Annotated in this window: 52 protein-coding genes and 1 other RNA gene (2 of these 53 cut by a window edge); 44 read left to right on the forward strand and 9 right to left on the reverse strand. The window is 58.2% G+C overall.

What is annotated here, in order from left to right:
• Positions 1–694, forward strand: partial view of a class I SAM-dependent methyltransferase gene (locus BN1121_RS17700; protein ID WP_005350014.1) — the 3' portion only. The gene continues 41 nt to the left of window position 1, outside the view; the window shows 694 of its 735 coding nt (coding positions 42–735); its start codon lies beyond the left edge, outside the window; its stop codon occupies positions 692–694.
• Here the strand turns inward: BN1121_RS17700 and rnhA are convergent.
• Positions 682–1146 carry a ribonuclease HI gene (gene rnhA, locus BN1121_RS17705; protein WP_005350011.1) on the reverse strand — a complete coding sequence of 155 codons (465 nt, stop codon included), beginning with the start codon at positions 1144–1146 and terminating at the stop codon, positions 682–684. The genes BN1121_RS17700 and rnhA overlap by 13 nt on opposite strands.
• A gap of 50 nt (positions 1147–1196) precedes the next feature.
• Here rnhA and dnaQ point away from each other — a divergent pair, with 50 nt between their 5' ends.
• Complete coding sequence (dnaQ, locus tag BN1121_RS17710; protein ID WP_005350002.1) at positions 1197–1934, forward strand: DNA polymerase III subunit epsilon; 738 nt, start codon at positions 1197–1199, stop codon at positions 1932–1934.
• A 5-nt stretch (positions 1935–1939) separates the two neighbouring features.
• On the forward strand, positions 1940–3178 hold the full coding sequence (locus BN1121_RS17715) for a TIGR03503 family protein (protein WP_043157266.1): 1239 nt from the start codon (positions 1940–1942) through the stop codon (positions 3176–3178).
• A 92-nt stretch (positions 3179–3270) separates the two neighbouring features.
• On the opposite strand, the gene fadE is transcribed toward BN1121_RS17715, so the two are convergent.
• On the reverse strand, positions 3271–5727 hold the full coding sequence (fadE, locus tag BN1121_RS17720) for an acyl-CoA dehydrogenase FadE (protein ID WP_005349997.1): 2457 nt from the start codon (positions 5725–5727) through the stop codon (positions 3271–3273).
• Between the two features lie 247 nt (positions 5728–5974).
• Between fadE and lpcA the strand changes: the two genes are divergently transcribed.
• Together lpcA and BN1121_RS17730 are read left to right on the forward strand one after the other, a co-directional pair.
• On the forward strand, positions 5975–6553 hold the full coding sequence (lpcA, locus tag BN1121_RS17725; protein WP_005349994.1) for a D-sedoheptulose 7-phosphate isomerase: 579 nt from the start codon (positions 5975–5977) through the stop codon (positions 6551–6553).
• Positions 6554–6573: 20 nt separating this feature from the next.
• On the forward strand, positions 6574–7353 hold the full coding sequence (locus BN1121_RS17730) for a class II glutamine amidotransferase (RefSeq protein ID WP_005349991.1): 780 nt from the start codon (positions 6574–6576) through the stop codon (positions 7351–7353).
• A 68-nt stretch (positions 7354–7421) separates the two neighbouring features.
• Here the strand turns inward: BN1121_RS17730 and purN are convergent, their stop codons facing one another.
• Positions 7422–8060 carry a phosphoribosylglycinamide formyltransferase gene (purN, locus tag BN1121_RS17735; protein WP_005349987.1) on the reverse strand — a complete coding sequence of 213 codons (639 nt, stop codon included), beginning with the start codon at positions 8058–8060 and terminating at the stop codon, positions 7422–7424.
• Positions 8057–9094: a phosphoribosylformylglycinamidine cyclo-ligase gene (gene purM, locus BN1121_RS17740; RefSeq protein WP_005349985.1), complete on the reverse strand. Its 1038-nt coding sequence runs from the start codon at positions 9092–9094 to the stop codon at positions 8057–8059. The genes purN and purM overlap by 4 nt, the downstream gene beginning before the upstream one ends.
• A 178-nt stretch (positions 9095–9272) precedes the next feature.
• On the opposite strand from purM, the gene upp reads away from it, so the two are divergent.
• The 3 genes from upp (at position 9273) to hda (ending at position 11853) form a co-directional block, all read left to right on the forward strand.
• Positions 9273–9899 carry a uracil phosphoribosyltransferase gene (gene upp, locus BN1121_RS17745; protein WP_005349982.1) on the forward strand — a complete coding sequence of 209 codons (627 nt, stop codon included), beginning with the start codon at positions 9273–9275 and terminating at the stop codon, positions 9897–9899.
• Positions 9900–10039: 140 nt separating this feature from the next.
• Positions 10040–11056, forward strand: a complete 1017-nt coding sequence (locus tag BN1121_RS17750) for a DUF2066 domain-containing protein (protein WP_005349980.1) — start codon at positions 10040–10042, stop codon at positions 11054–11056.
• 92 nt (positions 11057–11148) lie between these two features.
• Positions 11149–11853 (forward strand): DnaA inactivator Hda, encoded by a 705-nt coding sequence (hda, locus tag BN1121_RS17755; RefSeq protein WP_005349977.1) that lies wholly within the window; start codon positions 11149–11151, stop codon positions 11851–11853.
• 64 nt (positions 11854–11917) lie between these two features.
• On the opposite strand, the gene aceA is transcribed toward hda, so the two are convergent.
• The 3 genes from aceA to suhB form a co-directional block, all read right to left on the reverse strand.
• On the reverse strand, positions 11918–13231 hold the full coding sequence (aceA, locus tag BN1121_RS17760; protein ID WP_005349975.1) for an isocitrate lyase: 1314 nt from the start codon (positions 13229–13231) through the stop codon (positions 11918–11920).
• 70 nt (positions 13232–13301) lie between these two features.
• A complete protein-coding gene (gene aceB, locus BN1121_RS17765) occupies positions 13302–14909 on the reverse strand; it encodes a malate synthase A (RefSeq protein WP_005349973.1) in 1608 nt (535 codons plus the stop codon).
• Positions 14910–15627: 718 nt separating this feature from the next.
• Complete coding sequence (gene suhB, locus BN1121_RS17770; RefSeq protein WP_005349972.1) at positions 15628–16431, reverse strand: inositol-1-monophosphatase; 804 nt, start codon at positions 16429–16431, stop codon at positions 15628–15630.
• A 381-nt stretch (positions 16432–16812) separates the two neighbouring features.
• On the opposite strand from suhB, the gene emrD reads away from it, so the two are divergent.
• Positions 16813–18006: a multidrug efflux MFS transporter EmrD gene (emrD, locus tag BN1121_RS17775; protein WP_005349961.1), complete on the forward strand. Its 1194-nt coding sequence runs from the start codon at positions 16813–16815 to the stop codon at positions 18004–18006.
• Between the two features lie 57 nt (positions 18007–18063).
• Here the strand turns inward: emrD and ssrS are convergent.
• Positions 18064–18247: non-coding RNA, 6S RNA (gene ssrS, locus BN1121_RS19595), on the reverse strand.
• Positions 18246–18572, reverse strand: coding sequence for a cell division protein ZapA (gene zapA, locus BN1121_RS17780; protein WP_005349959.1), 327 nt, complete (start codon positions 18570–18572; stop codon positions 18246–18248). Before zapA ends, ssrS begins: the two co-directional genes overlap by 2 nt.
• Before the next feature lie 161 nt (positions 18573–18733).
• Here zapA and BN1121_RS17785 point away from each other — a divergent pair, with 161 nt between their 5' ends.
• The 35 genes from BN1121_RS17785 to BN1121_RS17955 all read left to right on the forward strand — a co-directional run.
• Positions 18734–19303 (forward strand): UPF0149 family protein, encoded by a 570-nt coding sequence (locus BN1121_RS17785; protein WP_005349958.1) that lies wholly within the window; start codon positions 18734–18736, stop codon positions 19301–19303.
• A gap of 94 nt (positions 19304–19397) precedes the next feature.
• Positions 19398–20594: a 2-octaprenyl-6-methoxyphenyl hydroxylase gene (gene ubiH, locus BN1121_RS17790; RefSeq protein WP_005349957.1), complete on the forward strand. Its 1197-nt coding sequence runs from the start codon at positions 19398–19400 to the stop codon at positions 20592–20594.
• A 5-nt stretch (positions 20595–20599) separates the two neighbouring features.
• Positions 20600–21817, forward strand: coding sequence for an FAD-dependent 2-octaprenylphenol hydroxylase (locus BN1121_RS17795; RefSeq protein WP_043157264.1), 1218 nt, complete (start codon positions 20600–20602; stop codon positions 21815–21817).
• Positions 21818–22174: 357 nt separating this feature from the next.
• Positions 22175–23272 (forward strand): glycine cleavage system aminomethyltransferase GcvT, encoded by a 1098-nt coding sequence (gene gcvT, locus BN1121_RS17800; RefSeq protein ID WP_005349955.1) that lies wholly within the window; start codon positions 22175–22177, stop codon positions 23270–23272.
• A gap of 25 nt (positions 23273–23297) precedes the next feature.
• Positions 23298–23687, forward strand: coding sequence for a glycine cleavage system protein GcvH (gcvH, locus tag BN1121_RS17805; RefSeq protein WP_005349954.1), 390 nt, complete (start codon positions 23298–23300; stop codon positions 23685–23687).
• Between the two features lie 165 nt (positions 23688–23852).
• Positions 23853–26729: an aminomethyl-transferring glycine dehydrogenase gene (gcvP, locus tag BN1121_RS17810; protein WP_005349953.1), complete on the forward strand. Its 2877-nt coding sequence runs from the start codon at positions 23853–23855 to the stop codon at positions 26727–26729.
• A gap of 551 nt (positions 26730–27280) precedes the next feature.
• The gene (rfbB, locus tag BN1121_RS17815; protein WP_005349952.1) at positions 27281–28366 is read left to right on the forward strand and encodes a dTDP-glucose 4,6-dehydratase; all 1086 of its coding nucleotides are present in this window, start codon (positions 27281–27283) and stop codon (positions 28364–28366) included.
• Positions 28366–29253 (forward strand): dTDP-4-dehydrorhamnose reductase, encoded by an 888-nt coding sequence (rfbD, locus tag BN1121_RS17820; protein ID WP_005349951.1) that lies wholly within the window; start codon positions 28366–28368, stop codon positions 29251–29253. Before rfbB ends, rfbD begins: the two co-directional genes overlap by 1 nt.
• A gap of 110 nt (positions 29254–29363) precedes the next feature.
• On the forward strand, positions 29364–30242 hold the full coding sequence (gene rfbA / locus BN1121_RS17825; RefSeq protein ID WP_005349950.1) for a glucose-1-phosphate thymidylyltransferase RfbA: 879 nt from the start codon (positions 29364–29366) through the stop codon (positions 30240–30242).
• A 65-nt stretch (positions 30243–30307) separates the two neighbouring features.
• Positions 30308–30856: a dTDP-4-dehydrorhamnose 3,5-epimerase gene (gene rfbC / locus BN1121_RS17830; RefSeq protein ID WP_005349949.1), complete on the forward strand. Its 549-nt coding sequence runs from the start codon at positions 30308–30310 to the stop codon at positions 30854–30856.
• Positions 30856–31650, forward strand: coding sequence for an ABC transporter permease (locus BN1121_RS17835; RefSeq protein ID WP_005349947.1), 795 nt, complete (start codon positions 30856–30858; stop codon positions 31648–31650). Before rfbC ends, BN1121_RS17835 begins: the two co-directional genes overlap by 1 nt.
• 8 nt (positions 31651–31658) lie before the next feature.
• Complete coding sequence (locus BN1121_RS17840) at positions 31659–33314, forward strand: GspE/PulE family protein (RefSeq protein ID WP_005349930.1); 1656 nt, start codon at positions 31659–31661, stop codon at positions 33312–33314.
• Complete coding sequence (locus tag BN1121_RS17845; RefSeq protein ID WP_005349929.1) at positions 33314–34513, forward strand: type II secretion system F family protein; 1200 nt, start codon at positions 33314–33316, stop codon at positions 34511–34513. Before BN1121_RS17840 ends, BN1121_RS17845 begins: the two co-directional genes overlap by 1 nt.
• 18 nt (positions 34514–34531) lie before the next feature.
• Positions 34532–34966 carry a type II secretion system major pseudopilin GspG gene (gene gspG / locus BN1121_RS17850; RefSeq protein ID WP_005302859.1) on the forward strand — a complete coding sequence of 145 codons (435 nt, stop codon included), beginning with the start codon at positions 34532–34534 and terminating at the stop codon, positions 34964–34966.
• Positions 34967–34968: 2 nt separating this feature from the next.
• Complete coding sequence (locus BN1121_RS17855) at positions 34969–35340, forward strand: prepilin-type N-terminal cleavage/methylation domain-containing protein (protein WP_005349928.1); 372 nt, start codon at positions 34969–34971, stop codon at positions 35338–35340.
• The gene (locus tag BN1121_RS17860) at positions 35334–35747 is read left to right on the forward strand and encodes a PulJ/GspJ family protein (RefSeq protein ID WP_005349924.1); all 414 of its coding nucleotides are present in this window, start codon (positions 35334–35336) and stop codon (positions 35745–35747) included. Before BN1121_RS17855 ends, BN1121_RS17860 begins: the two co-directional genes overlap by 7 nt.
• Positions 35737–36339 (forward strand): prepilin-type N-terminal cleavage/methylation domain-containing protein, encoded by a 603-nt coding sequence (locus tag BN1121_RS17865; protein ID WP_005349923.1) that lies wholly within the window; start codon positions 35737–35739, stop codon positions 36337–36339. Before BN1121_RS17860 ends, BN1121_RS17865 begins: the two co-directional genes overlap by 11 nt.
• Positions 36339–37364 (forward strand): type II secretion system minor pseudopilin, encoded by a 1026-nt coding sequence (locus BN1121_RS17870; protein ID WP_005349915.1) that lies wholly within the window; start codon positions 36339–36341, stop codon positions 37362–37364. The genes BN1121_RS17865 and BN1121_RS17870 overlap by 1 nt, the downstream gene beginning before the upstream one ends.
• A 193-nt stretch (positions 37365–37557) precedes the next feature.
• Positions 37558–38304, forward strand: coding sequence for a hypothetical protein (locus BN1121_RS20230; RefSeq protein WP_005349914.1), 747 nt, complete (start codon positions 37558–37560; stop codon positions 38302–38304).
• The gene (locus tag BN1121_RS17880; protein ID WP_005349911.1) at positions 38301–38897 is read left to right on the forward strand and encodes a GspMb/PilO family protein; all 597 of its coding nucleotides are present in this window, start codon (positions 38301–38303) and stop codon (positions 38895–38897) included. Before BN1121_RS20230 ends, BN1121_RS17880 begins: the two co-directional genes overlap by 4 nt.
• Positions 38894–39394 (forward strand): hypothetical protein, encoded by a 501-nt coding sequence (locus tag BN1121_RS17885; RefSeq protein WP_005349909.1) that lies wholly within the window; start codon positions 38894–38896, stop codon positions 39392–39394. The genes BN1121_RS17880 and BN1121_RS17885 overlap by 4 nt, the downstream gene beginning before the upstream one ends.
• Positions 39395–39413: 19 nt before the next feature.
• Positions 39414–41615: a secretin GspD/PilQ domain-containing protein gene (locus tag BN1121_RS17890; RefSeq protein ID WP_005349906.1), complete on the forward strand. Its 2202-nt coding sequence runs from the start codon at positions 39414–39416 to the stop codon at positions 41613–41615.
• A 610-nt stretch (positions 41616–42225) separates the two neighbouring features.
• Positions 42226–43614: a hypothetical protein gene (locus tag BN1121_RS17895; protein ID WP_005349899.1), complete on the forward strand. Its 1389-nt coding sequence runs from the start codon at positions 42226–42228 to the stop codon at positions 43612–43614.
• 75 nt (positions 43615–43689) lie between these two features.
• Complete coding sequence (locus BN1121_RS19070; protein ID WP_005349897.1) at positions 43690–44268, forward strand: acyltransferase; 579 nt, start codon at positions 43690–43692, stop codon at positions 44266–44268.
• Between the two features lie 10 nt (positions 44269–44278).
• Positions 44279–45619, forward strand: coding sequence for an ABC transporter ATP-binding protein (locus BN1121_RS17905; protein WP_005349896.1), 1341 nt, complete (start codon positions 44279–44281; stop codon positions 45617–45619).
• A gap of 32 nt (positions 45620–45651) precedes the next feature.
• On the forward strand, positions 45652–46833 hold the full coding sequence (locus BN1121_RS17910; RefSeq protein ID WP_005349895.1) for a sulfotransferase family protein: 1182 nt from the start codon (positions 45652–45654) through the stop codon (positions 46831–46833).
• Positions 46834–46841: 8 nt separating this feature from the next.
• Entirely contained in the window at positions 46842–49046 is a 2205-nt protein-coding gene (locus tag BN1121_RS17915; RefSeq protein WP_005349894.1) for a glycosyltransferase, read from the forward strand.
• A 193-nt stretch (positions 49047–49239) separates the two neighbouring features.
• Positions 49240–50667 (forward strand): glycosyltransferase family 39 protein, encoded by a 1428-nt coding sequence (locus BN1121_RS17920; RefSeq protein WP_005349893.1) that lies wholly within the window; start codon positions 49240–49242, stop codon positions 50665–50667.
• Positions 50668–50682: 15 nt separating this feature from the next.
• Complete coding sequence (gene cysD, locus BN1121_RS17925) at positions 50683–51576, forward strand: sulfate adenylyltransferase subunit CysD (RefSeq protein WP_005349892.1); 894 nt, start codon at positions 50683–50685, stop codon at positions 51574–51576.
• A 1-nt stretch (position 51577) separates the two neighbouring features.
• Complete coding sequence (cysN, locus tag BN1121_RS17930; protein ID WP_005349891.1) at positions 51578–52984, forward strand: sulfate adenylyltransferase subunit CysN; 1407 nt, start codon at positions 51578–51580, stop codon at positions 52982–52984.
• Positions 52981–54708, forward strand: coding sequence for an SLC13 family permease (locus tag BN1121_RS17935; protein ID WP_005349889.1), 1728 nt, complete (start codon positions 52981–52983; stop codon positions 54706–54708). The genes cysN and BN1121_RS17935 overlap by 4 nt, the downstream gene beginning before the upstream one ends.
• Positions 54709–54720: 12 nt before the next feature.
• Positions 54721–55332, forward strand: coding sequence for an adenylyl-sulfate kinase (gene cysC, locus BN1121_RS19605; RefSeq protein WP_081606404.1), 612 nt, complete (start codon positions 54721–54723; stop codon positions 55330–55332).
• Between the two features lie 5 nt (positions 55333–55337).
• Entirely contained in the window at positions 55338–56132 is a 795-nt protein-coding gene (locus BN1121_RS17945; protein WP_043157259.1) for a glycosyltransferase family protein, read from the forward strand.
• 13 nt (positions 56133–56145) lie between these two features.
• Positions 56146–57087, forward strand: coding sequence for a UDP-glucose 4-epimerase family protein (locus tag BN1121_RS17950; RefSeq protein ID WP_005349883.1), 942 nt, complete (start codon positions 56146–56148; stop codon positions 57085–57087).
• On the forward strand, positions 57087–57671 hold the 5' portion of the coding sequence (locus BN1121_RS17955) for an MraY family glycosyltransferase (RefSeq protein ID WP_043157258.1). It continues 441 nt past the right edge of the window; only the first 585 of its 1026 coding nucleotides appear in the window; the start codon lies at positions 57087–57089; the stop codon falls past the right edge of the window. The genes BN1121_RS17950 and BN1121_RS17955 overlap by 1 nt, the downstream gene beginning before the upstream one ends.

Raw genomic sequence — 57671 nt, forward strand, 5'->3', positions numbered from 1 at the left:
CAGCTGGTGTGAGCTGCCGCTGGGCGACTGGATTGCCAGCGAGGTGCAGTCTCGCCTCGATCTCTGGTGTCCCCGTCTCTTTGGTTATCACCTCCTGAAGGTCGGTCCACTCAGCGCCGAGCTCTCCTGTGGGTGCTCGACTATCCGTCATCAGATAGCCGTGGCCCCGCTGGGGCGTGACCTGAGCATTCAGGGGGAGGCGACGCAGCTACCGGTGCGTTGTGGCAGCATCGATGCCTGCTTGCTGGCCCATACCCTGGACTTTAGTCAGGATCCCCATGAAGTATTGCGCGAGGTGGAGCGGGTGTTGACACCCGATGGTTGGATCATCCTCAGCGGTTATAACCCGATGAGCCTGCTGGGCGTCGGCAAGCTGCTCCCCTGGTTTCGGCACCAGTTGCCCTGGTCGGCGCGCATGTTTACCCCGGGGCGGGTGACCGACTGGCTACAGCTGCTGGGGTTTGAGGTGATGTTTGACGAGCGGTTTGGCTATTCTTGGATGGGGCGCAAGAGCTCGGTAGGCTGGTGGCGTGAGAGCCTGGGTCACGACTATTGCCGCGCCTTCTCTTCCGTCTATGTGATAGCCGCCCGCAAACGGCGTATTCCGCTCCTGCCCGTCAGAAAACGCTGGAGTCTGCCTCACCCCCTGACCACGCCGGGCATGGCCAGGGTGTGGCAGGATCAGGGGCGATAACCGGTATCGTCGGCCAGCGCACTTCCCGAGGCGGCCTCTCTGGCCAGTTCATCACAGCGCTCGTTTTCGGGGTGTCCCGAGTGGCCCTTGACCCAGAGCCACTCGACTTGATGACGTGCCACCTCGGCATCGAGTTGCTTCCATAGGTCCACGTTCTTGACCGGCTCGCGATTGGCGGTGAGCCACCCCTTGCGTTTCCAGCCGGTGATCCATTGGGTTATCCCCTGCCTCACATACTGGCTGTCGGTGGTCAGGCGTACCTGGCAAGGTTCGCTGAGGGTGCGCAGCCCGGCGATGGCTGCCATCAGCTCCATACGATTGTTGGTGGTGAGGCGATAGCCGCCCGACAGCTCCTTGCGGTGCTCGCCATAGATAAGGATGGCCCCGTAGCCACCTGGTCCCGGATTGCCGAGGCAGGAACCATCCGTATATAAATCAATCTGTTTTAGCATGCGCGTTGGGGTAAACTTGGGGAAAACCCGAGTTTGACACAGATCCCATGATGAACATACCCCAGGCCCAGCGCCAGATAATCCTCGATACCGAAACCACCGGCATGAACATGGCGGGTGGCCCCCACTACCTTGGGCACCGCATCATCGAGATAGGATGTGTTGAGGTCATCAACAGAAAGCTGACCGGCAACCACTTTCACGTCTATATCAAGCCCGATCGTTTGGTCGATCCCGAGGCTATCCAGGTGCACGGGATCACCGACGACTTCTTGCGCGATAAACCCTCGTTTAACCAGATCGCCGACGAGTTCATCGAGTATATCCGTGGTGCCGAACTCATCGCCCACAACGCCCCCTTCGACGTGGGCTTCATGGATTACGAGTTCAGCAAACTTGGTTTGAGCCTCAAGACCACGGATATCTGCACCGTCACCGATACCCTGGTCCTGGCGCGGGAGCTGTTCCCCGGCAAGCGCAACAATCTGGATGCGCTGTGCGATCGCTACGGCATCGACAACTCTCACCGCACCCTGCACGGCGCTTTGCTCGATGCGGAGATCCTCGCCGACGTCTACCTGATGATGACCGGCGGTCAGACCAAGCTCAATTTGGCTTCCGAGTCGGCCGAGAGCGATAGCTCGGCGCAGGATACCGGGATCCGTCGCCTCTCTGCCGACCGCTCACCGCTGCGGATCATCCGTGCCGAAGGCGAAGTCCTGGCGACCCATGAGGCGAGGCTGGATCTGGTCCAGAAGAAGGGGGGGAGCTGCCAGTGGCGCCAGTAAAAGGCTTGAACGTTGCGCTGTTGCTCCTGTGTACCGAGCTGAGTGCGGCCACCGTATATGGTGCGAGCGATGTGCCCCTCCTCGAGAACCGCTTTCGTATCGATCACGGGGTGCGTGAAGTCACCTTTATTCTGAAAAAGCGTGAGGGTTCCGCTCCCGTGGTGCTGGTGCAGCCCGATGGCAGCAAGCTCTACAGCACCCGCCACCCCGAAGGGCAGATTGGCTGGCTGGTTACGCCCGACGCGGATCTCATCACCATTCGTGATCCTATGCCGGGCCCCTGGCAGGCTATCGCCGATGCCGATTCGGAAAACCGGATCCGCCTGCTGACCAAGGTGGCGCTGCAGACAGATCCCTTGCCGCTGCGTCTCTACCAAGGGGAGAGCGTCAAGGTCACCGGTCGATTGCTGATCGATGACAAACCGACCAATGACAAAGACTATCTCTCCTCCCTTGGCATGACGGTACGCCTGCAGAGCTTCCAGACCGCCGAGATGAAAGGCGAGCCGGTGCAGGACCTGGTCATTGGCAGCTATCTGGACGATGGGAAGGGGCTCGATGAGCGCCCCCATGACGGTGTGATGACGGCCGAGGTGGTGTTTGATGCCCCGGCTGGCAAGTATCGCACCGTCATCAGCACGGGGAATGAGGTGTTTGCCCGAGCCCGGCATCAGGATATCCTCATTTACCCCATGCCGTTTCGCTACGAGATGCAATTGCCGAGCGAAACCAAGGGGCCCAAGCTCACCTTCCTCATCGACAAGGATGAAGTGGATCCCGTGAGCATTGCTGTTGCCGGGCGGGTGATTGACCCGGCCGGCCACCCCCTGCCGTTTAACGGCACGGCCAGCAGTCAGAGTCTGGAGATCCCGCTTCCCAAACCGGCCGCGCCCGGGCTCTATCACATCGAGGGGAGCCTGTTTGGTACAACCCTCTCCGGGCGAGAGTTTCGACTCACCCTGCCGCCCAAGAGCTTCAACATCTATCCTCCGCCACCGCCCCCGGAGCCCGTCATCAGTGACGTAGCCAAACTCGAGCCGCTTCCGGTCGAGGAGAGCAGCGGCTGGCTGGTCTGGTTGCTCGGTGCGCTGACCGTTCTGCTTGGCGTGGGGGGCGGGATCGGTTTTATCCTGCTGCAAAAACGCAAGGCACTGAAGCGCGCCTTGGCCGCGCAGCAAGCGGCGCAGGAGGCCCAAAGCAAGGCCCCCACCTCGGAGCTCGATCTCAACAAGCCCGAGCAGTAAGCAAGGGGGAAGGCTTCCTCCTGTTGATTCATGCGATTGCCGATGAGGCATAAAAAAACACCCTGCCAGGCAGGGTGTTTTCATTGGTAGGATCAGGCTGCGTGATGCAGGCTGGCCGGTTGATAGAGGGACTTGTCGGCGGCCAACTCCATGGGGTCGAAGTCGTCTACGTTGATGGTGTAGAGGCGGCTTTGCTCGGCGCGGCGCAGCACCTCGGCCTCGGCTTCGCTCAATATCCCGGCAGCCAGGCCGACGTCGGCCACCTTGTCCAGCCCCATGAAGGGACGCTTGACGCCATCGGCCTTGCACACCTTGTCAAACAGCGGCTCGGCGGCCAGCACGTCATCGAGCGCCTGCTCGAGCAGACCGAAGGGGTTGCCCTCCTCGCGGGTGAGGTACTGCCCCTTGGCCAGACGGCTGCGGCTATCGCTCGGGGCTTGCAGCAGGCGGGCTACCTGATTGTCCAGTCTGTCAGACGGCTTGTGCATGTCGCAGCCGAGCGGCAGCACCAGGAAGCGCAGGGCGCGGCCAATCCAGCGATTCGGGAAGTTACGCAGCAACTCGTCGATGGCCTGCTGGGCCTTGAACAGGGCATCTTGCAAAGCCCAGTGCAACAGCGGCAGATCCCCCTTCTGACGTCCCTCGTCGTCGAAACGCTTGAGGGCGGCAGAGGCCAGATAGAGCTGGCTCAACACGTCACCCAGGCGTGCCGAGACACGTTCCTTGCGCTTGAGTTCACCACCCAGAGTACCCATGGCCACGTCCGACAGGAAGGCGAGGTTGGCCGACAGGCGAGCAAGCTTCTGATAGTAGGGGCGGGTCTCATCCTTGAAGGGGGCGCCAGCGAAGCGGGCACCGGTGAGCCCCAGCCAGAGGCTGCGCACCATGTTGCTCATGGCGAAGCCCACGTGGCGGAACATGGCCTTGTCGAAGTCCTTGAGTCCCTGTTCGGGATCGGGATGGGCTGCGGCCAGCATCTCGGTCAGTACGTAGGGATGGCAGCGGATCGCGCCTTGTCCATAGATGATCATGGAGCGGGTCAGGATGTTGGCCCCTTCCACCGTGATGGCGATGGGCGCCCCTTGATAGCCGCGAGCCAGGTAGTTATTCGGGCCCATGCAGATCCCCTTGCCGCCGTGGATGTCCATGGCATCGATGATGCACTTCTGGGCACGGTCGGTAAGGTGATACTTGACGATGGCCGAGATGACCGACGGCTTCTCGCCGAGATCGATGCCGGCGACGGTCAGCCCCGCGGCGGCCCCCATGATGTAGGCGTTGCCACCGAGACGGGCGAGCGGCTCTTCGATCCCTTCCATCTTGCCGATGGGCAGCTTGAACTGACGGCGGATACGGCTGTAGGCACCGGAGGCCAGAGCCAGCATCTTGACGCCGCCCGTGCTGTTGGAAGGAAGGGTGATACCGCGGCCCACCGACAGACACTCGACCAGCATACGCCAGCCCTGACCGGCCATGGACGGACCGCCGATGATAAAGTCGAGCGGGACGAAGAGATCCTTGGCCTGGGTCGGTCCGTTTTGGAAAGGCACGTTGAGGGGGAAGTGGCGACGGCCTATCTCAACGCCTTTCAGATGGGTTGGAATGAGGGCGCAGGTGATGCCGAGGTCGGTCTCGTCACCGAGCAGGTGGTCCGGGTCGCGCAGCTTGAAGGCCAGACCCAGTACGGTAGCGATGGGAGCCAGCGTGATGTAGCGCTTGTTCCAGGTCAGGCGCATACCGAGTACTTCTTTGCCTTCCCACTCGCCTTTGCAGACCACGCCGGTATCGGGGATAGAGCCGGCATCGGAGCCTGCTTCCGGGCTGGTCAGGGCGAAGCAGGGGATCTCCTTGCCCACCGCGAGGCGGGGCAGGTAGTAATTCTTTTGCTCCTCGGTGCCGTAGTGTTGCAGCAGCTCGCCCGGGCCGAGGGAGTTGGGGACGCCCACGGTAGAGGCGAGCACGGCACTGGCGCCGGTCAGCTTTTGCAGCACGCAAGATTGGGCGTAGGCAGAGAACTCCAGACCACCGTATTTTTTCTTGATGATCATGGCGAAGAACTTGTTCTCCTTGAGGTATTGCCACACCTCGGGGGAGAGATCGGCGCGCTGGTGGGTCACTTCCCAATCGCTCACCATACGGCAAACCGTTTCGACCGGGCCATCGAGGAAGGCTTGCTCCTCGGCGCTGAGGGTGTTGGCCGGAATGCGGTGCAGCTTCTTCCAGTCCGGATCGCCGGCAAACAGCTCGGCTTCCCACCAGGTGGTCCCGGCTTCGATGGCTTCCTTCTCGGTGCGTGACATCTCCGGCATGATCCCCTTGTAGAGCTTGAACAGGGGTTTGGAGATGTTGCTGCGGCGCAGCTCGACCAGGTTAAGAGGAAGGGCCACCGCGGCAAACAGCAACCAGGTCAGCCAGGAGAGCTGGCCATAGAGGCTGCCGGCAAGTAGTGCCGCAAAGGTGATCAGGGTGGACATCAAGAGAGGAGTACGGCGATACGCCAGCACTCCGATGACGATCAGGACCCCGAGCAGGGTGAGGGCCGTAGTCATTGTATGCTCCTTGCAATAGGGTTTACGAGTCACTGACTCATCTAGAGGTCTGACCTGTTGGTCATGAGATATCTTGTAATGGATAGGTTGCGAATTATCAAGTTGTTTACAAAATCCCGACCGGCGAATGTGATGGGGGCCGCATCGGTGGGCCAGCATGCCGATTGAGAATGATTTGCAAGGGGCGACGAGAGTAAAACCTTGTGCGACAATGGCGCCGTTATTGCTGACCTGAAAGAGAGCAACCATGTACCAAGATCTGATCCGCAGTGAACTGACTGAAGCCGCCGATGTGCTGCAGAAATTCCTGGCCGACGAGCAGAACATTCACAATATCGAGGCCGCCGCCAAGCTGCTGGCCGCCTCCTTCAAGGAGGAGGGCAAGGTGCTCTCCTGCGGCAACGGTGGCTCCCACTGCGATGCCATGCACTTCGCCGAAGAGCTGACCGGCCGTTATCGCGAGAACCGCCCGGGTTATGCCGGCATCGCCATCTCGGATCCGAGCCACCTCTCCTGTGTCTCCAACGACTTTGGCTACGACTTCGTCTTCTCCCGTTACGTCGAGGCCGTCGGTCGCCGTGGTGACGTGCTGCTCGGCATCTCCACCAGCGGTAACTCCGGCAATATCATCAAGGCCATCGAGGCTGCTCGCGCCAAGGGCATGAAGGTGATCGCCCTGACCGGCAAGGACGGCGGCAAGATGGCCGGCCTGGCCGACGTCGAGATCCGCGTGCCCCACTTCGGCTATGCCGACCGCATTCAGGAAGTGCACATCAAGGTGATCCACATCCTGATCCAGCTGGTCGAGAAGGAGATGGCCAAGTAATTGGCTGGCAGGAGAGGGCGATGTGTGAACTGCTTGGCATGAGTGCCAATGTCCCGACCGACATCTGTTTCAGCTTCAGTGGTTTGATGCTGCGTGGGGGCAAGACTGGCCCCCATCGCGACGGTTGGGGGATCACCTTCTACGAGGGGCGCGGTTTTCGCACCTTCAAGGATCCCCAGCCGAGCGCCGAGTCGCACATCGCCCGCCTGGTGCAGGAATACCCCATCAAGAGCTGCGCCGTGGTCAGCCACATTCGCCAGGCCAACCGGGGCACCGTCTCGCTGGAAAATACCCACCCCTTCACCCGTGAGCTGTGGGGCCGTTACTGGACCTTCGCCCACAACGGCCAGCTGACGGGGTGGAAGCGGTTGCCGACCGGTCGTCACCGCCCGGTGGGGCAGACCGACAGCGAGCATGCGTTTTGCTGGCTGCTCGACCAGCTCGAGCAGAAGTACCGCCGTCAACCGGCCAACTTTCCCGCCATGTTCCGCTATCTCGCGTCCCTGTGTCAGCAGCTGCGCGGGCTCGGGGTTTTCAACATGCTGCTCTCCGACGGGGAGTACGTGATGACCTTCTGCTCTAACAACCTGCACTGGTTGACCCGGTGCGCCCCCTTCGGGGAGGCGACCCTGCTCGACGACGAGGTCTCCATCGACTTTCAGCGTGAGACCACGCCCAACGACGTGGTGACTGTGATAGCGACCCGGCCGCTCACCGGCAACGAGAGCTGGCAGGCGATGGGGCCGGGGGAATACAACCTGTTTCGGCTTGGCGAGCGGATTGCCGGCGGGCAGGGGTAAACCGCCGAGATAAGTAAAGAGGGAGGCCACGGCCTCCCTCTCTATTGGGTCACGTCGCCGCAGCAACGCTATTCGGCGGCGTAGCCGGCCGGCTCCAGGGGCTCGCCGTCCATCAGTGCCTTGTCTTGCATCATCACCAGACGGCCCATGCAGAACCAGCTCACCACCAGGGGGTAGATGGCGTGCTCCTGCACCTGTACCCGGGCGGCGACCTCTTCTTCGCTGTCGTCCTCGAAGATGGGGACGCGCGCCTGCAACACCACGGGCCCGCCATCGAGCTCTTCGGTGACGAAGTGGACGCTGGCGCCGTGTTCGGTCTCACCGGCCTCGATGGCACGGCGGTGGGTGTGCTGGCCCTGGTATTTGGGCAGCAGGGAAGGGTGGATATTGAGCATGCGGCCACGAAAGCGGGCGATGAAGCCAGGCGACAGAATACGCATGAATCCGGCCATCACGATGAGATCGGGGCGGTATTCCGCCACCAGATCGCCAAGCGCCGCGTCGTAGGCTGCCCGGTCGGCAAAATGGGCGGCGTCGAGCACCTCGGTGGCACACCCCGCATTGCGGGCACGGGTGAGGCCGTATGCCTCCCCCTTGTTGCTCACCACGGCCACCACTTCGCCGGCGATGCGACCCGCCTGACAGGCATCGAGGATCGCCTGCAGGTTGCTGCCGTTACCGGAGATGAGGACCAGGATGCGTTTCATCGGATGACGACCTGCTCCTCGCCGGCGGATTGGGCGGCAATGTGGCCGATGTGCCAGGCCTGCTCTCCTTCGGCCTTGAGCAGGGTCAGGGCCTTGTCGAGCTGGTGTTGGGGCAGGGCGATGATCATGCCGACGCCGCAGTTGAAGGTACGGTACATCTCGTGACGGGTGACGTTACCGGCCTCTTGCAACCAGCTGAACACCGCCGGCCATTGCCAGCTCTGCTCGTCGATGATGGCCTGGGTCTGCTCGGGCAGCACGCGCGGGATGTTTTCCCAGAAGCCGCCACCGGTGATATGGGAGAGGGCGTGGATCTCGCACTCTTTGAGCAGCTTGAGCACGGGTTTGACATAGATACGGGTCGGCTCCAGCAATGCATCTGCGAGGGTGCTGTCCCCCAGTTTCTGTTGCACGTCGGCGCCGGAGACTGCCAGGATCTTGCGAATGAGGGAGAAACCGTTGGAGTGGGGGCCGCTGGCGGCCAGGGCGATCAGGGCGTCACCGGCCTGGACCTTGCTGCCGTCGATGATCTCGCTCTTTTCCACCACGCCGACGCAGAAACCGGCGATGTCGTAATCTTCCCCTTCATACATGCCCGGCATCTCGGCGGTCTCGCCACCCACCAGAGCGCAGCCAGACTGCTCGCAGCCGGCACCGATCCCGGTCACCACGGCCGCGGCTGTATCGACATCCAGCTTGCCGGTGGCGTAGTAGTCGAGGAAGAAGAGAGGCTCTGCCCCCTGCACAATGAGATCGTTGACGCACATGGCCACCAGATCGATACCGACAGTGTCGTGCTTCTTCAGATCGATGGCCAGGCGCAGCTTGGTGCCCACCCCATCGGTTCCGGAGACCAGCACCGGCTCCTTGTAACCGGCCGGAATTTGACACAAGGCCCCAAAGCCGCCGAGACCACCCAGGACTTCCGGACGGCGTGTGCGCTTGGCCACACCCTTGATACGATCGACCAGGGCATTGCCCGCATCGATGTCCACGCCTGCATCCTTGTAGCTCAGTGAGGTTTTGTCAGTCACGAGTATTCCCCGTCAAGTGGTGATAATGGAGGGTAAAATTCGGGGCGTATTCTAGCAGCGCGGGGTCAAAACCAGAAAGGAAATCGTTTGCGCAGCAAGGCGCAAAAAAGATCCACAAGAAGGGGGATTTGGTGTATGATTCCGCGATTTTTTTGCGCGGCAGTTCCAGGAGATAATAATGAGAGTCGTAGAAGCCAAACACCCGCTGATCAAACACAAGCTCGGTCTGATGCGCGAAGGAGATATCAGCACCAAGCGCTTCCGTGAACTGGCCAAGGAAGTGGGCAGCCTGCTCACCTACGAGGCGACGTCTGACTTCGAAACCGAGAAGGTTACCATCAACGGTTGGAACGGGCCAGTAGAAATTGACCAGATCAAGGGCAAGAAGGTCACCGTCGTGCCGATCCTGCGTGCCGGCCTGGGCATGATGGACGGCGTCCTCGAGCACATGCCGAGCGCGCGCGTCAGTGTGGTCGGTATCTACCGCGACGAGGAGACCCTCCAGCCGGTCCCCTATTTTGAGAAGATCGTCAGCAACATCGAGGAGCGTCTGGCCCTGGTCATCGATCCCATGCTGGCTACCGGCGGCTCCATGATCGCCACCATCGATCTGCTCAAGAAAAAGGGTTGCCAGTCCATCAAGGTACTGGTACTGGTCGCTGCCCCCGAGGGGATCAAGGCGCTCGAAGCGGCCCATCCGGACATCGAGCTCTACTGCGCCGCCATCGACAAGGGACTCAATGAGAAGGGTTACATCGTGCCCGGTCTCGGCGATGCCGGTGACAAGATCTTCGGCACCAAGTAACGCTTGCTGCCCATGACGAAGCCGGCTCACGCCGGCTTCGTGCTTTTTAGGGTCTGCGGGTGGAGGTGCCTTGCTGGTGCCTGTCTCTTGCCGCTACCATATCCCCACTCATTGTCTTTTGAATCGAGAGCCTGCCAATCATGCACAAGACCCTCGTTACCCTGCTGCTGTGTATTGCCTCTGCGTCCAGTTGGGCTGTTCAGATCACGGATCTCTATCAGGGGCGCGCAGGGGCGACCACTGAGATGGCCAAGTCCCAGGCTGAGGCATTGGGGGCGGTGCTTATCAAGCTAACCGGCAAGCGGGATGTGGTGACCCAACCCAAGGTCGCCGCCGCCCTCGCCAACCCGGCAGAGTATGTGCGTCGCTATGCCTATCAGGGTGAGGGGGAGGGGCGCCAGCTGGTGGCCGAGCTGGATCCATCCCGGGTCAATCAACTGCTGAGCCAGGCCGTATTGCCCATACTGGGGGCGGTACGCCCCCAGATCGCCCTCTGGCTGGTTATCGATGATAGCCAGCGGCGCATGGTCTCGGATCAGTCGCAGGATGGGTGGGCACGAGAGCTGCGCGATAGTGCCACCCCACTGGCCCTGCCAGTGGTGCTGCCCATCATGGATCTCGACGATAGCGCCGCGGTGGCGGTGACCGATGTCTTGGGCCGTTTCGCCGAGCCGGTTGCGGCGGCCAGCCAGCGTTACGGTGCCGAGATGGTGCTGCTGGGGCGACTGAGTGCCGAGGAGGAGACCTGGACTCTGGAGTGGGGCCTCTATGGTAGCAAGGAAGGCCAGCTCGCAGAGCTCACCAAGGGGAGCCTCAGCGGCAGCCAAGAGGTGGTGAGTGAGCAGCTCACTACCCAGTTGGCCGGGTGGCTGGTGGAGCACTATGGCGCCAAGGTCTCCGGTGAGAAGGGGCAGTTGCAGATCAAGGTCGAAGGACTCAGCCAGATGAACGACATCGCTCAGGTGCAGGGTCTTATCAAGGGGATGGCAAGTGTGGCCAGCGTCGAGTTGGCCGAGCTGGACACGGAGAGCGTCACCTTTGCGCTCTCCTACTATGGCGAGCAGAAGGAGCTCGAGCGCGCCCTCTCCCTGGATGCCCGGCTGGCCCAGGTTGGTAGCCAACCCGGCAGTTTGCAGTATCGTTGGAGCGCGGAGTAAAACGTCATCGCCCGGGTCTCGGCCTGGGCGGTTCTCTCCCGGGCCACACAATGGTACACTGAACGGCAAATGACACAGTTTAAGCCTCAAGAGTGAAACAGCCGGCCCAGCTATCCCTCGCCGTACAACTACCGGATGACGAAACCTTCGTCAGTTTCTATCCCGGCAGCAATGCCCACCTGATCACGGCGCTGAAGAATGCGGCCATCGGTCAGGGCTCTCCTTTTATCTATTTCTGGGGCCCCAAGGGGACCGGACGTTCTCATCTGCTTCATGCCACCTGCGCCGAGGTCAATGCCCGCGATGCGGCAGCGGCCTACCTGCCTCTCGATCAGTTTGAGCGGCTCGACCCCAGCATGCTTGAATCCCTCGAGAGCCTGCCTTTGGTCTGCCTCGACAACCTGGAGGCGATCGCCGGTAACGAGCACTGGGAGCGGGCTCTGTTTGACTTCTATAACCGCTGGCGAGAGAAGGGGCAACCCGGCTCTCTGGTGGTCACCGGTACCAGCGCCCCACGCAAGATAGGGCTGCAGTTGCCGGATCTCGCCTCGCGTCTGGACTGGGGGGTCAACTTCCACCTGGACGAGCTCGACGACGAGGGTAAACTCAGCGCCTTGCAGCTGCGCGCCGAGCTGCGCGGCTTCAAGCTCCCCATCGACGTGGGCCGCTTCCTGCTCAACCGTCTCTCGCGGGACATGCGTACCCTGCTGGCGACTCTCAATCAGCTCGACAACGCCTCGTTTCGTGCCAAGCGCAAGCTGACTATCCCGTTTGTCAAAGAGATCCTCGAGCTCTAGTCCACAGGCGGCACCCCAAAAAAGAAACCCCGGCACCAGGCCGGGGTTTTTGTTGGCGTCCTACTTAGTGGAACTGATCTTCCTCGGTGGAGCCGGTCAGTGCGGTGACCGAAGACTGGCCGCCCTGGATGACGGTGGTCACCTTGTCGAAGTAGCCGGTGCCGACCTCTTGCTGATGCGCGACGAAGGTATAGCCCTGCTTGGCGGCGGCAAATTCCGGCTCCTGTACCATCTCGACATAGTGCTTCATCCCTTCGCCGCGAGCGTACTGGTAGGCCAGTTGGTACATGTTGAACCACATGTTATGGATACCCGCCAGGGTGATGAACTGATACTTGTAGCCCATGTCGGAGAGCTCCTGCTGGAAGCGGGCGATGGTGGCATCGTCCAGGTTCTTCTTCCAGTTGAAGCTCGGGGAGCAGTTGTAAGCCAGGATGCGATCGGGGAACTTGGCCTTGATCGCCTCGGCGAATTTGCGCGCCTCGTCCAGATCCGGCTTGGCGGTTTCGCACCACACCATGTCGGCGTAGGGGGCGTAGGCCAGACCGCGAGCGATGGCCTGATCGATGCCGGCACGTACCTTGTAGAAGCCTTCGGCGGTGCGCTCACCGGTCAGGAAGTCCGCATCGTACGGATCGGCGTCGGTGGTCAGCAGATCCGCCGCGTTGGCGTCGGTACGGGCGATCACCAGGGTGGTGGTGCCGCACACGTCGGCCGCCAGACGGGCCGCGATGAGCTTTTGCACCGCTTCCTGGGTCGGGACCAGCACCTTGCCGCCCATGTGGCCGCATTTTTTCACGGACGCGAGCTGATCTTCGAAGTGCACGCCGGCGGCGCCCGCCTCTATCATCCCCTTCATCAGCTCGAAGGCGTTCAGCACGCCGCCGAAACCGGCCTCGGCGTCGGCGACGATGGGCAGGAAGTAGTCGATAAAGCCCTCATCGCCGGGGCCGACCTGGCTGGACCACTGGATCTGGTCGGCGCGGGCGAAGGAGTTATTGATGCGCTCTACCACAGACGGCACCGAGTTGGCCGGATAGAGGGACTGGTCCGGGTACATGGTGGAGGAGAGGTTGTTGTCCGCCGCCACCTGCCAGCCGGAGAGGTAGATAGCCTCGATGCCGGCCTTGGCCTGCTGCACCGCCTGGCCGCCGGTCAGGGCGCCGAGGCAGTTCACGTATCCCTTCTTGGCGCCACCGTGGATCAGCTCCCACAGCTTGTCGGCACCGCGCTGGGCCAGGGTGTGAGCCGGCTGGATGCTACCGCGCAGGTTCACTACGTCCTCGGCGCTGTAGCCGCGCTTGATCCCTTTCCAGCGGGGATTTTCCGCCCAGTCTTTCTCGATAGCCTGGATCTGTTGTTCACGGGTCAGTGCCATATCAGTTCCCTCTTTCATTGATTTCACGTTTCCATTTGACTTGTTATGGGGGCCGTCACCGGCCCGGATCTCACAGCCGCTCGTAGCCGGGCAGCGTCAGAAAATCGATCAGCGTATCGGCACAGGTGATCTCGTCCATCAGGCGAGCCGCCTCGGCAAAGCGTCCCGACTGCCAGCGGGTCTCACCGAGTTCGCCCTTCACCACCTCCTGCTCTTCGGCCAGCATCTGACGGAACAGGGCCTTGGTCACCACCTGGCCGTTGGAGAGGGTCTTGCCATGGCGGATCCACTGCCAGATGGAGGTGCGGGAGATCTCGGCGGTGGCGGCGTCTTCCATCAGGCCGTAGATGGGCACGCAGCCGTTGCCGCCGATCCACGCCTCTATGTATTGCAGCGCCACCCGGATGTTGGTACGCATGCCCGCTTCGGTGCGTTCCCCCTCGCAGGGGGCCAGCAGATCGGCGGCAGTGATGGGAGCATCCTGCTCGCGCAGCACACCGATCTGATTCTTGGCACCGGCCGGGATAGCGGCGTTGAAGACCGCCATGGCGGTGTCGGCCAGGCCCGGGTGCGCCACCCAGGTGCCATCGTGGCCGTTGTCAGCCTCACGCTGCTTGTCCGCCAGTACCTTGGCAAACACCTGCTCGTTGACCGCCGGATCCTTGGCCGGGATGAAGGCCGCCATACCGCCCATGGCCAGGGCACCGCGTTTGTGACAGGTCTTGATCAGCAGGCGCGAATAGGCACTCAGGAATGGCTTGTCCATGGTCACCACCTGGCGGTCCGGCAGGACCCGATCCGGGTGGTTTTTCAGGGTCTTGATGTAGCTGAAGATGTAGTCCCAGCGGCCGCAGTTGAGCGCGACGATGTGATCCTTCATCTGGTAGAGCAGTTCGTCCATCTCGAACACCGCCGGCAGGGTTTCGATCAGCACGGTGGCCTTGATGGTGCCGCGGGGCAGGCCGAACCTGTCCTCGGTCCAAGCGAACACCTCGCTCCACCAGCGCCCTTCCAGGTGGCTCTGCAGCTTGGGCACGTAGAAGTAGGGGCCCGAGCCCTTGGCCAGCAGCGCCTTGTGGTTGTGCAGGAAGTAGAGGGCGAAGTCGAGCAGGCCACCGGGGATGGGCTTGCCGTCGAAGGTGACGTGCTTCTCCGGCAGGTGCAGGCCGCGCACCCGGCAGATCAGCACGGCGGGGTTGGCATTGAGGGTATAGGCCTTGCCCTCCGGGCTGGTGAAATCGATGGTGCCGTTGACCGCATCGCGCAGGTTGATCTGCCCCTCCATCACCTTGTCCCAGGCGGGGGCCAGCGAATCCTCGAAGTCGGCCATGAAGACTTTCACGTTGGCGTTGAGGGCGTTGATGATCATCTTGCGATCGACCGGTCCGGTGATCTCGACGCGTCGGTCTTGCAGGTCGTCAGGGATGCCGCGCACCGTCCAGTCACCCTCGCGGATGTGGGCCGTTTCGGGCAGAAAATCGGGTAGCTCACCGCCGTCGATGCGAGCGGCGCGGGCGACGCGCTGACCCAGCAGCTCGTCGCGTTGGGGAGCAAAGCGCTCCACCAGCTCGGCCACCAGCTGCACCGCCTCCGGGGTGAGGATCTGGGCGTACTCGGGACGCATCTGACCGGTAATGGCCAGGCGGCTGCTGCAGTGGGTCTGGGCCGGTGCCGACATGGGATGACTCCTTGAAAATTACATTTTGAACAAATTCACTACGACCAAAATCGTTCCCTGTTCTGGATGAGAACCCATCTGGTGTTGACTCATCGCTGTTTAAGTTGCGTAAAAACGCTCAAATCGTCAACACATTTTTTTAAACACTTGTTTTCATTTTTTATATAAATTGCTGTTTTTACTGGGTTAATGAATTGTGAGTATTTGCTCTAGGTAGATAGTTATGCTTAACAGGTCTCGCCTGTCAGGAGGAAGGGGAGTGGGGGGGGAAGGGGCGGTCTGATGATCGGTATTACGTAATTAAATTACCTTAATGGCAGGGTGCAAAAATAAATCCCGAGCTTACTCCAAGCTTTGCCCTGGTCTGTTGATGAGCCCCCACCCGATGTGACAAGTGATCGGCAACATCATGATTCACTGCACGTTTTACATATCGCCTGCAATGAGCATCAGCCGGGTTGTGCTCCTGCTTGCAGAGTGGTTCCAAGCGCCTTGGGGCGGGGTGATGATGTTGGTTTGTATCAGAAAGGGAGCCGCCCCATCACGAGAGTGGGGGGAAGGTGAACAGCATATCTTGCTGTCATTGAATCATCCTGTGGTGATTTGTCGTTTTTTACTTGCCGGCGCCCCCGACCAGGGGAAGGGAGCCCGCAGCCCCCCCGCGGAAACAAAAAAGCCTCCCGAAGGAGGCTTCTTGTTACTGACGGGGATCGTGCGATCAGCGCGCCAGGTTTTCCGGCAGGTGCTCACGCATGCGAGCCAGCATCTCTTTGACAACACGCGGGTTGCCGACGACCAGGTTGCCGGAGTGCTCGTAGTTGTGACCACCCACGAAGTCGGTGACGATGGCACCGGCTTCCTTGGCCAGCAGTTCACCGGCGGCAGTATCCCACGGCTTGAGACCCATCTCCCAGAAGCCATCGACACGGCCGGCAGCGACGTAGGCGAGATCCAGTGCGGCAGAGCCGGCACGACGAATGTCTGCACACTCGAGGAAGAGGGCATGGAACATCTTCTGGTACGGCTCGATCTGGTGCTTCTGTTTGAACGGGAAGCCGGTGGCCAGCACAGTGCCGGAGAGATCCTTGGCCTTGCCGGTACGGATGCGGTAACCGTTGAGCTGGGCGCCGGAGCCACGAGTCGCGGTGAACAGTTCGTCACGGATCGGATCGTAAACCACGGCCTGCTCGGTGCGGCCCTTCACGCGCAGGGCGATAGAGACGGCAAAGTGGGGGATACCCTTGACGAAGTTGGTGGTGCCATCCAGTGGGTCGATGATCCATTGATAGTCCGGGTTGGTACCGGCGATTTCACCGCTCTCCTCGCCGATAATGCCGTGCTCGGGATAGGATTTTTTGATGGTGTGAATGATGGCTGCTTCGGCGTCGCGATCAACGTTGGTCACGAAATCGTTGCTCCCCTTCTGCATAGCCTCGATGTTCTCGGGCTGGGAGAAGGCTTTGACAATAACTTGACCGGCGTTGCGCGCAGCGCGCACAGCGATATTCAGCATCGGATGCATAGACTCACCACTGGATGTTAAAGAACGGGGAAATTTAGGACGCGGCATTCTACTCAAAACTGTGAGCAAAGTACAAAACAAATCGTAGCCGTTGTGCCGCCGATGGGGGAGTGTAATGCCTTGCTTCTTTTGGATGGCCACCCGCAAGCAGGCAGGATAAGCGGTGAGCACTGGTTGTTAATTCACCTTTCATTAGAAAATGTAGGGCATGGAGATGACAAAGATTCGTTCGTCTACTGTGACCTGAATCACTAATATAGCCCCCGGTCGGGGTTCTTCCGGCCCTATGACTCCTGCGGCGCGCCCGCATCGAATCCATCGTATCGACTTCAAGCCAACCTGCCTGTCGGGATGGCCGGGCTTTCTCATTTCGGGTCCACTATGCAACGCAACGGTTTTTACGCTCTCTATTTTATTACCATCCTGATGGTGGCGGTCGGGCAGATGACCCAGACCCTCTATGTGCCCTCCATCGGCCACATGGCCGCCGAGTTCATGGTACGTCCGGGCAGCCTGCAGGCGGTGATGGCCTGTTATCTCATCCCGTACGGGCTCTCCCAATTCGTTTACGGGCCGCTCTCCGATCGCATCGGTCGTCGCCCCGTACTGCTGCTCGGCATGATGGTGTTTCTCGCCGGCACCCTGCTGATCCAATGGGTGCCGACCTTTGATGCCCTTTTGCTGGGGAGCGTGATCCAGGGATTGGGGACGGGTGCGGCTGGCGCCATGAGCCGTACCGTCATGCGGGATCGCTACAACGGGGCCGAGCTTAACCGGGCCAACAGCCTGGTGAGCATGGGGGTGATCTTCTCTCCGCTGCTGGCGCCCATGATCGGTGCCTGGTTGACCGAGCAGCTGGACTGGCGCGCCGGATATTGGTTCCTGTTTGTGTTCGGCGCCCTCACCACTGGCGCCATCATGCTCTGGTTTGCCGAGACCCTGCCTGCCGAGCGCCGCCAACCACAACGAGTCGTTGCCGCCTATCGTCACGTGCTCGGTAACAGTCGTTTTCAGGGGAACCTGATCTGCCTGATGGCGACCTTCTCCGGCCTGGCCGTGTTTGAGGCCGCCGCCGGGGTGATCATGGGTAAGGACTTGCAACTCTCTGCCAAAGCGATCAGCGTGCTCTTCGTGCTGCCGCTGCCGGGTTACATGTTTGGCGCCTGGCTCTCTGCCCGCCTCAGCTATCGGTTCACCATGGGCAAGTTGATGCGCCTTGGGATCGCCTTTCTCGGGGTCGGCAGCGTCATCATACTGGTGCCGGGAGTGCTCGGTGAGGTAAGCGCCCCCTCGCTCATCCTGGGCGCGGCGCTCTACTTTGTCGGCAGTGGCATCCTCTATCCGACGGCCACGACCTGTGCCATCGAGCCCTTCCCCGGTCAGGCGGGCACGGCGGGGGCCATACTGGGCGGCATGCAGAATCTGGGGGCCGGTCTGGTTACCTTGCTGGCGGCGGGGATCCCCATGCGAGGTCAGCTGACCCTGGGTATCATCATGAGCCTGATGGTGTTGGTGGTGGCGGCCAGTTTCCTGTGGATGCGGCGTGGTCACACCCCTGAGCATCAGATGGCCTGACAGGGTGCATTGTCGTAAATAAAGAAAAGGCCCGTCGCGATGACGGGCCTTTTTTATTGGTACCCCGGAGATGCCGTTGCCGGTTTGGGCCCTTGAACCATGAGTTCAAGGCGGAAGCCGGGCCTGGCCGCAGGCTTCTCGGTACGGGCCGAGCTTGCACAAATAACCAGGTTGCCGGGTTCCTTAGGGTATGAATATCGGCTCGGGGACATCAACCGACTGACGAGCACCCCAGGGATTTAAACGTTAGGCGTGACGCTGTCATCGCCTTGACCATGTTCGATGAGCGCCGCTTCGATGGTGCGTTGCAGCATCTTGATGCGCTTGTCCATAGTCTCAGAGTATTGGTGATTCTTCTCTTTTTCAAGGCAGAGCTCATGGCAGAAATTGAGCGCTGCCATGATGGCCAGCTGTTCGTTGCTGGAGACGCGGGAACGCTGGCGAAGCTCGATCAGCTTCTCGTTGAGCTGGGTGGCTGCCGCCTGCAAGGCTGCCTGCTGCCCCGGGGGGCAGGAGACCTTGTAGGGCCGACCCAGGATCACGATTTCAACGGCCTCTGTACTCATGCCTTCCTCGATTGGACTTGGCCTCAGGGGGCCCGGGTCCGCTTGGATAACTGGGCGGGACTATATAGCGCATAGTGTGAAGTTTCAAGGCCTTGCTGGCTCTGGTGCGGGTCGGGTGATAGGATCTTGGGCACATATGCTGCAACTTTGAGCGACACGAGATGAAAGAGGCTAATGGCGTAAGTTACGAGACCCTGGTCACCCTTTTCGAACAACACGATCTGATGGCGACGGCGGTCGAGGCCCATGCCGTGGTGTGCGGTCTTATCTGCGGGGGTTGTCCCCTCGATGGCAAGAGCTGGTTGCCTCACCTTAACGATCTCATCAACGACGGCTTTGGCTTGCCCAATCCGGTTCGTCAGGCGATGACATCCCTCTATGAGTCGGTGATTGCCTCCCTGATGGCCCAGAAGGGCGTCGAGCTGATGCTGCCGCCGGACGAGGCCCCCCTCGATGAGCGCATCGATGCCCTGGTCGAATGGTCCCAGGCCTTCCTGGCCGGTTTCGGTGTGGTGCAACAGGAGCTGGGTAAGGCCTCCGAAGAGCTGCAAGAGATGGTGCGCGACATTGCCAACATCACTCAGGTCTCCGACGAGCTGGATCAGGAAGATGAAGAGAACGAGGCCGCGTTCCTGGTGCTCTATGAGCACGTCAAACTGGGCGTCATGATGGCCTTCGAAGAGTGTGGCAAGCGCCCCTCTACACCGGCTGGCGCTCCGACTCTGCATTGATCCGATGAGAAGTGCCGGGCGGCTCGCACCCCGGCGACGTGGGGCTGTGCTACCATGGCCCCACCTTTTTACTCTCCACCGCGTGGAACCCTGCATGTCAGTTAACCACTACGATGTCGCCATCGTTGGCGGCGGCATGAGCGGCGCCTGCCTGGCGCTGGCGCTCTCTCGTCTCCCGTTACGGGTGGCACTGCTGGAGGCGGCCCTGCCCGACGTGGCTCAGCATCCCGCCTTCGATGCTCGCGCCATCGCCCTCTCGGCGGGTAGCGTCGATGCCCTGAGCCGGCACGGGATCTGGCCTCTGCTGGCGCCGCAAGCTGAACCCATCACCCGGATCCATGTCTCCGATGCCGGCCATCTTGGGCAGGTCCGGCTGGCGGCGAGTGACTACCGGCTCCCGGCCCTCGGTCAGGTGATCGAGCTCACGGCCGCCGGGCGTGCCCTGCAACAGGCCTTGGCCATGGCCCGCAATGTCGAGTTCTACTGTCCGGTGACGCCGATGACGCTGCAGCCCGACGTGAGCGGCGTGACCCTGACCCTCTCCGATGGACGAGCCTTGTCGACCCGCCTGTTGGTGGCGGCCGATGGGGGACACTCCTTTGTGCGCGAGGCGCTCAAGATCCCCGTCACTCGCCACGACTTTGAGCAGAGCGCGCTGATCGCCACCGTTAAAACGGCCGAGCACCCTCAGGGGCGAGCCTTCGAGCGCTTTACCAAGGGGGGGCCGCTGGCCCTGCTGCCGCTGCCAGGTGGACTCAGCTCCCTGGTCTGGAGCGTGCCGCGCCATGAGGCCCCCGAATTGGCGGCCCTGCCCGATGCGGCCTTTCTGGCTCGTCTGCAACAGGCCTTTGGCTGGCGCCTCGGGCGTTTTGAGCAGACTGGGCCGCGTCATCTCTATCCTCTGGTCATGACTCAGGCGCCCTGGCCCATCGGACAGCGCACCGTGCTGCTCGGCAATGCGGCCCATCTGCTGCACCCCATCGCGGGTCAAGGCTTTAACCTCGGCATGCGCGACATCGATCAACTGGTGCTGACGCTCGAAGAGGGGCTGAGCCGGGGCGAGCAGCCCGGCGATCATGAGATGTTGCGACGCTACTGGGAGCGGCGCCGTCAGGATCAGCAGGACACCATCTGGCTGACCAGCGCACTCGCCGAGCTCTTCTCCAACGACTATGCCCCCCTGGTGGTCGGCCGTAACCTGGGGCTCTCCCTGATGGGTCATCTGCCCCTGTTGCAACGTCCCCTGGTGGCGCAGACCCTGGGCTTTGGTGTCGCCCCCTCCGCGCGCTGAAAGGAATCCCTATGCAAACTTTCGATCTCATCATCAATGGCGGCGGCATGGTCGGGCTCGCACTGGCGGGCTCCCTCAGAGGGAGTGGCCTGCGCATCGCCATCATAGAGGGGCAGCTGCCCGATCCAGCTCTGGGGCCGGTGGCCGACAACCGGGTCAGCGCCTTGAGCCTGGCCAGCCAGCAGCTGCTGCGCCGGGTTGGCGCCTGGTCAGGCATGGAGGCGCGCCGGTTTCAGCCCTACACCCGTATGGAGGTGTGGGAGCAAGACAGCTTTGGTCGCATCGAGTTTGATGCGGCGCCCCTGCGCCAGCCGGCCCTGGGTCATATCGTCGAAAACCGCGTGATCCAGTTGGCCCTGCTCGAGGCGCTGGAGGGCGAGGCTGGGGTGACCCTGATCACTCCGGCGCGCGCTCAGTCGCTGCAGGTGGGGGAGAGCGGCGCCGTGCTGCTGCTCGACGATGGCCGCGCCCTCGGTGCCAAGTTGGTGGTGGCCGCCGATGGCGCCCACTCCTGGCTGCGCCGCCAGGCCGATATTCCGCTCACCAGCTGGGACTACGGCCACCACGCCCTGGTGGCGACGGTGCGCACGCAAGAGCCCCACGGCGGTGTCGCGCGCCAGATCTTCACCCCGGACGGGCCACTCGCCTTTCTGCCGCTCTGGGATGCACACACCTGCTCCATCGTCTGGTCCTTGCCCCCGGAGCGGGCTGAAGGATTAATCCAGTGTGATGAAGAGGCCTTCAACCGTCGTCTCACGGTCGCCTTCGACGGCCACCTCGGCCTGTGTCAGCTGCAGGGCGCGCGCTGCGCCATACCGCTCACCGCCCGCTTTGCCCGTGACTTTGCCCGCGAGCGGCTGGCCCTGGTGGGGGACGCGGCCCACACCATACACCCGCTGGCGGGCCAGGGGGTGAACCTGGGGCTGCTGGATGTGGCTGCCCTGGCCGAGCAGATCCTGGCGGTGCATGGTGCCGGTGGCGACATCGGCAGGCTCGAGAGCCTGCGCCCCTTCGAGCGGGCACGCAAGGCCGAGGCGGCGCGCATGCTGGCGGCCATGGAGGGGCTCAAGCGTCTGTTTGCTGGGCGCCACCCGTTGAAGAAACTGGTGCGCGGCATGGGCCTGGTGATGACCGATCTTGCGGCGCCCATCAAGGAGCGATTCATCCTCGCGGCCATGGGGCTCGATGCCTTGCCGCCACGCTACAGAGATGAAAAAAACTAATAAAAAGCCTGTTTTCACTAAATTTAACTAATGTAATGAGGCTATCGATGCCACTGCACCGATAGCCTTTTGTTTGGCATGTGGCGCAAACGTTTTTATGTAAAATGTGACAGAACAGTGAAATCTGGTGTTTTATGTTGCGCACTGCCGGGTAAATCTGGTTTTCTCACTCTGTTTGTATCCGTAGCTGGTGCGTCATGATTTCGGTTGGATTAGTTTTTTTCTAGTTAGGAGCGGTTCTACCGGATCTTGCCATGACTTATAATCCGCACCATTCAAGGACCCGGCCCGACTCGCGATGTCGAGAGGCCATCCCGCCTGCAGGCCTTCTGTGGGCAGAGAGCAAGGAAAAGTGAGATGACCCAGAAAACCGTTCTGCATCCCAAGCATCTGGAAGCCGGCGCCAAGATGGTCGACTTCCACGGTTGGGAGATGCCCATCAACTACGGCTCCCAGATTGAAGAGCACCACGCGGTGCGCGGCGACGCCGGCATGTTCGACGTCTCCCACATGACCATCGTCGATTTGCACGGCGAGCGGGTCAAACCCTTCCTGCAGCACCTGCTGGCCAACGACGTGGCCAAGCTGACCCAGCCTGGCAAGGCCCTCTATACCGGCATGTTGACCGCCGATGGCGGCGTCATCGACGATCTCATCGTCTACTTCCTCGGTGACACCTTCTATCGCCTGGTGGTGAACTCGGCCACCCGCGAGAAGGATCTGGCCTGGATCACTCACCACGCCGCCGACTTTGGCGTCGCCGTCACCGAGCGCCCCGAGCTTGCCATGATCGCGGTGCAGGGGCCCAAGGCCAAGCTCAAGGTGGCCACAGTGCTGAGCGCCGCCCAGCGCACCGCCGTGGTGGGCATGAAGCCCTTCTTCGGCGTGCAGGCCGGCGATCTCTTCATCGCCACCACCGGCTACACCGGCGAAGAGGGGTATGAAATCGTGGTGCCCGAGCAGAAGGCCTGCGAGCTGTGGCAGGCGCTGCTGGATGCGGGCGTCGCCCCGTGCGGCCTGGGTGCCCGCGATACCCTGCGTCTGGAAGCGGGCATGAATCTCTATGGCCAGGACATGGACGAGTCGGTCTCTCCGCTCGCCGCCAACATGGCCTGGACCATCGCCTGGGAGCCGAGCGATCGTACCTTCATCGGTCGCGCCGCCCTGGAAGCCCAAAAGGCTGCCGCCAATCTGCCCAAGCTGGTGGGGCTGGTGATGGAAGAGAAGGGGGTACTGCGTGCCGGCATGCCGGTCACCTTCACCACCGAAGCCGGTGAGGCGCGCGAAGGCGTCATCACCTCCGGCACCTTCTCCCCGACCCTGGGCCTCTCCATCGCCCTGGCCCGCGTACCCCGCGACATCGGTGCCACCGCCCAGGTCGAGATCCGCAAGAAACTGGTGACCGTTGCCGTCACCAAACCCGCTTTTGTCCGCAACGGCCAGAAGATCGTCTGACTCAAGAGAATAAAGGAAGCTGAAAATGAGCCATATCCCGAGCGAACTTAAATATGCCACCTCCCACGAGTGGATCCGTGTCGAAGCCAACGGTGAGGCCGTGGTGGGCATCACAGAGCACGCCCAGGAGCTCTTGGGTGACATGGTGTTCGTCGACTTGCCCGAGGTGGGCAAACAGGTGAGCGCCGGTGACGACTGCGCCGTGGCCGAGTCGGTCAAGGCCGCCTCCGACATCTACTCCCCGGTGAGCGGTGAGATAGTTGCCATCAACGAGGAGCTGGAAGGTAGCCCTGAGCTGGTCAACTCCGATCCCTACGGCGCCGGCTGGCTGTTCCGCATCAAGCTGGACGACGCCGGCGAGCTGGCCAACCTGCTGGATGCCGACGGCTACCAGGGCGTGGTGGACGAAGCCTGATGAACGGAGGCCCTGCCAGTGCGGGGCCTTTTTGCATCAAGGCGGCATAGCCGCCCCGCATCATTGCGGCGCACGCCGCCTGTGTCTTGCGGCACCTAGAACATGAGCGAATGCCTGCCCGGCTGCGGCCGCGCGTGGGTAGAAATGACAAGGAAGAGAAGGGACATGACCCAATCGCTGTTTGAACTCGAGCAGAAGAGTGACTTTATCCGCCGCCACGTCGGCCCGGGTGAGGAGGAGCTGCGCGCCCTGTTGGCCGTGGTCGGCGCCGAGAGCCTGGACGATCTCATCGATCAGACCGTGCCGGCGGCCATCCGCCGCCCCGGCCCGCTCGGTATCGGGGCCTCCATGACCGAGGTCGAGGCCCTGGCCAAGCTCAAGGGCTACGCCGCCCAGAACACCATCGCCAAGAGCTACATCGGCATGGGTTACCACGACACCCACGTGCCCCACGTCATCTTGCGCAACGTGCTGGAGAACCCGGGCTGGTACACCGCCTACACCCCCTATCAGCCGGAGCTGGCTCAGGGCCGTCTCGAGGCACTGCTCAACTTCCAGCAGATGACCCTGGATCTGACCGGCATGGACCTGGCGAGCGCCTCCCTGCTGGACGAAGCCACCGCCGCGGCTGAAGCCATGGCGCTGGCCAAACGCACCGCCAAATCCAAATCCAACCTCTTCTTCGTCGCTGATGACGTGCACCCGCAGGTGATCGACGTGGTGCGCGAGCGCGCGGTTCACTTCGGTTTCGACGTGGTGGTGGGGCCGGCCGAGCAGGCCTGCGCCGAAGAGGTGTTTGGTGCCCTGCTCCAGTACCCGGGCAGCACCGGTCAGGTGCGCGATCTGCGTGCGCTTATCGCCGCCGTGCAAGCCCAGAAAGGGCTGGCCTGCGTCAGTGCCGACATCCTGTCGCTCCTGCTGCTCAAGTCTCCCGGTGAGTTGGGGGCCGATGTGGTGCTCGGCTCGGCCCAGCGCTTCGGTGTGCCCATGGGCTACGGCGGCCCGCACGCCGCGTTTTTTGCCACCCGCGACGCCCACAAACGCTCCATGCCGGGTCGTATCATCGGCGTCTCCAAGGATGCCCGTGGCAAGACGGCGCTGCGCATGGCCATGCAGACCCGCGAGCAGCACATCCGCCGCGAGAAGGCCAACTCCAACATCTGTACCGCTCAGGTGCTGCTGGCCAACATGGCGAGCTTCTACGCCGTCTACCACGGTCCGGTGGGGCTCAAAACAATCGCCTCCCGCGTCCATCGCCTGACCACCATCCTGGCCCTGGGGCTCAAGACCAAGGGCGTGGCGCTTGCCCACGACACCTGGTTTGACACCCTCACCGTCAAGACCGCCGACAAGGCTGCTCTGCTGGCTCGTGCCGAAGGGCTTGGCATCAACCTGCGCCGCGACCTCGATGGCGCCGTGGGCGTCTCTCTCGGTGAGACCACCACCCGCAGTGACGTGGCCGAGCTGCTGACCCTGTTCCTGGGGGCAGGCCATGGCCTGGACATCGAGGCCCTCGACAAGGCGGCTCAGGTCCATCACGCCATCCCGCAGGATCTGCTGCGCAGCGATGCCGTGCTGACCCACGAGGTGTTCAACCGCTACCACTCGGAAACCGAGATGCTGCGTTACATCCACCGCCTCGAGGCCAAGGATCTGGCGCTCAACTACGCCATGATCTCCTTGGGATCCTGCACCATGAAGCTCAACGCCACCGCTGAGATGATTCCGGTGACCTGGCCCGAGTTTGGCAAGTTGCACCCGTTTGCCCCGCTCGAGCAGGCCAAGGGGTACCAGCTGCTGCTGGCAGATCTTGAGGATTGGCTGGTGAAGGTGACCGGCTACGACGCGGTCTGCATGCAGCCCAACTCGGGTGCCCAGGGGGAGTACGCGGGTCTGCTTGCCATCAAGAAATACCACGAGTCCCGCGGCGAAGGGCATCGCGATGTGTGCCTCATCCCGGCCTCGGCCCACGGTACCAACCCGGCCTCGGCACAGATGGCGGGTCTCAAGGTGATCGTCACCGCCTGTGACAAGTCGGGCAACGTCGATCTGGCCGACCTGCGCGCCAAGGCCGCCGAAGTAGGGGATCGCCTCTCCTGCCTGATGGTGACCTATCCCTCGACCCACGGGGTGTACGAGGAGACCATCAAGGAGGTGTGCGACATCGTGCACCAGTACGGTGGTCAGGTGTATCTGGACGGCGCCAACATGAACGCGCAGGTGGGCCTCACCGCCCCGGGCTTTATCGGCGCCGATGTGTCGCACCTCAACCTGCACAAGACCTTCGCCATCCCCCACGGTGGTGGTGGCCCCGGCATGGGGCCCATCGGTGTCAAGCAGCACCTGGCACCGTTTGTGGCTGGCCACAGTGTCATCAAAACCGACAAGTCCAGTCGCGATAACGGGGCCGTTTCGGCTGCGCCGTTTGGCTCGGCCAGCATACTGCCCATCAGCTGGATGTACATCGCCATGCTGGGCGACGAGGGGCTCAAGAAATCCACTCAGGTGGCGATTCTCAACGCCAACTACCTGGCCAAGAAGCTCGGCGATGCCTTCCCTGTGCTCTATGCTGGTCGTAACGGCCGGGTGGCGCACGAGTGCATCTTGGATATCCGCCCGCTCAAAGAAGCGTGCGGCGTCAGCGAGATGGACGTGGCCAAGCGCCTGATGGACTACGGCTTCCACGCACCGACCATGAGTTTCCCGGTGGCGGGTACCCTGATGGTCGAGCCGACCGAGTCGGAGTCCAAGCGCGAGCTGGATCGCTTCGTCGAGGCGATGACGGCGATCCGCGCCGAGATTGCCAAGGTGGAGGCGGGGAGCTGGACCCTGGAGGACAACCCCCTGGTCAATGCCCCGCACACCCAGGACGACGTGATGGATGAGCAGTGGCACCGTGCCTACACCCGCGCCGAGGCGGTCTTCCCCTCTGCCGCCGTGCGTGCCGCCAAGCTGTGGCCGAGCGTCAATCGCATCGACGATGTGTATGGGGATCGCAACCTGTTTTGCGCCTGTGTGCCCCTGGAAGAGTACAAGGGGTAAGCGTGCAGGTCGGTTAACCTATCGGGCCTGAGTGCCCACTATGCACAGAGGGAGGCCATGGGCCTCCCTCTCGTTATTGTTCAGCATCGAGAGAGAACCCGCCTCCTGGCGAGTCTTGCATCCCGATAAATCGCACCATGCATAAGATGTGGCCCGCATGCGAATGGCCCCTTCGTCGCCTGCCCAAAGGTAGTATCACCAGCCCGTTAATGGTAAAGTCTCGCAGTTTTTGAGCTCTGCCAAGGCTCGCATTCCTTGGTGTGGAGTGGCACTTATCGGGAGCAATAAATGAGCAGTCTCGATAACGTACAGAGTAAAACACTGGTAAAAGGCAGCAGGTTGGGAGCTGTAACCCACGTGCGGTAGCCTTGTCTTCTTATCAATGTTTGTCTTTTTTTTGTTCTGTTTGGTGATCGGTCGCCTGAGCGGCACAGCGTCATACCCAAGCGTCTTTGATCAACGAGCAGGTCGCCCATAGCGGGCCATCGCCTGCCATCAGGCAGAGCCGAGAGCTTAACATTTCATCCTTCCTGACGTGGTTGAGTTACCCCATGAAAATCCTAGTCACCGGCGGTGCCGGTTTTATCGGCTCTGCCGTGGTTCGTCATATCGTTGGTCACACACAAGACGCGGTGGTTAATCTCGACAAACTCACCTACGCGGGTAACCTCGAGTCACTCGTTGATGTATCTACCAGCGATCGCTATGCCTTCGAGCAGGTGGATATCTGCGATCGCGCCGAACTGGATCGGGTGTTTGCACAGCATCAGCCCGATGCTGTGATGCATCTGGCGGCCGAGAGCCACGTTGATCGCTCTATCACTGGGCCGGCGGCGTTTATCGAGACCAATATCGTCGGCACCTATATGCTGCTTGAGGCGGCACGTGCCTATTGGAATGGTCTGGACGAGGTACGCAAGGCGGCCTTCCGCTTCCATCACATCTCCACCGACGAGGTGTACGGGGACTTGCCCCATCCGGATGAGGTCAGCGGCGACGACCCGCTGCCGCTCTTTACCGAGACGACTCCCTATGCACCGAGCAGCCCCTATTCCGCTTCCAAGGCGTCGAGCGATCATCTGGTGCGCGCCTGGCGCCGAACCTATGGCCTGCCAACCCTGGTCACGAACTGCTCCAACAACTATGGCCCCTATCACTTTCCCGAGAAGCTGATCCCGTTAGTTGTCCTCAACGCCCTGGATGGCAAGCCGCTGCCTGTGTATGGCAAGGGCGATCAGATCCGGGATTGGCTCTATGTGGAAGATCACGCTCGGGCGCTCTACAAGGTGGTCACCACGGGCGTGGTAGGGGAGACCTACAACATCGGTGGGCACAATGAGAAGCAAAATCTGGAGGTGGTGCATACCATCTGCGATCTGCTTGACGAGATGGTGCCTAAAGCCTGCTCCTATCGGGAACAGATCACCTATGTCGCCGATCGCCCTGGCCACGACCGCCGCTATGCCATTGACGCCAGCAAGATGAGCGCCGAGCTCGATTGGCAGCCGCAAGAAACCTTCGAATCCGGGATCCGCAAGACGGTGCAGTGGTATCTGGATAACCAGCAGTGGGTGGGCAACGTCAAGAGCGGTGCCTATCAATCCTGGATCGAGCAGAACTATGGGGAGCGTAGCTGATGCATATCCTGCTGTTTGGCAAAAACGGTCAGGTGGGTTGGGAGTTGCAGCGCTCGCTCGCCCCATTGGGCCGTATCACCGCCGTCGACTTCGACTCCACCGACTATTGCGGCGACTTTAGTAACCCGGCGGGGGTGGCCGAAACGGTACGGCTAGTCAAACCGGATGTGATCGTGAACGCGGCGGCGCATACGGCGGTCGACAAGGCCGAGAGCGAGCGTGAGTTTGCCGAGCTGCTCAATGCCACCAGCGTGGCGGCGATTGCCAGAGAAGCCCAAGTGCTGGGCGCCTGGCTGGTACACTACTCCACCGATTATGTATTCGATGGCAGTGGCGAACGTCCCTGGGTTGAAACCGATGCGACGGCTCCTCTCAACGTCTATGGTGAGACCAAGCTGGCAGGAGAACAGGCGGCAGCACTCTGCTCCCGTCATCTTATCTTCCGCACCAGCTGGGTCTATGCCGCCCGTGGCGCTAACTTCGCCAAGACCATGCTGCGTTTTGGTAAAGAGCGCAGCGAGATGTCGGTCATCAATGATCAATTCGGCGCACCGACCGGTGCCGAACTGCTGGCCGATTGCACGGCTCACGCGATCCGTGTTGCGCAAGCGAGGCCGCAGGTCGCCGGGCTCTATCATCTGATTGCCTCGGGTACCACCACCTGGTTTGACTATGCACAGCTGGTGTTTAGCAAGGCCAAAGAGGTAGGGGTTGAGCTTGCAGTCACACGTGTCAATGCGGTACCGACCAGCGCCTTCCCCACCCCCGCCAAGCGTCCTCACAACTCGCGACTGGATACGACCAAGTTCCAGCAAACCTTTGATCTGGTGCTGCCAGATTGGAGTGTGGGTGTGGAGCGGATGTTGACCGAGATCCTCGCCACATAGGGATCAATGTCGCCGCACTCAGTGAATGTACAGCTGACTGATAGGGATAAAAGTGACGGGGTGGCAGCAGGCCCCCTTATCTCGCAATTAAATAGAAGAAATTGAGCACCATGACCCAACGTAAAGGCATTATTCTGGCCGGAGGCTCCGGCACCCGTCTCTATCCTGTCACCATGGCCGTGAGCAAGCAGCTGCTGCCTATTTACGACAAGCCGATGATCTACTATCCGCTGAGCACCCTGATGCTGGCCGGCATTCGTGACATCCTCATCATCAGCACACCGCAAGATACTCCCAGATTCGAACAGTTGCTGGGTGATGGCAGCCAATGGGGCCTGAACCTGCAATACAGGGTGCAGCCGAGCCCGGACGGGTTGGCTCAAGCCTTTATTCTGGGAGAGGAGTTCATCGGTACCGACCCCTGTGCTCTCGTGTTGGGTGATAACATCTTCTATGGCCATGACTTGCAGAAACAGCTTGAGGCGGCAGCAGCCAAAGAGAGCGGTGCCACCGTCTTTGCTTATCACGTACATGACCCTGAGCGTTACGGGGTAGTGGAATTTGATAAACAGGGAACAGCTATCTCCTTGGAAGAAAAGCCCCTAGAGCCCAAGAGCAATTACGCCGTTACCGGCCTCTATTTCTACGACAACAGTGTGGTGGAGATCGCCAAAGGCCTGAAGCCTTCGGCGCGCGGTGAATTGGAGATCACCGATGTGAACCGTATCTACCTGGAGCAAGGCAATCTGTCGGTGGCGATGATGGGCCGCGGTTATGCCTGGCTCGATACTGGTACCCATGAGAGCCTGATTGAAGCGAGCAACTTTATTCAGACCATTGAGACTCGTCAGGGATTGAAAGTCGCGTGTCCGGAAGAGATTGCCTATCGCAAGAAGTTCATTGACGCAGAGCAAGTGAAAAGCCTGGCGGCGCCACTTGCGAAGAATGCCTATGGCCAGTATCTGCTAAAGCTCATCGCCAGAGCCTGACGCATTCAATAGATACGCAGGCTTTGGTTCATGTCTCTCTAGCATCATAACGTGTGGGTAATCCAATGAATGTAATTAAGACCTCTATTCCTGACGTGCTCATCTTTGAGCCGCGTGTATTTGGTGATGACAGAGGTTTCTTCTTCGAAAGTTTCAATCAAAGAGTCTTTGAAGAGGCGGTCGGGCGTGCGGTGGAGTTTGTCCAGGATAACCACTCACGCTCGAGTCAGGGCGTGCTGCGTGGGCTCCATTATCAGCTGGCCCCGCATGCACAAGGGAAATTGGTGCGTTGTGTCGCCGGTGAAGTGTTTGATGTCGCGGTGGATATCCGAAAAGACTCGCCAACCTTTGGGCAATGGGTGGGCGTGAACCTCAGCGCACAAAACAAGCGACAGTTGTGGATCCCGGGAGGGTTTGCCCATGGTTTTCTCACTCTGAGTGAACACGCCGAGTTTCTCTACAAGACCACCGATTACTATCAGCCCACCGCTGAACGCAGCATCTTGTGGAACGATGCCACCTTGGCCATTGCCTGGCCCGAGATCGCGACGTCTCCAACCCTGTCGCCCAAAGATGCGCTTGCTGCTGCGTTCAATGACGCGGAGCTCTGTTAATGATTGCGCTCTTCGGGTCCGCTCTTGAACACAAGTCGCTTATCCGTGATTTGGTGATCAGAGACATTAGTGCCCGCTATAAGGGAACACTGTTAGGCATGGTGTGGGCATTACTCAATCCCTTGTTAATGCTTGGACTCTATACGTTCTTCTTTACCCTGATCCTCAAATCGAAGTGGGGCGTTGGCGATACGCAGGCTAACTATGGTCTGATGTTGTTCTGCGGATTGATTGTCCACGGGTGGATGGCTGAGGTCCTATCCAGGTCCCCGGATTTACTGTCTTCCAACCGAAACTATGTAAAAAAGGTCGTCTTCCCGTTAGACACCCTGGTGTGGATCACCGTTCTCTCCTCTCTCTTTCAGGTATTTCTCAGCCTCGTTTTGCTGTGTCTGTTGGCATTACTCATGGGCAACGGCCTATCCTGGACGTTCTTTTTATTGCCGTTAGTACTGCTGCCACTGTTTGCACTGTTATTGGGGTTAGGATGGTTTGTTGCCTCTCTGGCCGTCTATTTTCGTGATATTGGCCAGTTTATGGGGAGTTTCCTGACGCTGCTGCTCTTTACCAGTACCGCGTTTTTCTCCCTGGAAACAGCACCAGAGGTGATTCGCTCATTTCTCCTCTTTAACCCACTGACCATCATCATGGACTCGCTACGGGATGTACTGATCTTGCATCGACAGCCCGATTGGCGCTTGCTGGCTGTGCATGCGGTCGTCTCTTTCTCTGTGATGTGGCTTGGATACCGCTGGTTTAATAAAACCAAGGCCGGATTTGCCGATGTTTTGTAGGACGTGTCATGAAGATTGGTGAGAGACTGATCGCCAAAGGGGCGATCGGGCGCGAAGACTTAGAGCGAGCCCTGGAAGTACAACGTCAGGCCGGTGGACGCCTGGGCTCCATCCTGGTCAGGATGGGTGCTGTCTCTGAAGATGCGGTATTGCGATCGCTGTCAGAGCAGTTGGGCTATCCCTGTGTCGAGCCTGCCCACATGCCGGCCCCCTTGGATATCTATCAATGCCTGCTGCCTCTGCCAGTCAGGCTGGAGTGGTGGCTCGATAACGATGCCCTGTTGTGGGAGGTGGACGGTCAGCTGCAGCTGGTTGCAAAAGACCCGTTAGAGACGCAGCTGCAGGATCTCATCGCCTATCTGTTTGCGGGGCGCCCGGTGCAGTACTGGCTGGCTCGAACCCAGGACATCGACACCCTGGTGGACCAAGTCAGGCGTGAGAGTGCCGTCACCGACCTGTTCAGTAACAGCGAGCATTCGTTGCAGGCGTTGATCGAAGAGGCGCCGGTCGTGGAGCTGGTCAATAACCTGCTGGCACAGGCTGTCGACAGCGGTGCATCCGATATTCACGTTGAGCCCGAAGAGCTGCGCTTCACGGTACGCATGCGGGTCGACGGTGTGCTTCATACTCATATGGTGCAACCGGCCGAGCGTTACCCGGCGATAGGGTCACGGATCAAGCTGATTGCCGGATTGGATATTGCCGAGAAGCGCTTGCCACAGGATGGCCGTATCACCTTGCGCCTGAGTGGCCAGGATATGGATATCCGTGTTTCGACGGCACCGGGTGTTCATGGTGAGTCGATCGTGATGCGTCTGCTGCCCAAGAACAGGGGAACGCTGTCGCTGGAAAAACTCGGGTTTGAGCCTGACCATCTCAGTTTGCTGCACAGCTGGTTGGCGTGTCCCAACGGGATCGTGTTGGTCACAGGCCCGACGGGCTCCGGTAAATCCACCACGCTCTATGCCGCGCTCGAAGCCATGCGCGATGGCAGCAACAAGATCATCACGGTAGAAGACCCTGTTGAGTATCAAGTCTCGGGTGTGACCCAGATCCAGGCGCACAACGAGATTGGTTACACCTTTTCCCGTGCACTGCGTGCCATCTTACGTCAAGACCCCGACACCATCATGATCGGTGAGATCCGGGACCTGGATACGGCGCAGATTGCCATCCAGTCAGCCCTGACGGGTCACTTGGTGCTCTCTACCTTGCACACCAACGATGCCGCTTCTGCCTTTACCCGATTGGTTGACATGGGGCTTGAGCCCTTCCTGGTGGCGGCGTCGGTGCGTGGTGTTCAGGCACAGCGGCTGGTCCGTCGCCTCTGTGAGCAGTGTGCCGTCGAGGACGACCATCCGCTCTTGCCACAGGGGTGGTCAAGCAGCCAACCGGCGTTTGCTGCCGCCAATTGGAAGAAGGCGGTGGGATGCCCGCACTGTCATCACACCGGCTATCGCGGGCGGTTGGGGATCTATGAGCTCGTTGCCCTGGACGGTGAGTTGCAACAGCTGGTCAACCGGCAGGCCCCCTTGCAGGAGATCAAGTCGCTGATCCGGCAACAAGGCCAGCGGACACTGTTTGAAGATGGTCTGATCAAGGCCAGCAGGGGATTAACCAGCATTGAAGAGGTGATGCGGGTCGCCTATGTGGAACACGACTGATGATTTTCCGATATGAAGGCGTAGACGCGCAGGGCAACAGCCTGAAGGGAGAGCTGGACGCAGTCCATCGTCATGCGGCACTGCGCCAGCTCAGTGACAAGGGGGTCATCGTCATTGAGCTCAGCGAGCAGGCGGCCGTGGCGCGCGCGCCCTGGTTTACCCCTCGCCTGACGCGTGCTCAGTTGCTGCAGGCTCTGCATGAGTTGACCACCCTGATCACCTCAGGGGTGACCCTCTCCGAGGGGATCGATGCGCTGATTGAGGGGGGACACCATCCTCAAATTGAGCAGGCATTTCGCACCATGGGCAGGGCTTTGCAGCAGGGGGAGAGTTTTTCCGCCGCCCTTGCCCAGAGCAAGCTACCGCTGCCCGACTACCTGTTTCATCTGGTGAGGGCGGGTGAAGCTACCGGCGAGTTGGGTGAGGCGCTGAGCCGAGCCTTGGAGAAAATGCAGTTTGACCAACGCACCGGCAATGAACTGCGTAATGCCCTGACCTATCCCATCGTGCTGGTGCTGGCAGGCCTGTCGGCGGTCGTGTTGATGTTTGCCGTGGTGGTGCCGAAATTCACCGGCATGTTGGGCCACGGTAAGGTGACGCTGCCCTGGTTGGCCGACATGGTGCTCTCGACGGGGGAGTGGTTTAACGCCAACTGGGATCTATTGCTCATCGCACTCACTCTCTGTGTGGCAGGTCTTGCCCTGGCGCTGCGCTCGCGCGATGTGCGCCAGCGTCTGCTCAACGGCGTGTCACGCCTGCCCGTGGTGGGGGAATGGCTCTACCAAAGCGATGTCGCAAGCTGGTCTTATACCCTGGCGGCCATGCTGGGATCCCGGGTCGAGTTACTGCAGGCACTCGAGTTATCGCGCGGCTCTTTTCGTATCCCGTTTCGCCAGCGTGGGATGGGGGAGGTGATCCGCCTGGTGCGCTCGGGCAAGAGCCTGTCGGAGGCTCTCGCCGAGACCCGGCTGATCGCTCGGTCCGGGGTCAATCTGGTGCGGGTCGGCGAGAAGAGTGGCCGCCTTGCCGAGATGTTCTCCTCGCTGGCCGCCATGTATGAAGAGAACAGCAAGAACCGCATCAAGAAGGTGCTTGCGTTGATCGAGCCCCTTGCCATTCTGCTGATTGGCTCTATCATCGGCGTCATTATTCTTGGCATCATCCTGGCCATCACCAGTGTGAATGAGATGGCCGTCTAGTTAATCTGAGGACTCTCCATGCAATCCCAACGTTTCTCCCGCCATCAAGGCGGTTTTACCCTGATCGAGCTCTTGGTCGTGCTGGTTATTCTGGGCATGCTGGCCGGTTTGGTGGGCCCGCGCCTCTTCTCCAACGTGGATAAATCCAAAGTCAAGACGGCAGAGACTCAGGTCAAGATGCTGCGCGGGGCCTTGCAAACCTATCGCCTGGATGTGGGGAGTTATCCCACTACAGAGCAGGGCCTCGTCTCTCTGATGAAGGCTCCTGCCGATGTGCCGAGCTGGCAGGGACCCTATCTGGAAGATCAACTGCCCAAAGATCCCTGGGGCCGTGACTACGTCTACAAGAGCCCAGTCAGCAACCTGCAAGGTTTCGCCCTCTACTCCCTCGGTGCCGATGGCAAGGAAGGGGGGGACGGTATGGATGCAGAAGTCGGCATATTGGAGAAGTAAGCATGCCGCAACGGGGTTTTACCCTGCTTGAGCTGCTTGTGGTACTGGTGCTGGTGGGCATGATAACGGGGATGGTTGGTCCCCGTTTTATCGATCTCGCCGAACGTCTGCGTCATCGCAATGAGTGGCAGACACTGCAGCAACGCATCAATGGTTTGCCAATGGAAGTGCAACTGACCGGACAACCCATGGTGTTGCAGGCGTTGCCATTGACACTACCAGCTGGCTGGCAGCTCAAAACGGAGCGACCGGTACGCTATCTGCCCAATGGCGTTTGCCTCGGCGGGCAATTGCAGCTGCTGCAAGACGACGAGGTGAAGCGTCGGATCGCGCTCACTCCTCCCTATTGCCAATGGGAGGGGCGGGCATGGTGAAGCAGCAAGGTTTTTCGTTGCTCGAGGCCATCGTCGCCTTGACCATACTGGCCGGCGCATCGATGGCGCTGTTTGGGTGGATTGGGGGAAGCCTCAGGCAACTCAACCGCTCGGAGTTCTATATCGAGTCAACGCCAGCGCTGACCAGCGCACTTGAATACCTGAAGTTTCAAGACTTGGCCTCAAGACCTTCGGGTGATTTTGTCAGTGGCGATCTGTTGGTGCATTGGCAGGCGGTTGCGATTGAAAAGGATGTTGCCGGCGTTCAGGGCAGTAACTTCTTGCTCTCGCTCTATGATGTCGAGTTACAGGTCCGCAAGGGGCAACAGAGCCTACCGCCCCTGAAGACCCGTGTTGTCAATTATCACCGCCTGCCCGGTGTGGCTGAGAGCCAAGATGTCAATTAGCTACCAACGGGGGATGACCCTGCTCGAGTTGCTCGTGGTGATGGTTTTGCTGGCCGTCATCTCGACCCTGCTAATGCAAGGCCTGTCCGTTGCGCTGTCGACCTATGAGAAGGTCCAGCGACGGCAGTATGAAGGCGTGCCACGCATGTTGGCTTCCGCTTGGTTTGTTCAGTCGGTCGCGGCGATGGAGGCCAGGTTGGATGCAGACGCTCAGTTTAAAGGGAATGCGTCGAGCATGAGTGGAATGTCACACTCCGCTCTGGTGAGCCGTAATGGACAGGTACAACCTGTGACGTGGCGAATCAATCAGATGCCCGATGGCCGGGTCGCACTGCAATATGAGCAGCCGGGCATTGCCTGGACTTTGGCGCAGTGGCCAGCGGGTACCAAGGCACAGTTTCTCTATCGCGATCACGATGGCACTCCGCAGACTCTCTGGCCCCCCTCCGAGAAGCTGGCCTCTCTGGTACCCGATGGCCGAGTACCCTCTGCCGTGCTACTGGAAGTGGCGCCGCCTTCTCGCCCTTCTTTACGTTGGTACGTCTCTCTTACAGGAAGACGTCTTCCCAGAATGGACTATCGAGACTTGTGATGTCGCATCGGCCCATCAACAAAAAAGAGCGGGGCTTTGTGCTGATCGCTGTGCTTGGTCTGCTCATGGTCATGAGTCTTGTTGCGGCCTTTGTCGCGGCATACGCCGAGCAGCGTACACGACAAGCCATCGTGTTGCGTCAAAGCTGGCAGGACAGGCTGGACCAGCAGTCAACCATAGCGACCCTGCTGCATCTGGTGGCTACCCGCCCAAGAGTCGCTCAGGGTTATGCGCTTTCCTCGCCCGGAGATCTGCGTCTGGCCGAGCGAAATGTGCCGGCGCTCGCTGCCGACAGCCGTGTCTATCAGGGGATCGGCAAGAGTCGCTTCGCGATTCAGGACGAAGGGGCGCTGCTTAGCCTGCTCGACCCAGATCGTGGCCGTTGGCACGCCCTGCTCAAAGGGAGAGGGCTTGCCCCCATCGAAGCCGATCGCGTGCTCGACCTGCTCCTTGACTACACGGATCAGGATGACTTGCGACGACTCAATGGTGCCAACGACGCGGACTATCTGGCGAGAGGCCTGCTCAAGCCAAGTCACCGCCTGATGGTTGGCCCCGGGGAATTTTTCAACCTGCTCGAGGCCAATCAGTGGTCTTGGGCACCGGCATTGTTGCCTTTGCTAACCGCCCGAAGTGGTCAGTTACTCAATCTCAACACCATGCCCCTTGAGTTACTCGAGTCATTAAATGGAATCGACAGCGCGACGGCTGCGCTGATGGTGTCGCAGCGCCAGCAGCAGCCTTTTTCATCTCTCGCCGATGCCAACACCAGAGTGGGTAAAATTCTGCCCATCGTCGATGAGCAAGTACCTGGTATTGTCTCAATCTATACCCGGTTGATGGTGTGGAGTGGCGGCGACAACCAGTGCAGACAGCAAAAATGGATTGGGATATCATTGTCGCCCTCTTCAGCACAGGCGCCTTGGGAAATAGATTATGCCTTTACCTTTGACCATGAGCAGAGTTGTGGAGCGCCTCAGTCGTTGGTGGTGGCACCGTTATTCCCAGCCCCAGTGGCGGGTTGATCGCCTCACTGTCACTGCCCAGCGATATCCAGGCTGGCGACCACGGGTCATCGTCGCTCGCTCTCTGTGTCTCTATTACTGCTGGGATCTCAACTCAGTCCCTCTCAGCCGCCGTCCTAAAGCGTTGCAGCAACAGGTTTCGCTACACTCGCCCTTCTTGTCGCCCGGCTATCAGGTGCGTTGGAAGGGGGGGATGGCCCAAACCTGGATCTGGGATCAAGAACGCCTACAGCCTCGCCTGCCGACTCATTTTCAGGGCAACATTATTCCAGAAAGCCTGCTCTCCCCAGCCGCCGAAGATGGCGAGCGCTGGCTGCAAGGCATCGATGGGTGTGAATGGCAGCGATGGCATGATGGCATTCTGGTCGAGAGCCGCCTGAGCGAATACCCAGATAAGGCGGCCATCGCCTGTGATTACACTCGACGCCTGCCGCTGCAAGGGGCCGAACGCACATGGCTGGTGATGTGTGCGGCGGCGGCCGTGACCATGTTGCTGCTCGCGAGCCTACTGCTGCAAGGGGGCATGGCGCTGCGCCATTGGCAGGCGTTGACACAGCTGGAAGAGCAGCTATCTGCTCAGGATGAGTCCGCCGTCATGGAACAGCAAGCTCGTCTGAGAGCCGAGCGGCTGCGCCAGCGGTTACTGACGCAACGATCGTTGCTGCAACAAGAAAACACCCTGCTACTCAATCAAATCCTGGAGCAGATACCGGCGACGGTAAGCAATCTCCAGCAGCTGGTGATCCAGCCAGGTCGTATCGAGATGACATTAAATGACAGCCAACCGGATCCGAGGGGCTATGTGACGCGATTTGATGGCCTGCAGGCGGGGGCCATGGTGCTGCGTAATGTGCAGATCCAACTCAATAGCAATGGGCAAGGCGTTCGCTTTATTGCAGAGATAGACAGAGTCACCCCGGCGGGGAGAACAGGTTCATGAGCCTGCAGCAACAATGGCGCCAGCTTTTGGCCGAAAGTAAAGAGCAGTGGGACACCAACGCCAGGGTACGTTATGGCACCTTGGCGATTGGCCTGATTTTTTTGCTGTGGCTTAATCTGGTGATGAGCGATCTGCGTGCAGATCTGCAAAGCCGTGAAGCCTCGGCCCTCAACCAGCTGGCTGAATATCAGCAAAGTTCCGGTAAAGAAAGCTGGCCCGATCGGCTCGCTCAGGTGCGTCAGGGGCTGGATGCTACAGCCCGCCACTTTGGTCGTGCCCAGAGCGAAGCATTGGCCCGTGCCGACTTGCAGAGTCGCATTGCCGCCCTGCTCAAGGAAAATGGTTTGGCGCAGGGCCAGATTGAGGTCTCGAGCGCACCGGCTGCCGATGCGGCAACGGCGCTGACACCGCTCCAACTGCGCATCAGTGGCAGGGCCAAGGCGTTGGGGCTGCTCAAGGTGATCAACCGGCTCGAGCGCACGGATCCGGTATTACGTGTGGAGAATTTAACCATTAGCAATCAGGTCGGGGATGAACTGATTTATAACCTCATTGCCACCGTTTGGTTCCATCCCTTCGGAGCAACACCATGATGGTCAGGCAAAAGCAGCTCATCGCATTGGGCCTGACCTCTCTGTTTTCCGCCTTGCCGCTGGGTTATTTCACGGCACCGGAAGCGGAGATAGAGAATAATGTGGCCGCCACGCGCTGGCAGTTACCCACGGCGTTACCCGATCTCGCCATGGTTCAACCCGATCCACAGCGCATAGCGCAATTCTGGCCCGTCGAGCCCTCGTCAAGCACTGCCGATGGCGCGCAAAACGAGCACCAGAAAGACGCTCAGGGGGCAGAGGCGACCGAATGGCGCCTGGTCGCCGTGATCCGTCAGGGGGGGCACCCTCAGGCCCTGGTGCTGAGTCCGAAAAACAAGTTGTTGACGGTGTCGGTGGGGGCCGAGCTTGACCCACAGCAGCAGGTCACCAGCATTGAGCCGGATCGCGTACGATGGACAACCAGCACGGGCAAGCAGGGGACCTTGGTTCTCTACCCCAAGCCACAGGCAGCTCAGGCTAATACAACACAACCCTAATTCATGGCATAAAAACAATATGGATCTTCTGTTTAAATCCGAATCCCGTGCCGGGCATCATCTCCTGAAGGCCGCTGCGCCCCGACTCACACTGCTCGCACTTTCTCTGGGCATGCTGGCGGGCTGTGCGATCAATACCGATCCGACGGCGCTGCCCAAGCCAATCCGCGAGCAGCAGACGCAAGGGGCGATCAATGAAACGCTGCAGGCCGAGCAGGCGCAAGACCCGGCCCAGCGCAAACGCGATCGCTTCGGCATCACCCCGAGCCAACGTCAGAGTGTGCGGGTCATCACCCCAGATGACTCGACCCTGGGAGAGGCGCTCAAGGGCGACGCCATCAGCATGAACGTAAACAACTTCCCGTTGCCTGCCTTTATCAACGAGGTCTTTGGCAACCGTTTGGGGCTCTCGTTCACCATGACCCCCGAGCTGCAGAAAAAGGGTGATCTGGTTACCCTTCGCATGAGCGATCCCCAGCCGCCGGCGGTGCTGTTCAACACGGCGCGCAATGTATTGGCCGATTACGGGGTCGAGGTCAAGCTGCGCGATGGCCTCTATACATTCGGTGTGGCCCAGACCGTGGCCAATGACGCCTTGCCACTCATGGTGAGTGGCGGTGCCCTGCCAGACGTCCCCATGTCCCATCGCCCCGTGTTCCAGATTGTGCCGATGAAGGTGGTGCGTAGCGATCAGATGGCCGCCTGGCTGGCCGAGATGTTCGGTAATTCTCAGCTCAAGATAAAGGACGATCGCATCATCAATGCCCTGATGCTGCGCGGTCCGGTAGAGCTGGTCAAGCAGGCGACCGAGGCGATCTCCCTGTTCGATCAGCCGGCGCTCAAGAGTAGCCATAGCCTGGCCATCAGCCCCGTCTATTCCGATGCCGATCAGCTGGGCAATGCCCTCATCAAGGTACTGCAATCCGAAGGGTATGATGTTGCCGACACACCGCCATTCGGTGGCGTCTTGGTGCTGAAGATGAAAGAGTTGCAGCGCATCATCGTCTTTGCCGCCGAGCCCCGCGTGCTCAGTCATGTGCGCCAATGGGTCGAGGTGTTGGATCGCGAGTCTCAGGAGAAGGTAGAGAACGGCCTCTTCATCTACCAGGTGCGTAACACCCAGGCCGCGTCTATCGCGACCATGCTGGGCGCGCTCGGTTATGGGGCCAACATTCCGGCAACCGGGGTCAACAGTAGCAATACCGTGAGTGCGACCGGCGAGCAGAGTGGCTCAGGATCCCTCACCGCCGGCGCGCCGGCAACGCCGGCCCCCACTTCAGTAGCGCCCAAGGGCGAGCAGGGGAGCGTGGTGGTCGATGGCAACCGCAATGCCCTCATCTTCAAGGGCAGTGGCCGTGAATGGGTGACACTGCGTCCACTGCTCGACGAGCTGGATAAGCCGGTGCCGTCCGTGATGATCGATGTGCTGCTGGCCGAGGTGAACCTCAACGATAAAGAGGGGCTGGGCGTCAACTGGCAAGGTATTCGTACCGATCTGGGGGCCAAAGATCTGGTCCTGGGAACCGCCAACCAACTTGGCAAGGCCGGTCTCAACATGACGCTTAACAGTGCCGGTCAGACACGGGCTACCCTCAACGCCTTCTATGACAACAAGCAGGCGGTGATCCGCTCCAGCCCCAAGTTGATGGTGCGCAGCGGTGAAGAGGCGCGCATCGAGGTGGGTAACGAGATCCCCGTCGTCACCGGCACCAACCAGGCCAGCGACAATCCCGATGCCCCCATCAACAAGACGGTGCAGTATCGCAAGACCGGTGTGATCCTCACCATCAAGCCGACGGTGCAGGCGAGCGGTGTGGTCGACTTGACCGTCAGTCAAGAGCTGTCGGAGCAGGCAGATACCTCAAACAGTTCAGAGAGCCTGACCCCCACCATCATGAATCGTAAGGTGCAGACGGCGCTGACCCTGCGTGATGGTGGCTCCGTGATGCTGGCGGGTCTTATCTCCAGCACCAAGGGGGAGGGCGATGCCGGCGTGCCGCTGCTGGGGGACATCCCCTGGATTGGTAGCCTGTTCAAGACCAAGAGCAACAGTGAAAACCGTACCGAGCTGGTGGTGATGATCATCCCCTATGTGATCCGCGACTTCAACGAGGCGCAGAGCCTGACCGAGCGCTATCAGCAGCAGCTCGAGCTCAATAATGCGCCGACCCTCAAGCGCCGCTACCTGCCGGGGCTGGCCCCCGAGGGGGCCAGCCAGTAAAGCGCGTGACTCGTCCTGCCTTATATAAGGCAGCACCAATAAAAAGCGGAGCCGATTGCTCCGCTTTTTTATTTGGCCGGCCTGCCGCCCTGGTGGTCACGGTTGGTGGTGCCCCCAGAGGCCTGAGCGACGAAAAATATTGATCAGGGGCTCTCGCCTGTTTTTTCCCCAGTTTGGGGCCGAGCCGCGCCGGCATAAATTCACAAAAAGATCATGATGATCGTCATGCTAAGGGATCGGATCAGTTCAGTGGCTGTTCAGTAGGAGCCAAAGCGGCGCCTTGCAAGGGGTCCACAACTGACGCCCTTGGGTGCCCAATGCAACCGCAATTGATAGTTTAGTCATAGAAAGGGGCTCAAAAGGGGCCCTTTATTTGTGATTTTTTTCACGCTTTGGTGCGTTTGGCGCTTTTATGGGCGCTTAAGAGATTGAGAGTGCTTGATTATTTTAATGCGACGGATATGATCAACAGGCTTTTAAGCAACAGAGCCTCATCTTTCCTGTGCATAGCACACCTTTCCGGAAAAGGGGCGTTTAGGCGGGAAAGCAGGTTTTAGTCTTACCTGAGGGAGCTCGGGTTAAACTAGTTTAATTTCGGAGAATGATTCTAATGAAAAAGACACTGATCGCCCTGGCCGTTGCTGGCCTGAGCTTCAATGCAGCTGCAGTGGTTGACTTTGACGCAGCCACCCCCACCGCGCTGAAGTTTGCTTCCGAGATCAAGTTCGATACCACCGCTGGTACCCTGCTGGTCAACGATGCCAACGCAATGGACATCACTGCAAAGGTTGGTTTCTCCATCTCTGCCAACAACCAGCGTTACGTTCGTTTCGACGTGACCGGTGCTGAGTTCGATGTTGCCAACATCGCTGCCGGCGACCTGACTGCCGTTTCTGGTACCTTCACCAAGACTGTATCCAGCACTGGCAAGACCTTCGTTATCTTCGAAATCAAAGATACCGCAGCTGCCATCGGCGCCAACGACGTGTTGACCTTCGCTCCGCGCATCCTGGCTAAGGCTGGCAACACTGTTAACGTCACCTACAAGCTGTTCGAAACTGCCGTAGCTGCCGTTGCCAACGATCCGGCTCAGGCTCTGGCCAACAAGAACGCCAACGTGGTGACCTTCACCCCGGCTCTGGCTGCCAAGTTCGTTGCCACCACCCCGGCCAAGATCGACGTATCTGCTGAGTCCAAGAAGTTCGAAGCCGGTGCCGTCACCAACACCGTTGGTAAGGTTGCTATCGGCATGACTGGTGCTCGTTGGACCGACGGTCAGGCTGCTGCCATGGCTGACCTGGTTGCCGCTGGCTCCAAGGTTGAAGTGACTGCCGACCTGTCTGCTGCCAAGAAGCAAGCTGCCGACGCCACCAAGGTTGACGTTTCTGCTCTGAAACTGAACGGCACCAACGCCACCACCATCGACACCGCCAAGGCCACCTTCGACCTGGTTGCTGCTGTGGGTGACGTGACCACCGATCCGGCTACCACCGTTGACCTGGTTCTGGAAGTAGACGGCAAGACCGCCATCAACGAGACCTCCTTCGTTGGTAAGTACCTGGTCAAGGCTGCTGCTAACTCCACCGCCACCGACCTGCCGATCGGCACCCTGTCCGAGCTGAAGAAGAACGGCGCCTCTGCCGAGCTGAACATCGCTCTGAAGCCGGCTGGTGCTTACAAGAACTTCGTTCGCATCTCCAACAAGTCTGGCATGAAGGGTGACTTCTTCGTTACCGTTATCGCCGACGATGGTAAGAGCGCTACCTTCCCGCTGTCTGCCGTTGCTAACCAGCCGGCCGCTCTGGAAGCCGGTGCCTCCACCACCCAGATGCTGGTTGACGACGTGTTCGCCGCCGCTGCTGCCAAGGGTCTGACCCTGGCCGGCGAAGGCAAGCTGCGCCTGAAGGTAGAAGGTCAGGTTCCGGCTAACATGATCAGCCTGCAGTCCTATACTGTTTCCAAGGATGGCAACACCTTCGCCACCATGAACAGCTTCTAATCCACGCGATTAGAGTCCAAGACGGGCAGCCTAGGCTGCCCGTTTTTTTATGTCTGCCGTTTAACAGGAGGAGTGATGCACTGTCTCGAGGGGGTGACGATTCACGAGCATGAGGGGCTGACGCTGTGTGGGCCGCTGCATGTGGGGGCCGGCACCGTGATCCAGGCCGCCGGCGGCGTCAGCCTTGGCGCCGGGGTGGTGATCTCGTTTGATTGTGTGCTCTGGAGCATCAATCACGACTACGAGGGGGAGCGTCTTCCCTATGGTCTGGCCAGGGTACAGGCCCCGATCGTGATCGAGGATTATGTCTGGTTAGGGCGTAATGTCCTGGTGGCGCCCGGCAGCCGGATTGGTGAAGGGGCCGTGGTCGCCATGGGCAGCGTGGTGAGCGGTCGGGTGCCAGCGCTGGCGGTCGTTGCCGGCAACCCGGCTCGGGTGGTCAAGTTTCGCAGTCCGTGGCGCTATTTGGCGCTCAAGCGTCAGGGGATGTCGCTGTGGCACGGTGCCGAGCAGTGCCCCGCCTGCTGCAATCCGAACTTTTATCTGACGCAGATCCGCGAACCGGGCGAGTGGGGCCTGTGGTGGCAATGGTTACCCCGTTGGCTGCGCTTTCGCTTGCAACAAGATATAATCGCCCGATTGTTATCAAAATAACCCTTTCCGAATGCAAGAAGAGCTGCCCGTTTGCCGCTTACTGGTACAGGATGTTGCCAAGACTTATCGCGTCTATGATTCACCCCAGCAGCGCCTCAAGGATCTCGTGGGGCTGTCTGGCCGCCATCAGAGTGTCGAGGCGCTGCTGCCGCTTTCGTTTCGGCTGGCCGCCGGTGAGACGGTCGCCATCATCGGCGCCAACGGCTCCGGCAAGTCGACCCTGCTACAGCTCATCTGTGGCACCCTGACTCCCAGTGGCGGCACCATCACCCGCCATGGTCGCATCGCCGCCCTGCTGGAGTTGGGGGCCGGCTTTAACCCCGAGTTCAGCGGCATTGAGAATATCTTTCTCAACGCCAGCATCAATGGCATGAGCCGCGCCGACACCGAGAGCCTGTTGCCACGCATCCTGGAATTTGCCGATATCGGTGAGCATGTGCATCAGCCGGTCAAGACCTATTCCAGCGGCATGTACGTTCGTCTGGCCTTTGCGGTCGCCATTCATGTGGAGCCCGATATCCTCATCATCGATGAGGCGCTGGCGGTGGGGGATGAGGCCTTCCAGCGCAAGTGTTTCGCCAGGTTGCGCGAGATGCAGAGCCAGGGGGTATCGATCCTGTTTGTCTCCCACTCGGCTGAGTCGGTGGTGTCGCTCTGTGATCGGGCCCTGCTGCTCGATCATGGTCAGCTGCTGTTTGATGGTGAGCCCAAACAGGCGGTGGGGCTCTATCAGAAGTTGCTCTATGCCCGCCCCGAGCAACGGGACGAGGTTCGCCAAGGGATCCTGGCGCAGTCGGCGGCTCCGACCATGGCCCCCGAGCCCGAGCCCGCAAGCGAAGCCGAAGCCGATCACCCTCTCCATCCGGACTTTTATATTGAAGGCTTGGTGGCGCAGAGCACCGATTACGTAGAAAATGGAGCCTCAATCGAGGAGCCTTTCCTGCTGGACGAGCAGGGGTTCAGGGTCAACCTGCTGCATAAAGGAAAGCGCTACCGCTACCGTTTCGCCGTGCGACTGCATCAGGATGTGGATAACTTCTTCTATGGCACCCTGATCAAACGGGTCGATGGGGTTTCCATCGGCGGGGTGAGCAGTGCGCCGCCGCAGCAGGCGAGTGGTGTCTCTCTTCCTGCCGGCAGCAGGCTGACGGTGGAGTGCGAATTTGAGCTGAGTCTCAATGCCGGCACCTATTTTATGAACGCCGGTGTCTATGGCGACACCGATCAATACAGCGGCTTCCTGGCGCGCAAGCTCGATGCACTCGTGTTCAAGGTGCTGCCCAATCCGGCCGAAACTGCGACCAGCTATGTGGATCTGGGCTTTCGGTGCCGGACCCTCTCACGGGCCTAAGTGGTGCGGTGGATTAAGCCAAGGGGTGGATGATGATCAATAAAACTCGACGCTGGGTTCTGGTACTCGGCATGCACCGCAGCGGTACCAGCGCCGTTGCCGGTGCCCTTGCCCATACGGGGATCGCCTTTGGTGATTCGTTTATCGAGTTGCAGGGGGATGTCAACGAGAAGGGGTTCTGGGAGCACGCAGAGCTGGTAGCGATCAACGAAGCGCTGCTGCAGGAGCTCGGCGGCGCCTGGTATGATCCCTTTACTCTGGCGGCCCGGTTCGAGCAGGGTTGGCGCCCCAGTGCCGCCCTGTTTACACGCATGTGTTCCTTTTTACGCGACCCCGAGTTTGCCGATGCCCCCCTGTGTGGCTTGAAGGATCCTCGCTTGTCCATCTTGCTGCCCTGCTGGCAGCAGGCGATCTCCGAGGTGGGGGATCAGGCCTGCTATCTGCTGATGAACCGCGACCTGGATCAGGTCGCGCGCTCGCTGCAAAAGCGTGACCAGATGAACCCGCTGCTGGGGGGGCTGCTTTGGGGCGAATATACGCTCTCGGCCGAAGCCTATACTCGCGGCCAGCCGCGCTGCTGGCTCGATTATGAGGTCATGTTGGCCGATCCAACCCGCGCATTGACCCAGATCCAGCAGGAGCTGGCCTTGCCGGCAGTGAGTGCCGTCGATTTCATCGATCCCGCCATGCAGCGCCAACAACGACGCCAAGCCAGCGCCCCCATATTGCCGAGCCTGGACGCTCTGGCTGCCCAGATAGCCAAGCATGGGGAGCAGATCCTGCAGCAGGATTGGTCCCACTGGCATACCCATTTTCGTGAAGAATTGGCCGCGGCCGGGCTCTGGCTGCCAGCCCTGGTAACCGATTTTCGTACCCTTAACCGGGTGGTGGTCGCCTCCCTGGCATTGGGAGAGAACCATACTCTGGCGCTGGCGACCATAGCGCAGCGCGATGAACAGCTTGCATCGTTGCAGCAGCAGTTGTGCTCTCTCGGTGAGCTGCACACGACTGCGCTCGATACCCTGAGGGTGCGCGATGCCGAGATCGAGAGACTCGATGAGCGGCTCAAGGAAGAGGGTGAGGCGCATGGATATGCCATTCGAATCGTGGAGCAGAGGGATCACGAGCTGAAAATGCTCCAGGGTCGCCTCAGTGCTATCGCTGCGCGGCCGTTGCTGCGCTGGTTTATCAATCGCTTTGTTACTGAATTGTGAGTTTATACATGCTCGAAATGAAACCCCTCGATATCATCATTCCTGTCTATCGGGGTCTTGACGAGACCAAGGAGTGTATCCTTTCCCTGCTGCCGGGGATGCCCGATTGGGCCAAGCTTATCGTCGTCAATGACTGTTCCCCCGAGCCAGCCTTGACCCAATGGTTGCGTGAGCAGGCCAGCCCCTTGGGATTCGAGCTTTATGAAAATGAGCAAAACAAGGGGTTTGTCGGGACGGTCAATTTTGGGATGGCACTGCATTCTGACCGTGATGTGCTGCTTCTTAACAGCGACGTAGAGCTCGCCAATTCAAACTGGCTGGAGCGGATGCGCCGCGCAGCCTATCGTCACGATCGGGTCGCCAGCCTGACCCCATTTTCCAATAATGCCACCATCTGTAGCTTCCCCCATTTTTGTCAGGATAATGAGCTATTTGCGGGGCTTGACGTCAACGCCTTGGATCGCCTGTTCGCCACCTTGCCACTCGAAGATGAGCTTGTCGAAGTGCCGACGGGAGTGGGCTTTTGCATGTATATCCGTCGCGATTGCCTCGATGCCGTCGGTTATTTCGATGAGCAGACCTTCGGCAAGGGCTATGGTGAGGAAAATGACTGGTGTCAGCGTGCCCATAAGCTGGGTTGGAAAAATTATCACCAGCTCAATGTCTTTGCGTACCACAAGGGGGGCGTCAGCTTTCAAGAGGAAGGGGACCCTCGCAAGGCACGGGCACTGGAGCTGCTCAATGCCCTGCATCCTAACTACACCCGCGATGTGATGGCCTTTATTGGGCAAGACCCTGCCAAGCAGGCCAGGATGATGGCCAAGATCAAATTTGTGGCACAAAGTGGGCTTCCCGTTGTGCTCTCGGTCGCTCATCACCTCGGTGGTGGTGTGGCCCAGCATGTTGCCGAGTTGGCCACTCACCATCTGGGTAAGGCCTACTTCCTTCGTTTGACCCCGGGCCAACAAGAAGGGCACGTCAATCTCTACCTCAGTGCCCTGGAAGACGATAAGAGCGATGCCTTTGTCTTCAATATTCACACCGAATATGAACTGCTTGTGGCCTTCTTGCGTGAGCTTGGCGTCGGGCGCGTGCATTTTCATCATGTCATGGGGCTATCGCCGCGAGCCTGGCTACTGCCCAGCTCGCTCGGTGTGCCATATGATGTGACGATTCATGATTATTACATGATCAATGGCAATCCCACCTTGACGGACAGCTATGGGCAGTTTGTCAGTGAGGAGCGCAAGGAGTGGGAGGACCTATGCCGACAAGCGGCGCAAATTGGCGTCTCGGGCGAGGAGTGGCGAAACGGCGTGCTGCCTTTGCTCTCGCGGGCCGAGCGGATCATCTATCCCTGTCGTGACCTTTATCAGCGCTTTAGCCGACTCTATGGCAACGAGAGTGAGCTCTCTGGCAAAGCCGTCGTGGCATATCACCCGGACGCGCAAGATTACGCTGAGCCCCGGCAGACGCATGTAGCGGGTGAACCCTTGCGGGTGCTGATCCTGGGGGCCCTGAGTCGTGAGAAAGGGGCGGACTTGCTCGAACAAGTTGCCCTGCTGTGCGACCCGGCCAAGGTGGAATTCCATTTGCTGGGCTACGGTTATCGTCCCTTGCGCGGCATCGTGAACCATGGTGCCTATAGCTTGTCTCAACTCGATGAGAAGCTGGATAACATTAAACCGCACGTGGTCTGGTTCCCGGCGCTGTGGCCTGAGACCTACAGCTATACGCTCTCCATTGCTCTCGAGCGTTGCTACCCTGTCGTTTGCCCGGATCTTGGCGCCTTTATCGAACGCACACAGGGGCGAGCTCACTCTTCGCTATTGCCCTGGGATATTAAGCCTCTCGATTGTGCTGCCTTCTGGCGAGCGTATGCTCAAGGCGCGGATCTGACCGCATTTGTCGCGACCGTTCAGGATGATGACAGCATCGAACTGCGTGAGCATTTCTATGCCGGTGAATATTTGCGCGTTGATCCGGTCGCGCAGTCAACCGATGCTGAAACGTTGGCAAAGATATGGTGTGAAAAGTTGTCACTTGCACCCACAGTCGTGTTGTTGTCGCGTAAAGAGCGCCTTTTACAGCTCTTGTGGAAGGTACGAAATCGCCCCTTCATTGGCTCCCTGGCGCGTCTTATTCCCTTCCGACTACAAAGAGCGATTAAGCGTTTTCTGAGCAGAAGACCGATACATGAGATTGTTAAGTAATTCGGTGTAATGGTGAGATAGTGCGGGAGTGAGCGAAACCAAAATATGCAGTGGCTATCTGAGCCAGCCGATAGAGGAGATCGTTCACCCCGTATATTGAAGACTTGTGGTAACGGTCCGTTTTGTATTACCGGTTAGAGACCTGCATGCAGAACGGACCATAAATAGGGGTATCCGTTGAATGACAATAAGAATGCGGCGTCTTTGGGATGATAACAGCACTAGCTTGGTCATATTTTATGTACTGGTCATGATATGCGCCATATGGAAAATGATACCCATTCTCAACGAGCGAGGCTTTTGGTCCGACGAGTTATTCACCGCTTCCGTAATTCGCTACCATCCTGTTTTTGATACTCAATATGAGCGAAAGACAGTGCTTCAGATTGAGATGGAGGACAGCTTTCTGACCGTGAAGGCCGGTGAGCAACATCCACCCATGTATGATCTTTCCCTCAAAGCGTGGGCGTCGCTCTTCGGTGATTCTGAATATTCACTACGCGGTTTTAATGTCGCTATCATTATGTTAGCGCTTTTATTTATTTTGACCGCATGTCGATCGAAGCTAAAAAACAAAACAGAACTGTCTATTATCGCCACCGCGTTGCTTTTGTTATGGCTCCCCGTGACTCAAAGTTATGTGACGCAAGCCAGAAGCTATATGTTTTTCATGATGCTTTCCACTCTCTGTCTCTTGGCATTTACCAAAGTGAAAACTGGGCATGGTAATGAGCGTGTTTGGCGGTATACATTTTATTCTTTAGCGACAGCGTCATTTTTAACCCATTATTATATGGCGGTGTTTATTGGTATCATTTACCTCTCCATTGCGTGGGATGATATAAAAAGAAGGCGTTATTGGCTTCCGGCAATTCCAGTGCCTTTTGTTGTGCTCTGGATATATCTTTCATATCACAGTCTTCTTTTCACCGCGAAGGGTGGCGTTGCGTGGTCTCAATTATCATACACTCAGTCCCTGAGCTCAATGTTGACTATAATGTATGGTTATTTTGGCTGGGGGATTGTTGCCATTGCACTATCTGCCGCCTATGTTTTTTTGAAAAAAAAGCACACTGAGCAATACATTGTCATCGCTATCTTACTGTCAATCGCTGTGTTGGCCTTTGTCTGCAAAAAATCAGGAATTCTCCATCCACGCCACTTTATCTTCATCATCCCTTGGTGCATCTATCTTTTGTTTCATGCACTGTCTAACCTGACAGAAAGAAAAACAGTACTCATACTCGTGGCTTTTCTTATCTCCTGGCTTTCCCCCCCAGCAGATAGTCAGGCTAATGTATATGAAAAAGAAGAGTACAAAGAAGCTGCGAAATTTATATCAGATGGTTATGGTGTTTCAAAGTATAAGATTTTTGCATCTTGGTCACCCAATGAAGCCTATTACAAATATTATCTTGATAACTACATGCATAAGAAGGTTGATATTGACATGCTTTCGGCGAGTGGCGATGTAGAGAATGCTTGCCAAGAAATTCGTGATGGCCATGCTTTATTATATGCTCACGGCTCTCATCACGAAATTATTAATGCATTTAAAGCGTGTGCCTTGATATACCAGGAAGTGAAATTCAATGGTATCGTGGTTATCGTTAAGTCTTGATGTGGAGCTTCAGTAATGGAAAATAGTCTTGATCTGTTGGAAAACGAAGCAATCACCATTTTCCGTGAGGTCGTTGCCCTGTTCGAGCATCCAGTGATGCTCTACTCTATTGGCAAAGATTCTTCCGTGTTACTTCATCTGGCACGCAAAGCCTTCTATCCAGGAAAAATCCCTTTCCCATTGTTACATGTGGACACCGGATGGAAGTTTCGCGAGATGATTGAGTTTCGTGACCGGATGGCAGCCCAGTATGGATTCACCTTGTTGGTTCACACCAACAAGGAGGCAAAGGATAAAGGAATTAATCCATTTGACCATGGCTCTTCTTACACCGACATAATGAAAACTGAAGCACTCAAGCAGGCACTCAATAAATACAAGTTCGATGCTGCATTTGGTGGTGCTCGTCGTGACGAGGAAAAAAGTCGCGCCAAAGAGCGAGTGTTCTCATTTCGTGATGACCAGCATCGTTGGGATCCAAAGAATCAACGCCCGGAACTTTGGGATATTTATAATACACGTATTCATCCGGGTGAAAGTATCCGCGTATTTCCCTTATCGAACTGGACAGAGCAGGATATTTGGCAGTATATCTATCGCGAGAAGATTGAGATAGTTCCTCTCTATTTTTCGGCTCCCCGCCCGGTTGTGGAGCGAGGAGGAACCCTTATCATGGTGGATGACGACAGAATGCGCCTTCTCCCTGGGGAAACGCCGCAGATGAAAACGGTGCGTTTTCGCACTCTGGGTTGCTACCCACTGACAGGTGCATTTGAGTCAAATGCAGACACGCTACCCGCTATCATCGCTGAGATGCTTCAGGCGAGAACATCGGAGCGGCAAGGGCGCCTCATCGATTCGGATCAGTCTGCTTCGATGGAAAAGAAGAAGATGGAGGGGTATTTCTAGAATGGCTAAAGAGCTCATGATCAGCGATTTTGATGCGTATTTGACATCGAACGAGCAGAAATCGCAGTTACGCTTTCTGACCTGCGGTAGTGTAGACGATGGTAAGAGCAGCCTGATAGGCCGATTGTTGCACGACTCAAAGTTGATCTACGATGATCAGCTCGCGGCCCTGCAACGAGATTCTCGTAAGTTCAATACCACAGACCAAGAAGTAGATCTGGCTCTGTTAGTCGATGGGCTTCAGGCCGAACGCGAGCAGGGTATTACGATTGATGTGGCATATCGCTATTTTTCTACCGACAAGCGAAAATTTATCATCGCCGACACTCCGGGCCATGAACAATATACACGGAATATGGCTACTGGTGCCTCACACTGTGACTTGGCCATCATACTCATTGATGCCAGGTCGGGTGTAAAGCCCCAGACACGACGTCATAGCTATATTTGTTCGCTGCTTGGCATAAGGCATATCGTTGTTGCCATCAATAAAATGGATTTGGTGGGCTATGAGCAACAATGCTTTGAGAACATTTGTCATGACTTCATGGCTTTCACCAAAGATCTCAACTTTGTCGAGCCCCAGTTTATTCCTCTCTCTGCATTGCGTGGTGACAACGTGGTAGAGAGAAGCTTGGTGATGCCCTGGTATCAGGGCGAAACCTTGCTGACTTGTTTGGAGACCGTCGAGGTTAATCCGCCAGTGAATGGTGCCTTACGTTTCCCGGTGCAATATGTGAATCGCCCTGATGGAGAATTCAGAGGTTATTGTGGCACCGTCGCTCGTGGCATTGTTCGAGTAGGGGATTCGGTTCGCGTTTGGCCATCAGGAAAAGAGAGCAAGGTCGAACGTATTGTGACGTTTGATGGAGACCTTCCTTCTGCTGAGACGGGGCAGGCCATTACCTTGACACTCAATGACGACATAGATATCAGTCGTGGTGATGTCATCGTGTCCAATGATGAAAAATGGAAGAATGTGTCTCATGTGAGTGGCATGCTCGTATGGTTACATGAGCAGCCATTACAACCCCATCAACAATATGAGATTAGAATCGGGACTCGGGTCTTAACAGGTTCTGTCGATGCAATTGACTATCGCATTGATATTAATGACTTTTCACATCATGCAGCGGCTCATCTTCGGCTTAATGAAATTGCGCAGTGTAAGATAAAATTCACCCAGTCTATACCTGTCGATCTTTACCAGGAAAGCCATAAAACGGGTTCATTTATCATCGTCGACAGGATATCGAACGCCACATTAGGCGCAGGTATGATCAGTGAAATCCCGTCTGAAGAATGTCGGCAAGACTCCAAATTCAGTGACTTTGAGTTGGAGTTAAATGCGCTGATCAGGAAACACTTCCCTCACTGGGATGCAAAAGATATCCGTGAGCTACTATGACATCTGAAGCATTATGGGTTTTGCTCATCTTCCTCATTACCCTGGCTGCATTGGCTTATTGGCACCATAGAGCGGAAAAGATCTTTGGCTGTGCTTTACTCGTGCTTTATATTTCCGGTGCGATTAGCAGTGATGACTTGATCGCCAGTGCCGCAAATCAAGGTCTTGTGACGCTGGTGCTGCTGCTTTGTACCGCGTTCGTACTTGAGCGGACTTTTTTGCTACAACGTATCACCAGCTGGATGCTGGCCAGTAGTTTTACCGGAAGTTGGTGGCGCGTTATGCTATCTGCTCTGATGAGTTCAGCCTTTCTCAATAATACGGCAATCGTATCTATTTTGTTGGGCCCCTTGCGAGCGTCCCAACAGCACCCGGGTCGTCGTCTTATCTTGCCGATGACTTACGTGGTTTCAATGGGAGGCATGCTGACATTAGTTGGTACTTCAACCAACTTAATTGTTAATACTATGATGCTGGATGCAGGGTTAGAGGGATTACATCTGATGGATTTTTTCCCGGTTGGAGTGATCGCCGCTGCGTTAGGCCTGGCATGGCTATGGATTGCACGTAATCTATTGCCGAATGATAAACTCGATAATGATGCCTTAATGCCCTATCTGTTAGAGGCAAGAGTTTCGGATAACTCCTCAATGATAGGCAAAACTGTGGCACAGGCGGGGTTACGGCATCTTCAACGTCTGTTTCTCGTTGAAATTATCAGAAGGGGCAGTTCTTTGCGCCCCGTTGCTCCTGGAGATAGATTAGAGGCCGGTGATACCTTGTTATTTTCAGGTGATCCAACAGCCGTTGGCCTTCTTTCGCGTTTTTCGGGGCTTGATAACTACGCTGAGCGTCACGGTATACAGGGTGATGAGCTAACAGAAGTTCTTGTCTTACCTGACTCACCACTATGTGGGTGTATGCTTAAAGACACTGATTTTAGGGCGAAATTTGATGCCGCCGTTGTTGCTATGCGACGCAATGGAGAAACCCTGTCTGGCTCATTGGGTGAAAAGACGCTGCAAGGTGGCGACTTTCTTGTATTAGCGACGGGTCTTGATTTCTCCAATAGAAATAATTTGGCCAAAAACTTTCTCATTATTCGTGGCGCTAAACCAACCAGCGCATTCAGGCCATTAACTGAATGGCTAATGATAGGTGGTTTTGTATTGTCTATCACACTCTCTGCGTTAGGTTGGGTGTCTCTTCTCAAGGCGATGATCTGTTATTTTGGATTGTTGTTATCGACGGGAGTATTAACACTTAATGAGCTGCGCCGGCGATTCCCATTTGGCCTATGGCTGATCGTCATGGCGGCATTAGCCCTGGCGAAGGCAATGGAAGGGAGTGGCTTGATGGGCTACGTATCGAGTCTGGTTAAGGTTGCACTGCAAGATGTGTCACCCTATGTTGCCCTTATTGGTGTCTTGTTTGTTACTTGGTGCGTGACCGAGTTGGTCACCAACAATGCCACAGCCGCAATGATGACGCCGGTTGCCCTCGCTGTTGCACAAGGACTGGATGTTTCTCCATTGCCTTTTGTAATGGTGGTCGCTTATGCATCCAGCTGTAGTTTTATTAATCCATATGCTTACCAGACTAATCTGATGGCATTTCGTGCCGGTGAATACGGGCTTGGTGATTATATCAGAGTCGGCTTGCCGCTATCGATATTGTATTTGGTCGCAATAGTATGTCTAGTTCCTCTCATCTTCCCATTTTAGGCAGGGTTTTCTATGAGCAATGATCTTACATGGCATCATCATAAGATAACGGCAGCTCAGCGTGCGGCACAAAAGCATCAGCGGCCAGCCGTATTGTGGTACACAGGGTTGAGCGGTTCAGGAAAATCGACGATTGCCAACTTGGTCGATGAAAAGTTGTACAAGATGGGGTGTCACAGTTTTTTACTTGATGGTGATAATGTTCGCCATGGCCTCAATGGAGATCTTGGCTTCAGTGATGCTGACCGTGTAGAAAACATTCGGCGTGTTATTGAGGTTGCATCGTTGATGTCGGATGCAGGTTTACTTGTGCAAACCGCGTTTATATCTCCTTTTGCAGAGGATCGTACTTTAGCAAAAGCCCGCTTGGGCGAGCGAATGATCGAGATTTACGTCGATGCATCGCTGTCCGCGTGCGAGGCTCGTGATCCAAAAGGGCTATATCGCAAGGCAAGGGATGGGGCCATTAAAAATTTCACCGGTATAGATTCCAACTATGATGTCCCTAATAACCCCGACGTCATTGTCAATACTGTCAATCTGAGTGCAGATGCCTGTGCTCAAGAGATCGTTACGTTTCTGGTGAACAAGGGATGGATCGGAACCGGTCCTGCTGGTGCATGAGTAAAATGTTGACAATTTCTTTAGTGACTTATCATCCAGATTTGGAACTGTTATCCCGAACGCTTGTCTCGTTGCATAAGGCAGTTGAATGGGCTGGAATTAGCGCGAGTCTGAAACTGATAGACAACTCGCAGCGAGTATCTGAGCGACTTAGCCAAGCCTGGGTCAATCAATTTTGGCATGGCTCATTCGAGTTGGTGCTGTCTGGGAAGAATGCCGGCTTTGGTGCTGCCCATAATCTTTCGTTAGGGCACGGTGATGACTATCATCTGATTTTGAATCCGGATATAGAAATTGCCGAAGATGCGCTGAAAAATGCTATCGTCTTCATGGAAAAACACCCTAAATGTGGTTTGCTTACCCCCTATGCGACATGGGATGGGGGCGTTGTTCAGCGTCTGTGCAAGCGTTATCCAACCGTGTTGGATCTTATTCTGCGTGGGTTTGCACCTCGACGGATCAAAAGAGCATTTAATGGTCGGTTATCCAGGTATGAGATGTCCGATCAGCTCAATGGCCAGGATGTGCTGTGGGATCCTCTCATTGTCAGCGGCTGTTTTATGTTGTTTCGTTCGGATGTCTTGCATAAATTAAAGGGCTTTGATTCCCGGTTTTTTCTCTATTTTGAAGATTTTGATATTAGTCTTCGAGCAGGCAAGTTAAGCAGAATTGCGTATGTTCCACAGGTCAAGGTAGTTCATCATGGCGGGCATGCATCTCGTAAGGGATTGCGGCATATCAGGATGTTCGGGCGCTCCATGGTGACCTTCTATAATATCCACGGTTGGCGTTGGTGGTAATGAGAATAATGGCATGAATGTGTTGGTCTCAGGAGCCAATGGGTTTGTTGGCAAGGCAGTGTGCGAGCATCTTATTGAGCTTGGTTTCAATGTGAAAGGCGCCGTTCGTGGTGAACCCATGACCTCTTATCAAGTCGTTTCCCCTGCGTTGAGTGAGAATGCAAATTGGGCAACGTCGTTGCAAGGTATGGATGTCATTGTGCATTGCGCCGCACGGGTGCATGTGATGTCTGAGTGCGATGCTGATCCCTTGTCTGCTTTTCGCGCGGTGAATACGTTGGGTACCTTGAACTTGGCCAGGCAGGCGGCGAAGTCTGGCGTCAAACGTTTCATTTTTATCAGTACGATCAAGGTGAATGGCGAATCGACCGAGCCGGGCAAGCCCTTTACAGAACAGATAGTGTCTTCACCTATTGACCCCTATGGTCGTTCCAAATATGAGGCCGAACTCGGCCTGTTGGCGCTGGCAAATGAGAGTCAAATGGAGGTGACTATCATTCGGCCTCCTCTTATCTATGGTGCTGGGGTGAAGGCCAACTTTGCTAGCATGGTGAAGTGGGTTCTAAAGGGTATTCCTTTGCCGTTTGCTCGGGTGGACAATGCCCGCAGCCTACTGGGGTTGCCGAACCTGTGTGATTTCGTGGCTCGGGTTTTGACACATCCTGGCGCAGCGAATCAGGTCTTTCTCGTGGCGGATCCGAAGCCGTATTCAACGTCAACCTTGCTCGGTGAGATTGCCTTGGCACACGGCAAATCGGCACGCCTCTTCTATATCCCTCCTACCATTATCAGGGTTTTGGGCAAAGCATGCGGGTTGGATGCAAAGCTTCAGCGCCTCTTTGGCTCGTTGGAAATGGATACCCGTAAGGCCCGGCGGCAGTTACAATGGCATGCACCATATACCATCACCGAGACCCTATCTTCGATGGCTTCATCTCATACTGAGTCCTGTTGATGCTGTTACTCCTTTCTGTGCTGATTGTGACGTTGTTGCTGTCTGTCTTTTGTACCGGTTTATTGAGACGCTATGCCCTGACTCGTCTGCTTGATCACCCAAATCATCGTAGCTCGCATCAGGTCCCGACTCCGAGAGGGGGAGGGATGGCGATTGTCGCCACCTTCTTGCTCGGTGCGCCCCTGTTGATCGCGTTTCTTCCGAGTGTGAGCGCCTTGCCTTTCCAGAAGCTCATCGTGTTATGGCTAGCCGCGTTCGGCATCGCCGTGGTTGGATTTATCGACGACCACATCTCTCTTAGGGCTTCGACGCGCCTGTTGGTGCAGGGGGCGGCGGGGGCCGGTGTGGTCTGGGCCGCAAGTGGTCTCCCGGTGGTCACCCTATTAGGCATGGACCTTGATCTTTCCTGGGGTGGTTATCTGCTGGCCTGGGTTGGGGCCATCTGGATGGTCAATCTCTATAACTTCATGGATGGAATCGACGGTCTGGCCGCAGGGGAAGCCGCCGTCGTGTGTCTTTTCATGGCCCTCTTTCATTATCTGGATTCTGGCGTATGGGACTCCGGTGCTTTGGCCCTGCTGCTG

The sequence above is a fragment of the Aeromonas diversa CDC 2478-85 genome, assembly GCF_000819805.1.
Classification (GTDB): Bacteria; Pseudomonadota; Gammaproteobacteria; order Enterobacterales; family Aeromonadaceae; genus Aeromonas; species Aeromonas diversa.

Coding starts and splice junctions, on each gene's coding strand:
- rfbD (WP_005349951.1), top strand. CDS start 28,366: ATGCATATCCTGCTGTTTGGCAAAAACGGTCAGGTGGGTTGGGAGTTG.
- aceA (WP_005349975.1), bottom strand. CDS start 13,231: ATGGCACTGACCCGTGAACAACAGATCCAGGCTATCGAGAAAGACTGG.
- BN1121_RS17950 (WP_005349883.1), top strand. CDS start 56,146: ATGAATGTGTTGGTCTCAGGAGCCAATGGGTTTGTTGGCAAGGCAGTG.
- aceB (WP_005349973.1), bottom strand. CDS start 14,909: ATGTCGGCACCGGCCCAGACCCACTGCAGCAGCCGCCTGGCCATTACC.
- upp (WP_005349982.1), top strand. CDS start 9,273: ATGAGAGTCGTAGAAGCCAAACACCCGCTGATCAAACACAAGCTCGGT.
- dnaQ (WP_005350002.1), top strand. CDS start 1,197: ATGAACATACCCCAGGCCCAGCGCCAGATAATCCTCGATACCGAAACC.
- BN1121_RS17785 (WP_005349958.1), top strand. CDS start 18,734: ATGAAAGAGGCTAATGGCGTAAGTTACGAGACCCTGGTCACCCTTTTC.
- BN1121_RS17860 (WP_005349924.1), top strand. CDS start 35,334: ATGGTGAAGCAGCAAGGTTTTTCGTTGCTCGAGGCCATCGTCGCCTTG.
- suhB (WP_005349972.1), bottom strand. CDS start 16,431: ATGCATCCGATGCTGAATATCGCTGTGCGCGCTGCGCGCAACGCCGGT.
- BN1121_RS17910 (WP_005349895.1), top strand. CDS start 45,652: ATGATCAATAAAACTCGACGCTGGGTTCTGGTACTCGGCATGCACCGC.
- BN1121_RS19070 (WP_005349897.1), top strand. CDS start 43,690: ATGCACTGTCTCGAGGGGGTGACGATTCACGAGCATGAGGGGCTGACG.
- rfbC (WP_005349949.1), top strand. CDS start 30,308: ATGAATGTAATTAAGACCTCTATTCCTGACGTGCTCATCTTTGAGCCG.
- BN1121_RS17905 (WP_005349896.1), top strand. CDS start 44,279: ATGCAAGAAGAGCTGCCCGTTTGCCGCTTACTGGTACAGGATGTTGCC.
- BN1121_RS17750 (WP_005349980.1), top strand. CDS start 10,040: ATGCACAAGACCCTCGTTACCCTGCTGCTGTGTATTGCCTCTGCGTCC.
- BN1121_RS17935 (WP_005349889.1), top strand. CDS start 52,981: ATGACATCTGAAGCATTATGGGTTTTGCTCATCTTCCTCATTACCCTG.
- BN1121_RS17885 (WP_005349909.1), top strand. CDS start 38,894: ATGATGGTCAGGCAAAAGCAGCTCATCGCATTGGGCCTGACCTCTCTG.
- BN1121_RS17840 (WP_005349930.1), top strand. CDS start 31,659: ATGAAGATTGGTGAGAGACTGATCGCCAAAGGGGCGATCGGGCGCGAA.
- BN1121_RS20230 (WP_005349914.1), top strand. CDS start 37,558: ATGGCCCAAACCTGGATCTGGGATCAAGAACGCCTACAGCCTCGCCTG.
- gcvP (WP_005349953.1), top strand. CDS start 23,853: ATGACCCAATCGCTGTTTGAACTCGAGCAGAAGAGTGACTTTATCCGC.
- BN1121_RS17845 (WP_005349929.1), top strand. CDS start 33,314: ATGATTTTCCGATATGAAGGCGTAGACGCGCAGGGCAACAGCCTGAAG.
- BN1121_RS17870 (WP_005349915.1), top strand. CDS start 36,339: ATGTCGCATCGGCCCATCAACAAAAAAGAGCGGGGCTTTGTGCTGATC.
- BN1121_RS17920 (WP_005349893.1), top strand. CDS start 49,240: ATGCGGCGTCTTTGGGATGATAACAGCACTAGCTTGGTCATATTTTAT.
- BN1121_RS17865 (WP_005349923.1), top strand. CDS start 35,737: ATGTCAATTAGCTACCAACGGGGGATGACCCTGCTCGAGTTGCTCGTG.
- ubiH (WP_005349957.1), top strand. CDS start 19,398: ATGTCAGTTAACCACTACGATGTCGCCATCGTTGGCGGCGGCATGAGC.
- cysC (WP_081606404.1), top strand. CDS start 54,721: ATGAGCAATGATCTTACATGGCATCATCATAAGATAACGGCAGCTCAG.
- zapA (WP_005349959.1), bottom strand. CDS start 18,572: ATGAGTACAGAGGCCGTTGAAATCGTGATCCTGGGTCGGCCCTACAAG.
- rnhA (WP_005350011.1), bottom strand. CDS start 1,146: ATGCTAAAACAGATTGATTTATATACGGATGGTTCCTGCCTCGGCAAT.
- cysN (WP_005349891.1), top strand. CDS start 51,578: ATGGCTAAAGAGCTCATGATCAGCGATTTTGATGCGTATTTGACATCG.
- lpcA (WP_005349994.1), top strand. CDS start 5,975: ATGTACCAAGATCTGATCCGCAGTGAACTGACTGAAGCCGCCGATGTG.
- fadE (WP_005349997.1), bottom strand. CDS start 5,727: ATGACTACGGCCCTCACCCTGCTCGGGGTCCTGATCGTCATCGGAGTG.
- BN1121_RS17915 (WP_005349894.1), top strand. CDS start 46,842: ATGCTCGAAATGAAACCCCTCGATATCATCATTCCTGTCTATCGGGGT.
- BN1121_RS17855 (WP_005349928.1), top strand. CDS start 34,969: ATGCCGCAACGGGGTTTTACCCTGCTTGAGCTGCTTGTGGTACTGGTG.
- BN1121_RS17895 (WP_005349899.1), top strand. CDS start 42,226: ATGAAAAAGACACTGATCGCCCTGGCCGTTGCTGGCCTGAGCTTCAAT.
- emrD (WP_005349961.1), top strand. CDS start 16,813: ATGCAACGCAACGGTTTTTACGCTCTCTATTTTATTACCATCCTGATG.
- gspG (WP_005302859.1), top strand. CDS start 34,532: ATGCAATCCCAACGTTTCTCCCGCCATCAAGGCGGTTTTACCCTGATC.
- rfbA (WP_005349950.1), top strand. CDS start 29,364: ATGACCCAACGTAAAGGCATTATTCTGGCCGGAGGCTCCGGCACCCGT.
- BN1121_RS17835 (WP_005349947.1), top strand. CDS start 30,856: ATGATTGCGCTCTTCGGGTCCGCTCTTGAACACAAGTCGCTTATCCGT.
- purN (WP_005349987.1), bottom strand. CDS start 8,060: ATGAAACGCATCCTGGTCCTCATCTCCGGTAACGGCAGCAACCTGCAG.
- gcvH (WP_005349954.1), top strand. CDS start 23,298: ATGAGCCATATCCCGAGCGAACTTAAATATGCCACCTCCCACGAGTGG.
- rfbB (WP_005349952.1), top strand. CDS start 27,281: ATGAAAATCCTAGTCACCGGCGGTGCCGGTTTTATCGGCTCTGCCGTG.
- gcvT (WP_005349955.1), top strand. CDS start 22,175: ATGACCCAGAAAACCGTTCTGCATCCCAAGCATCTGGAAGCCGGCGCC.
- BN1121_RS17890 (WP_005349906.1), top strand. CDS start 39,414: ATGGATCTTCTGTTTAAATCCGAATCCCGTGCCGGGCATCATCTCCTG.
- BN1121_RS17730 (WP_005349991.1), top strand. CDS start 6,574: ATGTGTGAACTGCTTGGCATGAGTGCCAATGTCCCGACCGACATCTGT.
- BN1121_RS17880 (WP_005349911.1), top strand. CDS start 38,301: ATGAGCCTGCAGCAACAATGGCGCCAGCTTTTGGCCGAAAGTAAAGAG.
- BN1121_RS17945 (WP_043157259.1), top strand. CDS start 55,338: ATGTTGACAATTTCTTTAGTGACTTATCATCCAGATTTGGAACTGTTA.
- cysD (WP_005349892.1), top strand. CDS start 50,683: ATGGAAAATAGTCTTGATCTGTTGGAAAACGAAGCAATCACCATTTTC.